A 56,227-nucleotide genomic window follows, 5' to 3' on the forward strand; every position below is an offset into this window, starting at 1 on the left:
GAGAACACTGAGATCACAGAGGAAAAGATTAAAGACGGAAAGTGAAAGGGCAAAGGGGCTTGATGTATTCATAGCCCACCACTTGTTACCCACTGCTCGTGGCTTTTTCTTCTCGGTGCAGCGAAGCACCTCTGTGCCCTCGGTGGTAAAATTGTTTTAAGTGATTTATTCACCACAGAGAACACTGAGATCACAGAGGAAAAGATTAAAGACGGAAAGTGAAAGGGCAAAGGGGCTTGATGTATTCATAGCCCACCACTTGTTACCCACTGCTCGTGGCTTTTTCTTCTCGGTGCAGCGAAGCGCCTCGGTGCCCTCGGTGGTAAAATTGTTTTAAGTGATTTATTCACCACAGAGAACACTGAGATCACAGAGGAAAAGATTAAAGACGGAAAGCGAAAGAGCAAAGGGGCTAGGTGTCTAGCTTTTGTGGGAACAGGCTTTAGCCGTGATTGTTTTTTAGTTATGTGCTCCAAACCAATCGGCGCTAAAGCGCTCTCCTACGATAGTAAAGGTGCTAGGATTTAGATGTATTTTTAGCTCGTGGCGCGTAGCTTTCATTGTGTCATATTTTATAATTTGTAGAACCTAGAACCTAGAACCTAGAACCTAGAACCTAGAACTCATTCACTTCCTATAAAGCTTCACGCTGTTAATTTAAACTTAAATTGAATTAATAAAAACTTAAATAAAGGACTAATAATGAAAGCTGTAATCCCTGTAGCTGGCCTTGGCACTCGTATGCTACCAATGACCAAAGCAATTCCAAAAGAAATGCTACCACTGGTGGATAAACCACTTATTCAATATATTGTTAATGAATGTGTTGCTGCAGGCATTAAAGAAATCGTATTAGTGACGCACAACTCAAAAAATGCTATTGAAAACCATTTTGATACTAGTTACGAGCTAGAAGCAACACTTGAAAAGCGTGTTAAACGTACCTTACTTGAAGAAGTACGCTCAATTTGCCCGGTTGATGTAACTATTATGAGCGTTCGCCAAGGCGAAGCTAAAGGCTTAGGCCATGCAATATTATGTGCTAAACCAATCGTAGGTGATGACGACTTTGTAGTTGTATTGCCTGATGTAATTTTAGATGCATACACGGCTGATCAAAAAACTGAAAACTTAGCGGCAATGATCAAACGTTTTAATGACGTTAAAGCAAGTCAAATTATGCTTGAGCCAGTTGCACAGCAAGATGTGAGTAAATATGGTATTGCTGATATTGATGGTGCTGTAATTGGTGCAGGCGAAAGTGCAAAAATCAAAACCATGGTTGAAAAACCAAACACTGAAGATGCACCTTCTAATTTAGCGGTTGTTGGTCGCTATGTGTTATCTAAAGCTATTTGGCAGTTACTGGCTAAAACCCCTGTGGGTGCAGGTGGTGAGGTTCAACTTACCGATGCTATTGATATGCTAATGGAAAAAGAAACGGTTGAGGCGTTTCACATGAGCGGGAGCTCTCACGATTGTGGTGATAAGCTAGGTTATTTAAAAGCGATTGTTGAATACAGTATTCGTGATGAAAATCTAGGCGCTGATTTTACAAACTTTGTAACAGAATTAGTAAACCCTAAAAAGCCAAGCTATTTAAAGGCTGTGTAAATTTATTGTCGGCGCGGCTTTATGCCGCGCGGTTGTGTGAGGTGTTAGATTATAGATGGTGCAAGTCTCTAGCCTTTCATCTTCAACCTAGCGTCAGTATCTTTCATTTCTCGGGTAGCTTTACCTTCTGCATTCAACTAAAATCGGATATCTAATGTAATTTGGTGTTTTTTCATGGCTAAAGATAGGTTCGCGCCAAAACCTTTAAACGATATTATGGCTGGCCTGAGTGGTCGATTGTCGTCGTATGCAGGTAAAAGCCAAGCATTAGATAAACAACAAACTTTATTGAGTGAGTTTTTGGGCGCTAATTTAGGTGGAAAATGTCGCGTTAGTAATTATCGCGATGGTACGCTGATAATTGAGGCACTATCTGCGTCAATAGCACTGCGATTAAATTACTTAAAAATGGATATGCTTTCCCACTTTCGAGCTGCGGGTATGGCAGAACTTGGACAAATCAAAATTACCGCTAACCCACAAACCAGTCAACGATTAAGTGCGAATAATATGTTACAAACCGCGAACGCGACTCCTGCGAATAAATTAGCTATGAGTGAACAAACCGCAGATTACCTCAATGCGATTGCACAAAGTGCACCACCGTCACTAAAAGAAAAGCTAGAGCGACTAGCGAGGCATGGTAAAAAATAAAGGTTTTAGGTGCTAGGAAGAAATAGGCGCTAGGAAAAGTTTACCATGTATACTTAGTTTGCAACTGTCTTGTAGAACCTAGAACCTAGAACCTAGAACCTAGAACCTAGAACCTAGAACCTAGAACCTAGAACCTAGAACCTAGAACCTAGAACCTAGAACCTAGAACCTAAGTTCTTATACTCCCCTTGATTTTCTTTTATCCACCTCCATATCTCCATAGTCAATATAATTTTATAGTCTTACTTAAAGTTATATTTACGGCTTATTGTAAATTTTCTTGCAGAAAACTGATATCTTAACTACGCGATGGTTTGATGTTTCGCAGAGTCTGGTATAGTAGCGCACTATTAAACGCTGTATTTCACAACGTTTCTCGAAATTGCTAATTAATATGTGCTCGTGTGAGTAATCTATTAATTAGTAATTATAAAAATGGGTTAGCTGATACTCGGCTAGCAAAGAACACATTGTAACGGTTTTATCATGATATCTAATTTATTTACCAAGATTTTTGGTAGTCGCAATGACCGCACTATTAAAAATTTAAGAAAGACGGTCGCGCTGATCAACGCGCTTGAAACGCAACTTGAAGCGCTTTCAGACGAAGATTTAAAAGCCAAAACAGAAGAGTTTAGAGAGCGTTACGATAACGGACAAAGCCTTGACGATATCCTACCAGAGGCATTTGCCGTGGTACGTGAAGCATCAAAACGTGTAAATGGTATGCGTCACTTTGACGTGCAGTTGCTAGGTGGTATGGTTTTACATCAAGGCCGCATCGCTGAAATGCGTACTGGTGAGGGGAAAACCCTTACTGCAAGTTTACCTGCATACTTACGTGGTATTACGGGTAAAGGTGTTCACGTAATTACTGTGAATGACTACCTTGCCAAGCGCGACGCTGAAACTAACCGCCCATTATTTGAATTTTTAGGTTTAACAGTTGGCTGTAACGTACCGGGTATGATGCCGCAACAGAAAAAAGAAGCGTACGCTGCCGATATTACCTACGGTACAAATAACGAGTTTGGTTTTGATTACCTGCGTGACAATATGGCGTTTAGTATTAACGAACGCGTACAACGGCCACTTTACTATGCGGTAGTCGATGAAGTTGACTCAATCTTAATTGACGAAGCCCGTACTCCACTGATTATTTCCGGCCCCGCAGAAGACAGTTCACAGCTTTACACTGAAATTAACACCATTGTTCCTTTGCTTGAATTACAAGAAAAAGAAGACGAAGAAGGTGTTGAAGGCGATGGCGATTTCACCATTGATGAAAAAGCCAAGCAAGTTCATTTAACGGAACGTGGGCAAATTAAAGTTGAAGAGTTACTAACTGAGCGTGGCTTAATTGAAGAAGGCGATTCGCTTTATTCAGCGGCAAGTATTACCTTACTTAGCCATATTTATGCGGCCTTACGTGCTCATAAACTGTATCAAAAAGATATTGATTACGTTGTCAAAGAAAACGAAGTTATTATTGTTGATGAGCACACTGGCCGTACAATGGAAGGACGTCGTTGGTCTGAAGGTTTACATCAAGCTGTTGAAGCAAAAGAAAATGTAAAAATTCAAAACGAAAATCAAACGTTAGCGTCAATTACATTCCAAAACTACTTCCGTATTTACGATACCCTTGCAGGTATGACCGGTACTGCCGACACTGAAGCGTTTGAATTTCAGTCAATTTATGGTCTAGATACCGTTGTTATGCCAACTAATAAGCCGATGATCCGTGAAGATCGCGCTGATTTAGTGTACTTAACGCAAGATGAAAAATACGAAGCTATTCTAATCGATATTAAAGATTGCCAAGAGCGCGGTCAGCCAGTATTGGTGGGTACTATTTCAATCGAAAGCTCTGAATATTTATCGCAATTTTTACGTAAAGAAAAAATCAAGCACAACGTACTTAATGCTAAATTCCATGCCCAAGAAGCAGACATCGTTGCCGATGCTGGTTTACCAGGCACAGTAACAATCGCAACTAACATGGCCGGTCGTGGTACTGATATCGTGTTAGGTGGTAACTGGAATAGCGAAGTTGAAAAACTTGAAAACCCAACTGATGAGCAAATCAAAGCGATTAAAGAAGCGTGGCAAATTCGCCATGATGCAGTAATTGCTGCTGGTGGTTTACATATCATTGGTACTGAGCGTCATGAATCACGCCGTATTGATAACCAGCTGCGTGGTCGTTCTGGTCGTCAAGGCGATGCTGGCTCAAGTCGTTTTTACCTCTCAATGGATGACGCATTAATGCGTATCTTTGCTGGTGAACGCATGACTAATATGATGCGTAAACTGGGTATGCAACGCGGTGAAGCGATTGAGCACCCGTGGGTTAACCGTGCTATTGAAAACGCGCAACGTAAAGTTGAAGCACGTAACTTTGATGTGCGTAAACAGCTGCTTGAATACGATGATGTAGCAAACGATCAACGTCGTGTTGTTTACTCGCAACGTAATGAACTACTTGAAGAAGGCGATATTTCAGAGACGATCACGGTTATTCGTGGTGATGTATTGGGTAACACTATTGACCAATATATTGCACCGCAAAGCCTTGTTGAAATGTGGGATATTCCAGGTCTTGAAGAGCGCTTAAAGCAAGACTTCTTAATTGAATTACCGATTACACAATGGTTAGCTGACGATAACAAACTTTACGAAGAAAAGTTACGTGAGCGCATTGAAGAGTCAGTTGAGCAAGCTTATAAACAGAAAGAGCAACAGGTTGGCGATTCTGTACTACGCCAATTTGAAAAAGCAATCATGCTACAAAGCTTAGATCAACATTGGAAAGATCACCTTGCTGCGATGGATCATCTTCGCCAAGGTATTCATTTACGTGGCTACGCGCAAAAGAATCCTAAGCAAGAGTACAAGCGTGAGTCGTTTGAATTGTTCTCAGAAATGCTTGAGAACCTGAAAATTGATGTAGTAAGTATTTTAAGTAAAGTACAAGTACGTGCTGAAGAAGATATTGAAAAAGTAGAAGAGCAACACCGCAAGAGTGAAAATGCACCACGTGAATATCAACATGAAGAAGTTGAGCATGTAGGTGGAGAAGCTCCTCAAGGTGCTGTTGTAACTGCACGCGCAGAGTCAAAAGTTGGCCGCAACGAACCTTGCCCGTGTGGCTCGGGTCAAAAGTTCAAACAGTGTTGCGGTAAGTTAAAATAACCAAATGTTATAATTAACAATTAAAAAGCGACGCCTGCGTCGCTTTTTTTGTAAGATTAAATTTGCGTAGCTGCAGGTTTTAATAAAGGTATTACGATGACTAAAAAAATTGTGCATGTAGCGGTGGGGGTTATCAAAGCAGATAACACACTATTTATTTGTAAACGCCCTGATGATAAACACCAAGGTGGTTTATGGGAGTTTCCGGGCGGCAAAGTAGAAGCAGACGAAACCGTATTCGAAGCACTAAAGCGCGAACTTCAAGAAGAAGTAGGCTTAACACTTAATAGCTCAAGCGAGCTGATGCTTATTGAGCATGATTACGGTGATAAATGTGTAAAACTCGACGTGCATTTAGTCACTGATTTTAGCGGCCAAGCCCATGGCGCAGAAGGTCAGCAAAGTGCATGGGTCGCGATTGATAAGTTAGACAATTACAATTTCCCTGCCGCTAACGTAGAGATTATCGAAAAAATAAAAGTGGATGTTTAATTAATTACTTATAGGTGTGGTTTTATGCCGCGCTTTTGTATTTAGATGTTAGATGGAGCTAGTCTCTGCCTTTAACCTAGTATCTTTCATTGCTCGGTGTAGCACCTCGGTGGTGAACTTAAAATTGCGTGTGATAAACCCTCGCTTACAAATTTTGTTACATATTTAAAGCACTTGTTTTGGTTCATCGGTTTATTGTTGCACTGAACAAGTTTAATATGGAAATAGCGAATATTCTATCGAAGTACTTTATTTGAGTGGTGAATATTTAAACGATAACTAACAAACGAGACAGTCATGAAAAAAGTAACTCTAACTGCGGTAAGTATTGCACTTGCTTTTGGATTAGTTGGTTGTGGCGGAAAACAAGAATCAACAAAAGCGCCAGATACCAACACTGCGAGTGAAGAAGTAAAAACAGTTCTTAATTCAGGTATTGAATTAGCAAATATAGACAACTCGGTTCGTGCTCAGGATGACTTTTATTATCACATTAATGGTCAATGGTTGGCGACGACTGAGATCCCCGGTGATAAATCAAATTACGGCTCATTCTCACAATTGTATGACGACTCTCAAGCCGCAATGAAAACAGTGCTTGAAAAAGCGGCTGCTAATACAGCTGCTAAAGCCGGAACTGATGAATATAAGCTAGGTGCATTCTTTAAGAGCTACATGAATGAAGTCAAGCGTGATGAATTAGGTATAACGCCGCTAAATGCCCCATTGACTGCTATTGATGGTGTTAAGGGTAAGTCTGATTTAGTTGCCCTGATGGCGCAAATGCGCATTCAAGGTGGTGCGGTGCCATTTGGTTGGTATGTAAATAATGATGCTAAGAACTCGAGTGAAAATGCATTATATGCGTATCAATCAGGCCTTGGCTTACCGGATCGTGATTATTATTTAAAAGATGACGAAAAGTTCACTAAAATTCGTGCCGCGTACCAAGTTTACATTGCTGACGTTCTAAAACGCGCAGGTGTAGAAAAAGCCGATGAAGCTGCTAAAGCAATTATTGCACTTGAAACCAGGATTGCTGATGCACAGTGGACGCGTGTTGAAAGCCGTGATGCGACAAAGTCTTATAATAAAATGAGCGTGAGTGATGCGAGTAAGCTCACGGGTGAATTTGACCTTGTAGAATACTTCAAAGCGTCTGGTGTAAACGTACAAGATATTATTGTAAGTCAGCCTAGCTACTTTGAAAAGTTTGCCGATATTTATAAAACGACAGACCTTGAAACGTGGCAACAATACCTTAAATTTCATTTAGTAAGTAACTACGCCAGTATATTAGATAAAGATCTGGTTGATTTAAACTTTAACTTTTACAGCACCACATTACGCGGCGTAAAAGAGCAAACTCCGCTTTGGAAACAAGCCGTTGATGCATCAAATGAAGTGTTAGGTGAAATTTTAGGCAAAGTGTACGTTAAAGACAATTTCCCGCCAGAAGCAAAAGCGCGGATGGAAGAGTTAGTTGATAACGTGATCAAAGGTTATGGTGTTGCAATTGAAAATCTTGAGTGGATGAGTCCTGAAACCAAGCTTGCCGCAAAAGAAAAGCTCGACAAATTCACTCCAAAAATTGGCTATCCTGATAATTGGAAAGACTACTCACAGTTAAGTATTAATGCGGATGATTTAGTTGGTAACTATATTCGCCATAGTGAGTGGGCTTATGACGATATGATTGACAAGCTAGGTAAGCCAGTTGATCGTTCTGAATGGCATATGACACCACAAACAGTAAACGCTTACTATAATCCGGTGAATAACGAAATTGTATTCCCAGCAGCAATTTTACAGCCGCCATTTTTTAACCTTGAAGCTGATGATGCAGTTAATTATGGTGCAATTGGTGCGGTAATTGGTCACGAGTTAGGTCATGGTTTTGATGATCAAGGCGCTAAGTATGATGGTGATGGTAATTTACGTGATTGGTGGAGCGAGTCAGACCTTAAACAGTTTGAAGCGCGCACTGCTCAGTTAGTTGCACAGTATAACGAGTATCAACCATTTGCAGATGCGAGCGTTAATGGTCAATTGACCTTGGGTGAAAATATCGGTGATTTAGGTGGCCTAACGGTTGCTTTCACTGCTTATCAGTTATCGCTAGGTGGCGACAAAGCGCCAGTGATTGATGGTTATACCGGTGATCAGCGCTTCTTTATGGGGTGGTCGCAAATTTGGCGTCGTAAATACCGTGACGAAGAGTTACGTAACCGCCTAATGACAGATCCTCATTCACCAAGCCATTATCGCGTGATCGGTATCTTGTCGAATATGCCTGAATTTTATCAAGCATTTGACGTAAAAGAAGGCGACAAAATGTACATCAAACCAGCTGAACGCGTAAAAATTTGGTAATTAATTTTTATTAGTTTGCTGATTAAACGGTGGCTTAGGCCACCGTTTTTGTTTTGAGGGGGAGTAAAAGGTTAAAGGTTCGAGGTTAAAGAGAAAGGAGCTAGGGAAGTGACTAGGAGCGCGTTGCTCGAAGCCCATGGCATTTACCCTTTATGCAAAATGGTCTTATTAGTGGGGTTATGCCGAGCTCTAAAATGTGGCTCGGAGTTTGTGCGTCAGCAAGCTTAACGCCTACGGTGTTAAATTATATACCGGTGTTTAATTACTTGTAGGCGAGTGGCTTGCCACCGCGAAAGGTTAAAAAAGGTACTGGATACTAGGGAAGTGGCAAGGAGCTTGGCTAGAACCTATCCTCTAGACCTAGCTCCTATAGCTAGATCTGGCGGTTGAAACTGGTAAACTCTGATTTATTAGTAGTAAAAGTGGGTTAAAAATGAAAAAACATCATCTAAGTTTAGTCGTCCTCGCGGGTGGTTTGGGTACTCGCTTTGGTGGCAATAAACAAATAGCTGAAATTACTGGCCTTGGTTGTACCATAATGGAACTCAGTATTGCTGATGCTGTTGCAGCAGGAGTAACTCAGGTTGTATTAGTGATCAATCAGGCTGTGCGCAGCGAGATTGAGCAAGTGATTTTACCGCGCTTACCAACGGGGATTGATGTTGTGTTGGTTGAACAACGCATTGATTTAGTGCCAGAACAATTCCAATTAGTTGCACAACAGCGAGGTAAACCTTGGGGCACCGGACATGCTTTATTGTGCGCTAAAGATCATGTTCATAACCCTGCGATCGTTATCACAGCCGATGATTATTATGGCGCGTCGTCATTTTTATTACTCGCTGAACATTTTAAAAACCTGACTAGTTGGGCTATGGTGGGTTACCCAATTATTGATACTTTGTCAGAGCAAGGGGGGGTGAATAGAGGCGTATGCCAAGTCAAAAATAACCAATTAATTGATGTTGTTGAGTATTTAAATATTCAGCACGAGAATGGTCAAATAATGGGTGATAACCCGCACGGCAGCCGCGAGAAAATTGCTATGGATGCGTTGGCATCAATGAGTTTTTGGGCAATTACGCCAACATTTTTTGACCGCCTAGAAACAGGTTTTGATGAGTTTCTGCAAAAGTATGACAACGGTGTCAGAATGGAGTATTATTTACCCGATCAAGTTCAACAAGCGATCACATCTAATCAACAAATAGTTACTATATATTCCGCAAAAGAGTCGTGGTATGGAGTAACTTATAAATCAGAATTACAGGATGTTACAGGTAAATTATATGAATTACGTCATGGATGAATTAGCCCCGATCTTGCCTTTTACCGGGTATAACAATAGCGAAATAAGTATGAAGTCAAATTCCATTGCGGTTTACTTGTCTGAGAATTTTGGTCTAGGTAGTGAAAAAGTCAGCATGAAGCCAATTGGTAGTGGTCACATAAATACCACTATGCTGTTAACTGCACCAAAAAGATCATTAGTAGTGCAAAAACTAAATACCGAGGTTTTTCCTGAACCAGACATGTTAGTTAAAAATGCTCGTTTAATTGAACGTCACTTAACTAAAAAACGTCAATTAGGTGAATATGATTTAGCAATCATCCGCCATGTTCCTACAGTTGAAAATAACTATTTAGTTGATTGTGATAACGGTGTTTGGCGTGCACTCGAATTTATTGGCGGCAGTTATAGTGAAGATGTAGTTTTAAATACTTCACAAGCGCAAACTGCAGCCAATGCATTTGGTCAATTTGCTGTTGCTTTAGAAGATTTTGATGCCAAGCAACTACATCATGTTATTCCTGATTTTCATAATTTGGCGATGCGCGCTGAAAAGCTCAAAGCTGTGGTTGCAAAAGATCCCCAGCAGCGCTTAGCCAGCTGCCAAGCTGACGTTGATTTTTGTTTCGCGCAATTTGGCTTAATTGATGAGCTTAAAGCATTGACCGGCATTGTACCGGTTCGACCATGTCATAATGATACTAAAATTAATAATATGCTGTTTTGTAATACATCAAATGATGCCAAAGCAGTGATTGATTTAGACACCTGTATGCCTGGTTATTGGTTGTATGATTTTGGTGATATGGTGCGTACTTTTTGCTCTCCTGAACAAGAAGATTCAACGGATTTAGCTAATGTATGTGTGCGTGAAGAGATTTTTGCAGCGGTAGTCAAAGGTTATGTAGAGCCTTTGAAAGGCTTGATTACCGAACAAGAAAAACAAAGTTTTTGGTTAGGCACCAAAGTAATGACCTTTATGATTGGCCTACGTTTTTTAACCGATTACATTGACGGTGATCATTACTTTTCAATCAAGCATGCTAACCATAACTTAGAACGTGCGCAAAATCAGTTTGCGCTATATCGTGATATTCTCGCAAAAAAAACCACGCTTAAAGCTATTTTAAGTGACGTTTAATTAGTTGCATATTGGTTCTAGGTTGTAGGTTGTAGGTCTAGAACCTTATTTTCTGGCGTGTATATCACGCTTGAACTTCAATATTTTAATCTCATTTTTCTGCTATCCACCCCTATCGGCTTTACCTCATGACTGGTTTTAGGTAAGTTAAATTGAAGTTAGTTCAAGGATAATAATAAATGAAGCAGTTTAATCGTCGAGATTTTTTAAAAGCCGCGAGTGCTACGGCAGCGGTTAGTGTGATTTCAGGATGTGCCTCGGGTACTCAAAGTGCTGTTATTGCTCCCCCAGCGCAAGGGCGCTCTGTAATTGGCCTTGTCGCGCCAAAAATGGAGGTGGTACGGGTGGGATTTATTGGCTTAGGACAACGTGGTTTTGGCCACGTAAAGCGTATGAGTCATATTGCTGGTACAGAAATCAAAGCAATTTGTGATACTCATGAGGAGGTATTACAGCGTTCAGCTAACTATCTCACTGACAAAGGGTTGACTAAGCCTGCACTTTATACAGGCGCTGATAATGCCTACCAAGCAATGCTTAATCGCGATGACATTGATATTGTGATTATTTCTACGCCTTGGTCATGGCATGCACCGATGGCAATCGATACCATGAATAGTGGTAAACATGCTTTTGTTGAAGTGCCGTTAGCATTGACAGTTGAAGAAATGTGGCAACTAGTTGATACCGCTGAGCGCACGCAAAAGAACTGTATGATGATGGAAAATGTCAACTACGGTCGTGATGAGTTAATGGTATTGAATATGGTTCGCCAAGGCGTGTTTGGTGAGCTGCTACATGGTGAGGCTGCCTATATTCACGAATTACGTTGGCAAATGAAAGAACTGGAGCATAAAACCGGTTCTTGGCGTACCGCTTGGCATGCTAAACGAAATGGTAATTTGTATCCAACGCACGGCTTAGGGCCTGTGTCACAATATATGAACATTAATCGCGGTGATCGGTTTGATTTTTTAACCTCGATGAGCTCTCCAGCACTGGGTCGTAGCGCTTATGCAAAGAAAGAATTTCCAGCCGATCATCAACGTAATCAGCTTAATTATATTGCTGGCGATATGAATACCACGCTGATCAAAACAGTAAAAGGGCGCAGTATTATGGTTCAACATGATACCACCACGCCACGTCCTTACTCTCGCCATAATTTAATTCAAGGTACTAATGGTGTATTTGCTGGTTTTCCAAATCGTATAGCGTTGGAAGATGGTGGTTCGAAGAGCTTCCATGAGTGGGATTACGAAATGGCTGATTGGTATAAAAAATACGACCACCCACTGTGGATCAAAATGGGCGAAGAGGCAGAGCGTAACGGCGGCCATGGCGGCATGGACTTCTTAATGTTCTGGCGGATGATCTATTGTCTGCGTAATGGCGAAGCGCTTGATCAAGATGTTTACGACGGCGCAGCTTGGTCTGTTATATCACCGCTGTCAGTACAGTCAGTTAGTAATCGTAGTGCGTCAATTGATATTCCTGATTTTACTCGAGGTGCATGGCAAAGTGCCAAACCGCTAGGGATAGTTGGTTAAGCGACAACAGCTGCGCGAGGTAAACTCGCGCATATTGTGTTTTGCGTCAGCAGGGTTTTTATTTGCTGCTGAGGGAGGCGTTACTGAGCAATAAATGTTAATTGCCTATAAATAGCGGGTGTTTATACCTAGGCTGTATATAGGTAATTCATTACTACACTAAATGTAGTTTAGCGCATGATACTTTCTTTAAGATATTGAAATAGCTCTTTATAGCCTTTCGCCGGCTTTTCAATTTTTACTTCTTTTGCCGCATTACGTACCAATTGACGTAACTTTTGACGATCAATAGTCGGATATTGCTCAATAGTTTGATTCACTAAATCATCACCTTGGGCAATTAAATCATCGCGTAATTGCTCAAGCTTTTTAATCATCACTTCAGCTTGGTTATTTTTATTAAGCATAACGCCGATAATCGCGTTGATCTCATCGATATTTTCAACGGTACGCAAGGTTTTTGCGATGTAATTTAAGTGGCGACGATATGCATCACTTTTGTTACTGATTTTGTCAGCAACAACCATTGCCGCTTTTAAATCGTCATTTAAGGGTAAGCGCTCGCGCTGTTTTTTCCCCATTTTGGCAATTTCAGCACCTAACTGATGAAACTCTTGCGCTTCGCGCTTTAGTTCGCTTTTTGATATATAGATAATTTCTTCTTCAATTTCAGCAGGCTTGCCTTTCTTCTTCGCCATGGGGTACTCATATGATAACGTTAACTGCGGTCATTATACCCAAACCACCTCAAGATGCGAGCGTCGTTGGAGTTAAAAGGGGCTGCCATTTTGCAAAGTAACGCCTTGATATTAATGAAACGCTGAATTCTGTATCTTGAGGTGGCTTGGGTATATACGTGATTCTTTTAATGATTAATATTAGCTGATGCAACGCAGTGAGTGTGTTAGCATTTAAGTATTATGATTGCGCATGCAAAACGCTCCAAGCTCAGGACTAAAAATATGAAAAGCCAACAGCAAGATCCTATTTATACTCAAATTTCTCAAATAACAGATGCCGTTGCAGAGGTTTTAGAACACGCGAAAAAACTCGGGGCTACTGGCGCTGAAGCGGCAATGTCGAGCACCTCAGGTTTATCAGTTAGTACCCGCATGGGTGAAGTCGAGACCATTGAATTTAATCAAGATGGTGGGCTGGGGATCAGTGTGTACGTTGGTAATCACAAAGGCTCTGCGTCAAGCGCTGATTTAAACCCAAAAACACTGCGCACAGTGGTAGAGAAAGCTATTGATATCGCCAAGTTTACTTCAGATGATCCACATAATGGCGTAGCTGATAAAGACTTACTTGAATTTGCTCCGCTTGATTTGGATTTATATCACCCGTGGGATGTTAGCCCTGAGCAAGGTATTGAGCTTTGTCATACTGCCGAGCAAGCGGCGCTTAATGCCGATGCGCGTATTGTTAATTCAGACGGCGCTAGTTTTTCATCGCATCAAGGTTTACGCGTGTATGGTAATAGCCATGGTCTTATTGCAGGTTACCCGCGTACTCGCCATAGCATTAGTACTATGGTGATTGGTAAAGATGGTGATCAAATGCAGCGAGATTCAGCTTATACCGTAGCGCGAGACCAAGCTGGTTTGAAAGATGCTGCGGCAGTAGGTCTAGAGGCTGCGAGCGAAACCCTTGCTAAGCTTAATAGCAAAAAATTAGGTACGATGAAAGTCCCAGTTATTTTTCGTGCTGATATTGCTAATTCATTGTTTGGTCACTTAGTGTCTGCAATAGGTGGTGGAGCACTGTATCGTAAATCGAGCTTCTTGCTGGATAGCCTTGGCACGCAAGTATTTAATAAATGCGTTAATATTTCAGAGCGCCCACATATTTTAAAAGGTTTAGCATCGTCGCCATTCGATAGTGAGGGGGTAAAAACCATTGACCGTGAAATCATTCAAGGGGGGGATCTGCACACTTACTTATTAGCAAGCTACGCAGCCCGAAAAATGAATATGACACCTACCGGTCATGCTGGTGGTATTCATAACTGGTTGGTTGAGCAAACTCATGCCGATTTAGCCGCGTTGTTAAAAACTATGGGCACGGGTCTATTAGTGACTGAATTAATGGGTCAAGGAGTTAATACCGTAACTGGTGATTATTCACGTGGCGCTGCCGGCTTTTGGGTTGAAAATGGCGAAATACAATATCCTGTAAGCGAAATAACCATTGCCGGTAAGTTGCAAGATCTGTTTAAAGGTATTACCGGCATAGGTGGCGACATAGAGCGTCGTGGTGGTATTCAAACCGGTTCGGTATTGATTGAACAAATGCAGATTGCGGGAAGCTAAAGTTAGGAGAGCTAAGCCGTAAATTTTAACCGGTGTTTTTTTAATGTGCGTAGGCGCGGCTTTATGCCGCGCAAATTTTTTATAAAAACACTTTACCTCAACGTTACTTGAGGTTTTATTGTGACTTTAATTACTTAAATAAAGGAAACTAATTATGTATTTAGAGCATGTGAATCTGGTAGTTGATGATGTTGAAGCTATGCTGCACTTTTATAAGGCGGCTTTCCCGTACTGGTCTATAAGAAGCCAAGGTGAAGGGCAGTGGCACGGCAAACCACGAAAATGGTTACACTTTGGTGATGACTTTCAGTATTTAGCATTGAGTGATCATGGTGAACAACACAATCGTGACATAACCGGACATCAAGTTGGCTTAGCGCACTTTGCTTATGTTACGAATAATATTGCTGCAGTAATTTCGCGTTTAGAAAGCGCTGGTTACAGCATTGATAAGCCAGGAGCGGTAAATCCATTTCGTAAAAATGTGTATTTTATTGACCCCGCAGGGTTTGAAGTAGAGTTTGTTGAGTATTTAAGTGATATACCCAGTGAGCGTAATAATGATTTGTAACATTAGTTTTGCGTCAGCAAGCTTAACGCCTAATGGTGTTAAGCTTTAACAGTGTTTATCCATTAATGTTTATTCATATCTTGCCAGCTGGTTTTAAGGCTGTTAGCAAAAGAGACAAACTTTTCCTTAATAGTACGCTTAATTTTAATTTCCACAGAGCCCAGAATAACTTTACCTTCGATAGTAATGGTTGGGCCTTGCTGCTTGTTTAGTGACACTGATTTGTTTTCAACACTACCAATAATACTGAATAGTTTTGATACGACATTGACGTGCTCTGGCACATAAATTTCATCACTGCCTAGTAAGCAATTGACATGGAGGGTGATATTTTGATGCTGAAATATGGCGTCAGTAAAATCAAGTTCAATAGAACCAAGTAAGTTCGTCAGGTGGATTTCTTTTGGTACTACCCACTGTCCACTGCGCTCGTTTGATCCTAAGATACTACGCAAGTGTAATGTTTCATCGCCGTTTTTATTACTATAGTTTGGGCTAAACTGCGCACGTTTTTCCCACTGGTAATTACTATCGGTTGTTAATTCTAGGTCACTTACTAAATCAATTAAGCTTTGGTTATCTTTCGCAGCCATTGCCTGATCTAATCGACGTTCAAAAGCCTCAGCTGAAATAACAGCATGACTGTAGTTATATATTAATTGATCAATAACTTGTTCACGCACTTGCTCAATTGGGCGATCTTCTAATTTTACAGTCATAATGTATTCCTTATAAATGATGCTGTTGGTGTATATTACGATTACTCTGTTTAAGTAACTATAACAAGGTTCTAAGTAACTATAGCAAGGCTTAGGCCATTATTAATTATCTTAATTATCAACACATTAAATTTATTTTCGTTAGTTATGTTTGTTATATTAACGACAGATTAACGAATGATGCTATTAAATGGTTAATTTTGCAACGAGCAGAATAAATTACCGATCAGTCTGTAAATAATTACCAAGACGAAAGCTAACGCTATACATGGTTATATTTAAATGATTGATTTTAATTGTTTTAAAAGTTGGCTTGATGTTCGCATTAATCATATTGTCTTTAATCAAAAGGAGAAAGATTATGAAAACATTTAACAAATCAATTATTGCTGCGTTAGTTTTTGGTACTACTGCTATGGGTGTTCAAGCAAGTAGCTGGGAAAATGAAAGTAAAGATGCTTGGATTGATGGAAAGGCAGAAACGGTTCTTTTAATGAACACTAACTTAAACAACTTTGACATTAATACTGATGTAAAAAATGGCAAGGTTGTACTAACTGGTAAAGTTGAAAGTGAGCTTGATAAAGAGCTAGCAGAAGAGCTTATTTTAAGTCTTGATGGTGTAACTGATGTCGATAACGAGCTAACGGTCGTTAAAAACACGGATACAAAAAGCAAGAAGATGAAATCAGATAGCGCAGAAAATGATTTAACTGATGCTAAAATTACTACAGTTATTACAACGCGCTATTTGTTTAACTCTGAAGTAGGCGGTACGGATATTGACGTAGATACCGATAAAGGTGTGGTAACGCTAAATGGTACTGTTGGTTCGGATGCTGAAAAACAGCTTGCGGTGAAAATTGCTAAGAATGCTGAAGATGTTCACGATGTAGTTGATAACTTAACTATTGTAGCTGAATAATCTGTAAACCACGAATGCCCAGCTATGCTGGGCTTGCTATACAAATTTCAGAGAGTGAGAGTCATGGATTTAATACGAATTATATTTTCAGTGCTTATTCCACCACTTGGTGTATTTTTACAAGTTGGTTTAGGCGCTCAGTTTTGGATTAATATTTTGTTAACATTACTAGGCTATATTCCTGGCCTAATACATGCAATTTATATAATCGCACGCCGTTAGAGTCACAGTGTTAAATATAACAAGGATGAACAGCCAATAGATGGCAAGGAGTAACATTATGGATAACGTATTAAGGAAAAACCAGCAAGGGATCGTAAAAAGCGCAAAGCCACTTTGGACGGCACAACAATGGAAAGAGCTAATGAATGGCGCATCAAGGAGCGAGGTAAAAGCAGCAAGGATTGAGCTTTAAATAGTAGATATTAGAAGGGTTTTGCAAGGATGTTATATATCAAAATTATAAGTGTATGTTGTTATTTTAATTAACAGCATCCACTTATAACCCTCCCCAAGAATGTTTTACCTCTCATTTTTTATAGGCGTAGACTGGCCAATCACCGCGTTTTGAAATGTGCCCTGGTGTTTTTGCGTCAGCAAGCTTAACGCCTGCGAGTTGGCAGCGGTGTTTAGCTTGTCGTAGTCGAGGGCTTGATGCTGCGCGGGTTAAAAATTCATGGCTAGAGCTATTTCCTACGTGCTAGAACCTACCACCTTTAACTAATTTTTAACAACTACACTAACAACCAAGTGGCGGTGCCTAGGAAGGCGAAAATCCCTACAATATCGGTTACGGTTGTCAGTACCACGCTGCCAGCTAATGCAGGATCAATTTTCATTTTTTTTAATAGCAGTGGAATACTAGCACCTGCGATACCTGCGGCTACTAAGTTCATAAACATGGCAAAGGCGAGTACGCCGCCAAGCTTAAAGTCCCATTGCCAAATAGCGACAACACCAGCAATTAAAATAGACCAAACAATCCCGTTTATTGCGCCGATTGCGAGCTCTTTGAACAGTAAAAAGCGTTGGTTAGTTTGGTTGATATGACCCACAGCAATACCACGTATTACGAGTGTTAATGTTTGGCTGCCCGCTACACCACCCATAGATGGCACTATACCGTTGAGTACCGCTAGAATGGGTAAAATTGCTAAGGTGCTTTCAAAGAAGCTTGCCACAATCGCAGCGAGCAACGCGGTTAATAAGTTAACGCCAAGCCAAATTGAGCGCTTTTTTGAGCTTTTTAACACCGGGGCAAAGGTATCTTCTTCATCATCAAGACCGGCTAGGCTTAATAAGCTATGCTCGGCGTCTTCACGGATGACGTCAACGATATCATCAATGGTGATACGGCCAAGTAGATGGTCATTATCATCAACCACAGGGGCTGATATCCAGTTATGACGTTCAAACAATTGTGCTACATCGGTTTCATCCATCGAAATGAGGATAGATTCACAATCTTCATCCATTAAATCGCGAATAATCTTATCTGGCGAGTTTGTCAACAAAGTCGTTAATGACATGGCGCCTATAAAGCAGTTATGTTTATCAACAACATAAAGATCATCGGTACCTTCTGGTAGCTCACCACGTAAACGTAAGTAGCGCAGTACCACGTCGATAGTGACATCTGGACGGATGGTTACCGTATCAGTGTTCATCAGTGCGCCAGCAGAGCGCTCTTGATAAGAGAGTGCTTGAGTTGCACGTTCTCGATCTTGGCTATCCATGGCACTAACAACGTCTTTGTAGACGGTATCAGGTAGGCTACGTAGTACTTCCCCTAGATCATCGTGGCTCATGTCCTCAGTAGCCGCAGCGATGTGCCTCGGCTCCATTTGGGCTATGATCCCTAAACGAACATCTTCCGATAGTTCTTCGAGTACATCACCTTGTACATCTGGATCAACCAGTTGCCATAGCAAGGTACGAATTTTATGCGGGGATGACTCGAGCAATAATGCCGTATCACAAGGAGCTGTTTTTGCCAACATACGCCTTACTTGAACAAATTGACCACTGTTAAGTGACTTGGTCACTTGTTTTAGTTGTTGTAGTGGGTAATCTTGTTCAAAAGCTTCAGGCATTGGCGTCCTTAAAAAATTAATATATTTGATAGGTAGGGTAACAGTGGTCGATAATTAACGCGGTTGGTCTGTTTAATTAACGACTTTATTCAGTTTAACGCAATTTAGTAGTGCTGACTATGAGCTATTCTTGTTCGTTAAAGCGTTGTGCGATCAGCTCGCCAATTGCTGCAAGCGCAGGTTTAGCGTCCGGACCTTCACATACGACTTTAACTTCTTTGCCTTGGCTGCTTTCTAATAACATTAAGCCGAGTACGCTATCGCCAGCGGCATGTTTATCGTCTTGATGAAGCGTGATGCTGGCATCAAACTGCACAGCTAATTGCGCTAACACGCTGGCTGCGCGAGCATGTAAACCGAGTTTATTTTTGATTAAAAATGTATCTTCTAAGCGCATCAACATTCCTTACTGTAAATGTGAGTTGTTATTCTTGTTCACGATGGCGAATTTTCACATTACTGTGGCTCATCGAGAAGCTTTCACCTATAGTTTGCGCTAGATAAACCGAGCGATGTTGACCACCGGTGCAACCAATTGCAATTGTTAAGTAACTGCGATTATTACGCTCCAAGTGCGGTAACCAAGTTTGTACAAAGGTTTGGATCTGCCAAGTGAATTTTTGCACGATACTGTGACTGGCTAAATAATCTTTTACCGGTTGATCAAGCCCAGTGAGTGGTTTTAACTCAGGTTCCCAATGTGGATTAGGCAAAAAGCGTGCATCAAATACATAATCGGCTTCTTTTGGAATACCATGTTTAAAACCAAATGACTCAAAGGTAATGATTAGTTTTTTATCTTTTTTCCCTAAAATTTTTTCACGGATTGATTCTGCAAGCTGGTGGACACTGAGATCAGTGGTATCAAGTATAAAATCAGCACGAGTAGTTAATACATCCAGTAATACTTTTTCTTGCTTGATGGCTAAATCCAGTGGCAAAGAGTCCAAAGATAAGGGGTGTAAGCGGCGAGTTTCAGAAAAACGTTTGATCAGGGTCTGATCATCACTGTCTAAATAAAATAATGTTGGATTTGCAAAACCTGGCAAGTATTCAAGAATATCGTTAAACTCGTCCTGCTCTTTTGGTAAATTACGAACATCAATACTGACGGCAATTCTGTCGTAATTATCAGAGACACTGCGCACTAATGACGGTAATAAGTTTACCGGAATATTATCTACACAATAATAGCCAAGATCTTCTACTACGCGCAGAGCAACAGATTTACCTGAGCCAGAACGGCCACTGATGATAATTAACTCCATGTTAATTCTCCTTCATTTGGCTACGATTGTGCAGCAATTACGTGATACAAATCTTGATCTGTTTTTGCGCTACGTAGTTGTTTACAAAAATCTTTGTCGTTGAGTTTATCAGCAATTGTGGCTAACGTCTTCAAATGAAGTTGGCTATCACCATCTGGTACGATGAGAGCTACAAATATATCTACTGGGCGGTTATCAATCGCATCAAAATCAATTGCTGATTCACTCACTAAAATTATTGCTAGCGGGTTTTCAACACCACTCATACGGCCATGAGGAATAGCAATACCACGACCAATACCCGTACTACCGAGCTTTTCTCTCGACAGTAGTGCGTTGAGGATCTCTTGTTGTGATAGCTGAGGAAGTTGTTCATGAGCCAATTGGCTGATAAATTCAATGATCCGTTTTTTGCTATTAAAAAGGACCGCAGCTTTACTGCAGTCCTGGCAAATAAGTGAGCTTAATTTCATAGTGTTAGTGTCGAGCGTGCTTCTCTTTGTGTTTAATTACTTGACGGTCAAGTTTATCGATTAGTCCATCAATGGCTGCATACATGTCTTGGTGCTCAGTTGAGGCAAATAATTCAGCGCCACTGACATGTAATGTGGCTTCTGCTTTTTGGCTTAGCTTTTCTACATCAAGAATAACATGGACATTATTGATATGATCAAAATGCCTTTCCAGCTTGGCAAACTTATTGTTTACATAGTCTCTTAATGAATCAGTAATTTCTACGTGACGACCAGTTAAATTTAGTTGCATAAGCATTTTCCTCTTGTGATTTTACGCCTTAAATCAAACTTTTACGTTGATTTGACGGTGGAATAGCCAGTGACTCGCGGTATTTTGCAATAGTTCGTCTAGCTACTTTGATACCTTGCTCTGCCAATATATCTGCAATTTTACTATCACTCAATGGTTTCGCTGAATTTTCTGCACTGATCAATTTTCTGATCAATGCTCGAATGGCTGTCGATGAGCATTCGCCACCGTTCTCAGTACTTACATGGCTTGAGAAAAAATATTTTAACTCAAATATACCACGAGGGGTATGCATGTATTTTTGGGTGGTTACACGAGAAATTGTTGATTCGTGCATCTCAACCATTTCAGCAACGTCGTTTAGTACCATAGGTCGCATAGCCTCAGGACCATGCTCAAAGAACCCTTGCTGCTGTTTAACAATGCAGTTGGTTACTTTGAGTAACGTCTCGTTACGACTTTCTAGGCTTTTTATAAACCATTTAGCTTCTTGTAAATGCGAACGTATAAATTGGCTGTCAGTGCTTGATTTTACAGAGCGTGACATCGCCGCATATTGGCTGTTAACTCTAATCTTTGGCATGCTGTCTGGATTGAGCTCAACCATCCAGCGGCCTTTAATTTTTTTCACTGATACATCAGGAATAACATACTCTGATTCTTCGCGTACTATAGTATCCGCAGGCTTTGGATTAAGGCTGTGGATCAGTGTCATTACTTCTTTTAGTTCATCTTCTTTCAGCTTAGTCTTTTTCATCAAAGTACGATAGTCACGACTAGCTAATAAATCAATATGATCTGTTAAAATCACTTTTGTTTCACTAATCCAAGGGGTTGCAGGATCAAATTGATTTAATTGAATACATAAACATTCTTGCAGGCTGCGCGCAGCAATACCAACAGGGTCAAACAACTGAATACGCTTTAATACTGCTTGAACTTCGTCGAGTTCGATTTTTTCTTCGTTATTACCTTGATTTAAACTCTCTACAATGTCTTCACAGCTAAGGGTTAAAATACCTGAGTCGTCAATGGCCTCAACAATCGCAATGGCAATGGCTTCATCGGTTGGACTAAAAGGTGTAAGTTGTAATTGCCACATCAGATATTCGTGTAGGGTTTCAGTTGAGGCACCTTGATAGATAGACTCATCTTCAGGCATTGGCCCAGACGACGTATTTGGCGCAGCGCTCATATATTCGTCCCAAGTAACATCCATCGCCATTTCGTCACTTAAAGTCTCTTTACTTAATGCTTCGCTACTTTCTTGTTCATATTCGCTGGGCTTTTCGTCCGCTGAGGCACTGACCGTTAAGTCATCGTTGTCTTTTTTTTGTTCATTTTTACCAGCAGCATCTTCTGAATATTCATGTTCTTCTAGCTCTAACAATGGATTGCTATCTAGTGCTTCTTGAATTTCTTGCTGGAGATCCAATGTACTGAGCTGCAATAAGCGAATAGCTTGTTGCAGTTGCGGTGTCATTGTTAGTTGCTGGCCCATGCGCAGCTGGAGTGATTGCCTCATGTATCTTTAACAATCCTTTTATTGTTGTCATTATTAAGTTTAGCAGATGCTTAGCCGAGTGTGGCTTTATAGCCTAAATTGCTCACCAAGATAAACATCGCGAACTGTTTGGTCGGCGAGTACATGCTCAGGTGTGCCAGATGCAATTAGCTCCCCATGAGAAACTATGTAGGCTTTTTCACAAACATCAAGGGTTTCTCGTACATTGTGGTCGGTAATAAGTACGCCAATACCACGGTTTTTAAGGTGTTCAATAATCTTCTTTATATCTAACACTGAAATTGGATCAACGCCAGCAAAAGGCTCATCTAGCAGGATAAATTTTGGGTTTGCGGCTAAAGCGCGCGCAATTTCAACACGACGGCGTTCACCGCCTGATAGTGCCATACCTTGGCTGTCGCGAATATGTTGAATGCTAAATTCATCTAGTAAGCTGTCTAGGGCTTCTTCTCTGGCTTGTTTTTTTAGGTCTTTGCGGGTTTCTAGAATTGCCATTAAATTTTGATATACTGTCAATTTACGAAATATCGATGACTCCTGAGGCAGGTAGCCAATCCCTAAGCGGGCGCGGCTGTGCATTGGCAGTAATGTAATGTCATTATCATCAATGCTGATTTTACCTTTGTCGCTTGGCACTAAACCAACAATCATATAAAAAGTGGTGGTTTTACCTGCGCCATTTGGGCCAAGTAAACCAACAATGCTGCCAGCGGTTACTTCTAAACCAACACTTTTGACAACTTGGCGGCCTTTGTAGCTTTTAGCTAAAAATTCAGCTTTTAATGTACTCATGGCTGGCCTTTCGATTTGGTTTTTTTACTGTTTGCAGGTACTAGTATAGTGTGTACGCGATCATCTGAACTTGCGCCTTTTTCGGCGCTAATGAGCTGCTGATCCATGTCGTAGGTAATGCTTTTAGCGTTAATTTTTTGACCTGCTTGAGTAACCTGTGCATTACCAATTAATGTTAAGTAGCGCGTTGCAACGTCGTAACGGACTTCATCAGCACTGGCACTCATTACTGTGCCATCAGTTTGTTTTTCTTCAAAGTAAGCCGGACTGCCAGTGGCGACAAGCAGTTGTTTGTTATCACCTAAATCTTCGCGCTCATGGACTTCAAGTCGATCTGCTCTGATATGGCGGTTGCCATGAGTGATTTCAACATTTTTTTCAAAAATACCGATATTATCTTTCAGTTGCGCGAGTTGTTTTTCTGCACTGATCGATACTTGATCCGCAGGCGGTGAAGCCGTTTCAGCAAAGCTTGCAAAGGCAATGAATAAGCTTGGTATAACAAGCAAGTGAGTAAAGTTATTGGTCATAATATATGGTTCGCGTATGGTTAATTAGTTCTACCACTTCGGCTTTTAAGTCGGCATGGAGACCGCGCCCAGTGATTTTTAAATTTGGTCCGATCAATTCTACAGGTTGTTCAGAGCTCATGGTCTGCAGTTCAATATCAACCTGAATATTATCTGCGTTTATATGTTCAATCATGGCATTGTTAGTCAGGTTTTTTGCAACCACATTGCCTTCTAAAATTAATTGATGGTTTTCATATAAAGTGGCTTCATCGGCATTAATTTGCCACGTTTGCTGTTGATTATAGAGTGTAAAAATAGGTTGTTCAAAGTAAGTAAATCCTAACTTTTGGTATAGTTCCATTTTTGCTGCTGTTACTTTGTGGCTAATTTTACCTTGCTCATCAAACGCCGTTTGTTTTAATGCCACTGCAGTATAATCAGGTTCAGCTATTATATCTTCTTGGTTTTGTACTGTGCTTGCTGGCTGATTAAAATAAGGAAGCCACAGCCACACCATGCTGCCAATAAATAATACGCATAATATTAAACGCGGTCTATTCATGAGCTCGTGCCTTCGCTAGTTAATGGTTTACCATTTTCGAGCATTAATAAATCAGTGAGTTCACGCACCGCTCCAAAGCCACCAGGTAACATAGTGGTATAATGTGAAATGCGCTTGATCAAAGGGTGTGCATCATTTACTGCCACAGCAAAACCAACCAATTCCATTACCGGCATATCAGGGCCGTCGTCACCAATGTAGGCAATTTGTTTGTCAGTTAACTGCAGTTTATCTTTGAGCTGTTGATAAGCTTGCAATTTGTTTTCTTGCCCTTGGTAAATATGCGGTACTGTCAGGCTAGTCATTCGTTGCTGAACTATCTGTGAATGACGACCGGTGATCACGGCAACTTCAAAACCGCTATTGATCAGTGCTTTTATGCCAAAACCATCTTTAGTATTAAATGCTTTGAGTTCTTCACCTTGATTGCCAAGATAAATGCGGCCATCTGAAAATACCCCATCGATATCACAGATCAGGAGCTTGATTTTTTGTGCTCGCTCGCGTGCATCATCTGAAAGTGGCTGATATAAGTCAGCAAACTGCATTATAAAACTCCTGCTTTGAGCAAATCTTGCATATTAAGAGCACCAATAGGGTGATGTTTATCATCAACTACAATTAAGCCATTGATACGCTTATTTTCCATGATGTTGAGTGCTTCGGCGGCAAGCATATCTGCGGTTGCAGTAGTGCAAGAACGGGTCATGACGTCGCTGATCAAAGTACTATGAATATCTATTCGTTGCTCTAAAATTCGGCGTAAATCACCATCAGTGAAAAGCCCTGCAAGTAGCCCTGTGTTATCAACAATGGCCGTCATACCTAAGCCTTTTGCCGACATTTCGATTAATGCATCTTTGATACATTGCTTATCATTGATCATAGGCGTTGCTGGGCCACTGTGCATAATATCTTTTAAACACAATAGTAAGCGTTTGCCTAAGTTACCACCAGGATGCGATAGCGCAAAATCATCGGCGGTAAAACCACGAGTTTCTAGTAGAGCAACGGCTATTGCATCACCCATTGCAAGCGTTGCGGTCGTGCTTGCAGTCGGGGCTAGTCCTAATGGGCAGGCCTCTTGACTTACTTTAATGCATATATGGGCGTCAGCCCAATTTGCCATTGATGATCTCGGGTTACCTGTCATGGCGATAATTTTTGCGCCAATACGTTTAATAACTGGAATAATATTAAGTACTTCGCTGGTTTCGCCTGAGTTTGAAATAAGCATAACCACGTCATCACGAGTGATCATCCCTAAATCACCATGACTTGCCTCACCTGGATGGACAAAAAACGATGGCGTGCCAGTGCTTGCCAGTGTTGCAGCAATTTTATTGCCAATATGCCCTGACTTTCCCATACCGACTACTATGACCCTGCCGTGACATTGATACATTAGTTGGCAAGCTTGATTAAAGTTTTCGTCTAGATATTGGGTTATATCAAGTAGTGCTTGGCGCTCGATCTCTAGCACCCGCTTACCTTGTTTAATAAAATCTAACTGCGTCATTGTGTTATCCATATAGTGGGTAGCATTAAGCAACTTGGCTGAAAATATAACCTTGATAGATTAAAAACGCGACCAATAACAGGCCACCTTCAACTCTATTAATGCGTCTTATGCCCCTAAAACTCAAGGACATAGCAATAAGGGCTATAGTGGCGCCAATCATTATTAAGGCATCACGGTTTGCAGCTGAAGGATCAATAATCGAGGGGGTGATAACCCCAGCCAGTGGTAACACCGCTAAAATGTTAAAGATATTTGAGCCAACAATATTACCCAGAGCTAAATCATCTTCGTTTTTTAATACCCCTGCAATACAGGCTGCAAGCTCAGGCAGACTGGTGCCAATAGCGATAATGGTTAATCCTATTACTAAATCACTTAGGCCAAAGTATTTGGCTATATCAACTGCTGAGCCAACTAAAAAATGTGAGCTGACAGGCAGTAATATCATACCAATAATTAACCAAAATAAAGCCGATTTAGTAGGTACGTTATTTGGTACGTCTTCACAGGCTTCACTCACAAGTGGGTCATCAGTTTGGTTTTTAGCGCGAATAGAAATAATAACTAAGCCCACAATAAACACCACAAAGCCAATGATTAATGCAACGCCCTCAGCAAGTGAAAAGTAGTTATCAGAAAATACATACCAGGCGGCGATTGACACTAGTAGCGCAAGCGGCATTTCACGTTTTAATGTCATTGATGATACTGAGAGTGGGCGCAATAGCGAGGTAATACCTAAAACAAGTAAAATATTAGTGATATTTGAGCCAACCGCATTGCCTACAGCTGTGTCTGTTTTGCCAGCTAGTGCGGCTGATGCTGAGACCATCATTTCAGGGGCTGACGAGCCCATCGCAACAACCGTTAAACCAACAATAAGGGTAGGAACACCGAAATTTTTTGCCAGTGCTGCAGCACCATAAACAAAGCGATCAGCACTCCAAACAAGTGCTGCAAATCCGAGGATTAAAATGACAAAAGAAGTCACCATTACGTTACGCCAATTATTCAAAATGAGATGGCTGTAAATAGTAACAAAAGCCAACCTGAAAGTATAAATAAAAGAATAGCTTCAGGTTGTTAGATTGTAGCTTAATTAAAAATATTTTTACGCGGTAAGTCAACTGCGATAAGCTTTCTATGGTTATTACATAGAATATTACAAAATTTTACGATTTGTTTTTTCCATCTTGCCCTAAAAGCGCTTAAAATAGGTAAACTTGTAAAGATAGTAATGGAGAGCTACTTGTCGCAATCAATTGTAGAAGTCGAGGGGGTAAGTTTTTCTCGCGGTAATCGCAGCATATATAAAAATATGAGCTTTAGCGTTCCAAAAGGAGAAATTACAGCAATCATGGGGCCAAGCGGAATTGGCAAAACCACCATGTTGCGTTTAATTGGTGGTCAATTAAAACCAGATAGCGGCACTATTTTATTCGAAGGAAATAACATTCCTACCATGTCGCGCAAAGAGCTTTATGCTGCGCGTACCAAAATGAGCATGTTATTCCAAAGCGGCGCATTATTTACCGATATGTCAGTGTTTGACAATATCGCTTTTCCGCTGCGTGAACACACTCGCCTTAGTGAAGATTTGATTCGCCTTGTAGTGCTAATGAAATTACAAGCTGTTGGCTTACGTGGCGCACAAGATCTAATGCCTTCGGAATTGTCAGGTGGTATGGCACGTCGTGCCGCATTAGCGCGTTCAATCGCACTTGATCCTGAATTAATTATGTATGATGAGCCATTTGCTGGGCAAGACCCTATCTCCATGGGGGTATTAGTTAAGTTGATTAAATCGCTTAATCAAGTGCTTGGATTATCATCATTGATCGTAACTCACGATGTAACAGAAGTGATGAGTATTGCCGACCACGTTATCATTATTGCCGATCAAGGCGTTATTGGTAGCGGTACTCCGGATGAAATGCGTAATCATGAATCGGCTTTAGTTCAGCAGTTCTTAAAAGGATTATCTGATGGTCCAGTGCCGTTTCATTTCCCTGCACAGCCTTATCAAGAAGAATTATTGGGAGGGCGTCGCTGATGTTTGATTTTTTGCAAATGCTAGGTCATAAAACGTTAGGACGGTTTGCTGCACTTGGTCGCTCCACTCAGATGTTGATTGGTGCGTTATGGAGTTTGCCTAATTTTAGAAAAGGCACGCCGTTATTAATACGTCAATTATATATGGTCGGCTCGCAGTCACTGTTGATTATCATGGTGTCAGGCTTGTTCATTGGTATGGTATTGGCGTTGCAAGGTTATACCGTATTAGTTGGTTATGGCGCAGAGGATAGCTTAGGGCCGTTAGTGGCTTTGAGTTTACTCAGGGAGCTAGGCCCTGTTGTTACTGCATTATTGTTTGCAGGGCGAGCTGGTAGTGCATTAACTGCTGAAATAGGTTTAATGAAAGCGACTGAGCAGTTATCAAGTCTTGAAATGATGGCGATTGATCCTCTTAAACGTGTTATCGCGCCACGCTTTTGGGCGGGCTTTATCAGTATGCCATTACTGGCGTTAATATTTTCAGCAGTTGCAATTATTGGTGCTCATTTAGTGGGTGTTGATTGGTTGGGTGTAGATACGGGCAGCTTTTGGTCAATCATGCAATCGCAAGTATCATTCCAGCAAGATATAGTTAACGGCATGATCAAGAGTTTTGTATTTGCCATCGTGGTTACATGGATTGCGCTGTATAAAGGCTACGATTGTATACCGACCTCTGAAGGGATCAGTAAAGCAACAACAGAGACAGTGGTACACTCATCTTTAGCAGTTTTAGGGTTTGATTTTATTTTGACAGCGGTAATGTTTACTAGCTAATAAAGGTATAGATAATGAATTCACGGAAATTAGAAATTTTAGTTGGTTTTTTTGTTACGCTAGGCATCGCTGCTTTTGCTATGTTGGCGTTAAAAGTTGCCAATGCAGGGATCAGCGGCAACGGCGAAACCTATTTATTAAAAGCTAAGTTTGAAAATATTGGCTCGTTAAAAGCACGTGCACCAATTAAAGTTGGTGGTGTAGTGGTTGGTCGAGTTGAGGGGATTTCAATTCACCCACAAGAGTTTGTGCCAGTTGTTGATATGACCATTGATGCGCAATATCAATGTCGTTTTTCAGATACCAGCTCAGTGTCAATACTGACTTCAGGCATCCTAGGTGAACAATATTTGGGGATTAACCCTGTCATTGCACCAAAATCAGCTGAACAAGCATGTTTAGGTGTTGCGGTAACGAGTGATGATAAAAACTTAGGGTTAGATGAGTTGTTTGGTGTTGAAAGCAAAGCCTTAAATGATGGCGATTATATCACTGACACGAAATCAGCATTGGTGCTTGAAGAGTTGATCGGGCAATTTTTATTCAATCAAGGCGGCGAGTAAGTAATTATGTTTAAGAAATTTTTAATGGTAGTTGCGCTGACTTTCAGCGCGATCAGCGTAGCAAGTGATGTGGTCGATTTAAAAGACCCATATAAAATGGTCCGCCAAGTATCCGATAATACTTTTCAACGTATTACTCGTGACCAGCCTTTAATTGAAAAAAATAAAGAGCATCTACGAGTTATCGTTAAAGAAGAGTTGATGCCTTATATTGATTATAAGTATGCTGCACTGCGTGTATTAGGGAGTCATGTATCAAAAGTACGTGCGATTAAAGATCCTGCAGAGCAAAAACAAGCGGTTGAGGATATCAAACACTTTATTGATGTGTTTCAAGAATACTTAATCGCAACCTATGCAGGCGTGTTTACCCAATACAGCAACCAAAAAGTAGAGTTTGGGCCAAGTAAAGAGTTTGCCGGACAAGACCTAGTATTAGTGAAAACTAAGATTGTCGAGCCAGGTAAACCTGAAATTAAAATTGATTTTAAAGTACGTGCAGATCGCGGTGGCGAATGGCGTGCTTATGACATGGTTGCTGAAGGCATTAGTTTATTGGATGCCAAGCAAAGTGAATTTCAAGGCATTTTGCGCCAGCAAGGTATTAACCATGTAAGTAACCTACTTGAACAGAAAAGTAAGTTACCAGTACAATTTAGAGGTGAAGGCGGTAATGAGTAAAGTAACGGTTACTCAACTTGACGAACAGCACTATCGAGTCAGTGGTGAATTGACTCGAAATTCAATTTCTGCTGAACGACTTCTGAATAAAAACTCGCAAAGTAACCATAAAAACTGGTATTTTGACCTTTCTGACGTGTCTAGGGTTGACACGGCGGGCTTAGCTTGGTTAATTCACTCTTTCGCAGAATTAAAGCAGCAAGGTATTCACCTTGAATTGCAAAATATTCCTGAACAACTGCAAAAGTTGATGCAGTTGGGACAGGTTACCAACCTATTTGAGTGAGAGTTATGGAAACAAGCCAAGTCGAAACCTTATTGCGCGACGAATTGCAATTAGCTGAAGTACATGTGAAAGCCAACGGTAGTCATTATGAAGTTATCGCAGTCGGCGATTGTTTTGACGGTTTAAGCCGAGTCAAAAAACAACAGCTGGTATATGGTCCGTTGATGAGCACTATTTCTGACGGCACAATCCACGCAGTTTCGATCCGTGCATTTACACCCACTGAGTGGAAGCGCGAACAAAAATTCATTTTACCTCAATAAAAAAGGTTTCCTCATGGATCAATTTGTAATTCAAGGTGGAACCGGACTTGCGGGTGAAGTCACTATCTCTGGCGCTAAAAATGCTGCATTACCTATCTTGTTTGCTGCATTGCTAGCTGATGGTAAAAGTACCTTTAATAATGTCCCTCGTTTACGTGATATCGGCACTACAGAAGCACTGTTAAAAACCCTTGGTGCAGAAATCCAGTGGCACGGTGAACAGCTTGTTATTGATGGTGGTAAAGTGGATAAAACACTTGCACCGTATGAGCTTGTAAAACAAATGCGCGCATCAGTATTAGCATTGGGTCCATTATTAGCTCGCTTTGGTCAAGCACAGGTCTCGCTGCCTGGAGGCTGTGCAATTGGCGCACGCCCGGTCGATATTCATATTCAAGGTTTAGAGCGCATGGGCGCTGAAATCAATGTTGAAAATGGTTATATCAATGCCAAGGTAGATGGGCGTTTAAAAGGCGCTGAAATCTACATGGAAATGGTTAGCGTTGGCGCGACCGAAAATTTATTAATGGCCGCAACCTTAGCTGACGGCAAAACCGTATTAGAAAACGCCGCACGTGAGCCTGAAATCAGCGATTTAGCTACTTGCTTAATCGCAATGGGCGCAAAAATCAGTGGTGCAGGCACTAGCCGCATTGAAATTGAAGGTGTTGAAAAACTACATGGTTGTGAGCATCGAATCTTGCCAGATCGGATTGAAACCGGCACCTTTTTAGTGGCCGCAGCAATGGCGGGAGGGGAAGTACTATGTAAGCTTACCGATTTTCATAGTTTGGAGCCTGTGATTGAGAAGTTACGTGCTACTAACGCCTTGATTGAAGTACATAAAGATAGTATTTACCTTGATATGCGTGGCCGTGAACTAAAAGCCGTTAACATTAAAACCGTGCCACATCCGGGTTTTCCTACCGATATGCAAGCACAGTTTACCGCTTTAAATGTAGTAGCAAATGGCAATGCAACCATTACCGAAACGATTTTTGAAAACCGTTTTATGCATGTACCAGAACTACAACGTATGGGTGCTAATATTCGTTTAGAGGGCAATACGGCAATTTGTGGTGACACTAAGAGTTTGAGTGGTGCACAAGTGATGGCAACAGATTTGCGTGCATCGGCTAGTTTAATTTTGACAGGTATTGTCGCGCAGGGCGAGACGGTTGTTGACCGTATCTACCATGTTGATCGTGGTTATCAACGGATCGAAGATAAACTCAGCGCGTTGGGTGCAAACATCAAACGCCGAAGTAGTTAAATACGAGTTAAAAGGTTCAAGTAACAAGGTTCAAGTGAGAACCTTGTTTTACCTTTTACCTTGAAACTAGAATTATAGTTTAGTCTCTAACTCTGCAACCTTCACCATCACTTTTAGTACTTTTCCATTGCGATAAAGTTCAAACTCTATTTCATGACCCGGTTCTGAATTACCAATTCTGGTTAAGGTTTTTTGTGGGTTAGTGACATCGTCACCGGCAATTTTAATCACAATATCTTGTTCTTTAATACCAGCTTGCCATGCTGGACCTAATGGATCTAGGTTAGTTATACGTAAGCCCGCAATAGGGGTGAACTTATCGCTCACTTCTTTACCTGTACTATCAACGGCAGTACCTGTGAAGCCCAAGTAACCACGCACAACACGACCATGACGGATCAGTTTATCCATTACTTCTTTCGCTAACGAGTACGGTACGGCGAAGAATATGCCTTGGATATCCAGATTCTCACGCGTTTTAAATTGCGCCGAAGTGATGCCAACCAAGTCGCCATTAGAGTTCACCAGTGCGCCACCTGAGTTGCCGACATTAATGGCTGCATCCATCTGTAGCAGGCTATTATAAGGACTATCGGTAATTTTTTGCTTACCCGTAGCACTGATGATCCCCTGGGTGATCGTTTGCCCTAGATTAAGCGGATTACCAATCGCCAGTACCACATCGCCCACGCGAGGCGTAAAACGCTCACTAATTGGAATTACTGGCAAGTGCTCCACGTTAATTTTCAATAGTGCTAAGTCGGTGATGGTATCAAAGCCGATGAGCTGAACATCAAAATAACGGCGGCCATCAGTGAGTAGCACCATAATTTGGTCAGCATTATTGATCACATGGTAGTTAGTCAGTATGTAGCCATCACTTGACATGATCACCCCAGAACCAAGTTCTTGCACGGTGTTTTGCCGTTTATAGCGAGGCTCTTTTGAAATACTCTCAGAAATGATAGTCACTACAGATGGTGCTGCACGCTGTACTGCATCTGCAAAACTCAAATGGTCTATACTCATGGCACTTGGTAAAGGTACATTGGGTAATAGCGTTGCACGCATGTTTGGGCTAAAAAACACCACCAAAAATGCGATACCGAGTCCGGCAAATAGCGGGGGAAAGACAAACTTAAAAAATTTCAGCACAATGTTCTTATTGTTAATGAGCGATCTTCTAATGATGGCACAAAAAAAATAGCAGCGGCAAGTGCCACTGCTATTATTTGTGTTATTTACCTAATATTTATTTTATTGGATTAAAACAAATACCGACTCACGACCGCGTTGTACTCCAAGTACGATGTTACCTTTAGTGTTTTCGATGATCTTATTCATGTCGCTAATTGTTTCAACACGCTGACGGTTTACTTGCATTACTACGTCGCCTTCTTCAAGGCCGACTCTAGCCGCTGGTGAGCGTGGATCAACAGTTGTCACCTCAACTCCTTTATTACCATTCTTTTGGGTGTTTTCAAGTGTTGCACCCTGAAAGGCTGGATGTAGTTCATCACCGGCTGCGGTTAATGCTGCTGCGCCATCAAGGGTGACTTTAACGGTTTGCACTTTACCATCACGATAAATGCCTAATTTTACCTTTTTACCTTCTCCTAGCGTGGCAATTTTACTGCGCAGTTCATGGAAGCCGCTGATCTCACTACCATCAATACTAATAATGACGTCACCTGCTTTAATACCAGCTTCACTGGCGGCAGAATCATCCATTACTTGCATAACATAAGCGCCTTGTTTTACATCAAGCTGTTGCGCTTTGGCAAGACCAGCATCTAGTGGACGTCCAGAAATACCGAGTGAGCCACGGCGCACTTCACCATGTTCAATAATTTGGTCCACGAGATTTTTCATCATATTAGATGGAATTGCAAAGCCGATACCAACATTGCCACCCGATGCACCTAAAATGGCTGTGTTAATACCAATTAGCTCACCGTTTAAGTTAACTAACGCACCACCTGAGTTACCTTGGTTAATAGCAGCATCGGTTTGAATAAAATCTTCATAGCCTTCAATATTTAAACCACTGCGGCCTAGTGCACTAACAATCCCAGAGGTAACGGTATGACTTAAACCAAACGGATTACCAATTGCTACTGCAAAATCACCCACTCGCAGTTGATCTGAGTTTGCAAGTTTAACGGCGACTAAATCCTCGGCATCAATTTTTAATAACGCAATGTCTGATTCTTTATCGCTACCGATTTTAGTTGCTTCATATTCGCGACCATCTTCAAGAGTAACCAGCATTTTTTCAGCATCTTGAACTACATGGTTATTGGTAACAACATAGCCTTCTTTGGCATCAATAATAACGCCTGAGCCTAAACCACTAAATTCACGTTTTTGGCTACGCGGTTGCGGGTTGCCAAAAAAGAAATCAAGTGGATCGGCACGACGCCGAATTTCCTTTGAACCGGAGACTTGGATACTAACAACGCCAGGTGTTATTTGTTCTAGCATGGGCGCTAACGTTGGTAATTGTTGACCATTCACAGCGATAGGCATTTTTGCCATTGATACCGCTGGGGTTATTAATAAGCTGGCAGATAACATTGCTGCACTGATTAACGATAATTTCATTTTCATAGTCAGGGTTTACTCCACATCACAGGAAAAAGCACAAACAAAAAGGCTGCATAGGCAGCCTTTATCAATGTTGTTCTAAACCCCAAAATAAGTAAGTTATTTTAGGGGGCTTAGATATATATAAAACATAAGCTGCTCTATCTACAGACTATGGGGTCAAAAAAAAGTTCATCAAGATATTTTAGAATGTTCTGAAACTTTATCTTCACCAGCGAATAATCCTGATGTGCCTGACACATAATCAGCTGGCTGAGCATGTGCTGATGAGCGGTCACTTTGGCGTTCTTTTAATGAACGTTGTAGCTGCTCCGTCGTTTCTTTCGAGAAAAATGGTTCGCTAGGATGTTGCTTTTTATCAGTTAATAGCAGCTTGTTAGTTTCATCAACATGATTTAATAATTGCTCATAGTTATCTTTCATTTTATTGACTAGTTTACCCGTACTCGCTAAATGATCTGCTACGTCTTGACGGTATTGTTCCAATGCATTTTTTGCTTGCTCAGCTTGCTGCTCTAATTCATCTTGCTTAAATTGCTTTTTGGTAACAAACGCACCAAGGAAAAATGCAGCGACTGCTACAATAACAATAATGCCGATCCAAGTAACTGTGCCCATAAATTTTACCCCTTTGGGAATTAATACGTAAAAAAATAAAAATAACGCCTAGATTGCGTATTCAATAATAAATCCTGTTGCTGCTAATATACCCCGAGTTGCGATGCGTGTTAATATATTGCGTAAATTAAACAGGGTTTTATTGTAACTACCTATGACTCCATGGCAAAAGTACCAACAAGATTTACAGCGTGAAGACTTTGTTTACGATGCTGCGCAAGAAAATGCAGTGCGTCATCTACAAAGGTTATTTGATGACTTAACTGCACAAAAGCCCGCAGCTCAAGGCTGGTTTTCTAAACTATTTAATAAAAATAGCACGGCGCCTATAAAAGGTCTGTATTTTTGGGGGGGAGTAGGACGCGGTAAAACGTATTTGGTTGATACCTTTTATGAAGCTTTGCCTGGCAAGCGAAAGATGCGCGTACATTTTCATCGCTTTATGCACCGTGTTCATGATGAGCTAAAAAAATTAGATAAAACAGCCAATCCTTTAGAGACCGTGGCTGATATTTTTAAAGCTGAAACCGATATCATCTGCTTTGATGAGTTTTTTGTACAAGACATTACAGACGCCATGCTACTTGGCGGTTTAATGGAGGCCTTATTTACACGCGGCATTGTTTTAGTCGCAACATCTAATATAGTGCCTGATGAATTATATCGAAACGGCTTACAGCGAGCTCGCTTTTTACCTGCGATTGCATTAGTTAATGCCAACACTGAAATAGTAAATGTAGATTCAGGTATTGATTATCGCTTACGGACTTTAGAACAAGCCGAAATATTTCACAGCCCATTAGATGAGCAAGCCGATAAAAATCTGTTTGAGTATTTTGACAAGTTATCGCCAGAGCCTGGTAAACTTGATCACCCCATCGAAATTGAAGGGCGAATGATCAAAACCCGCAAGGTCGCTGATTGTATTGTGATGTTTGATTTCTCTCAGTTGTGTGAAACCGCGCGTAGCCAAGTCGATTACATGGAAATAAGCCGTTTATATAACACTGTTATTTTATCGAACGTAAAACAGCTTGGGCAAAGTAATGATGATGCTGCCCGCCGCTTTATAGCTTTGGTGGATGAGTTTTACGAGCGTCACGTCACACTTATTATTTCTGCTGAAAAACCGATTACGGAACTCTATACTCAAGGCAACCTTAACTTTGAGTTCAAGCGCTGTATCAGTCGATTACAAGAAATGCAGTCGTTAGAATATCTAGCAAGAGAGCATTTAGCGTAACGTCAGCCGTCAGATAAAGATAAGATTTTCTTGACTCTGAAGTTGATAGGGACAAAGTTTTGATAACTGATAGAACAATTTTCTTGTGGAAAAAACAACCGTCGAGTAGCAATGTGATAAAAGTGCTGATATACTCCCGCGTCTGCCACGTTGCGTTCTATTGCCTTCATTAGATTAGCCTCTTTTGAATGGCGCAAAAGTCTTAAACTCGAAGGGGTTGGAGCAAACATTTAGAGCGGTAATTAATAATAATTACCTGTGGTTTTAATTGAAAAACATTGGATTTTTATAAATGAAAACGTTTGTTGCTAAACCAGAAACAGTAAAACGTGACTGGTACGTAGTTGACGCTGAAGGTAAAACTTTAGGTCGTATCGCTACTGAAATCGCTCATCGCCTACGCGGTAAGCACAAAGCTGAGTACACTCCACACGTAGATACTGGTGATTACATCATCGTTATCAACGCGGAGAAAGTTACTGTAACTGGTAACAAGTTCAAAGATAAAGTGTACTATGCTCACTCTGGTTTCCCAGGTGGTCTTAAGTCTACTACTTTTGATAAACTTCAAGCTGCAAAGCCTGAAATGATCATCGAGAAGGCTGTTAAGGGCATGTTGCCACGTGGTCCTTTAGGCCGCGCAATGTACCGTAAACTTAAAGTTTACGCAGGTACTGAGCACAACCATGCTGCACAACAGCCTCAGGTTCTAGACATTTAAGGAGCACTAACATGGCAAATCAATACTACGGTACAGGTCGTCGTAAAAGTTCAAGTGCTCGCGTATTCTTACGCCCAGGCACTGGTAATATCGTAATCAATAATCGCTCTTTAGAAGAGTATTTTGGTCGCGAAACAGCACGTATGGTTGTTCGTCAAGCTTTAGGGCTTGTGGATATGACTGAGAAGTTTGATCTTTACATCACCGTTGCTGGTGGTGGTACTACTGGTCAAGCTGGTGCTATCCGTCACGGTATCACTCGTGCACTTATGGAGTTTGACGAGTCACTACGTCCACAACTTCGTAAAGCAGGTTTCGTTACTCGTGATGCACGTAAAGTTGAGCGTAAGAAAGTGGGTCTTAAGAAAGCGCGTAAGCGTCCACAGTTCTCAAAACGTTAATATTTACGTTATCAAGAATTTCAAAAACCCAGCTTTGGCTGGGTTTTTTGTTTTTCGAGCTATATAAAGCTAGCGAGGGTAAAGTTAGCGAGTTGCACAGCGTCAACCAATGCACCGTAGCGTGGGTTGAGTATCACGAAACCCGCGGATAAAAGAACGCGACGACCACTTCAGGGTATAACATACACTTTTAAAACAGCTACCCTTTTAATTTTGCAGTATTTGAATCCTGAAAAACTCGCACCTTTTATCAGAGATGAGCCAACTCGCTCTTTTTATAAGTAACCAGCAAACTCGCAATAAATATACGCCTAATAATTAACCTACTACAGTCCTTCCTGCCTATAACCTGAAAAAAAGTTCAATAATTATCATAATAAGTGTAAATCGGTCAGTTAATTGGTGAATTTTTTTGCTACAATTGTCAGGCAAGTAATGTGAGTGAGTTCAACAGCACCATGTGCAGTTTATCTGCTTCCTTTTAGTGAGGTTGATCTTGGTCAGTATATTGTTTTTGTAAAAGTTATATCATAGAAACGGCTCTATGCTCGAGCTAACTTAGTCAATTAGTTGATAAAGTCGGGATTATTCGAGCATGAGGCTGTTAATAACCTTGTTTTAATCAAGGGTTTTAATTATGATCGCTTCTATTTTAAAATTTCGAAAAATTAACCTGCTGTAACTGATGTTCTCAATATAGCAAGTGTTGAGAATCATAGTGGAGATAAGTGGATGAGCAATGCGCCTGTAGACAATGGCCGACGTCGCTTTTTAACCATAGCTACCTCTGTTGTAGGTGGTGTTGGTGCGGCTGGGGCTGCTGTTCCTTTTATTGCGTCTTGGAATCCAAGTGAGCGAGCTAAATCTGCGGGTGCGCCTGTAGAAGTAGATATCAGCAAACTTGAGCCGGGACAATTAATACGTGTCGAGTGGCGTGGTAAACCTGTATGGGTTGTATCACGAACCCCTAAAATGCTTGAGCAGATGAAAGAACATGAAGGTCAACTTCGTGATCCGCAGTCGCAAGAGCCACAACAATTAGAATCATCAACAAATGATTACCGTTCATTACGCCCTGAGATATTTCTCGCTGTTGGTATTTGTACGCATTTAGGGTGTTCACCTGGCTTTTTCCAAGGTAATTTTGGTGAAAAGGTTGAGGGAACAGATGATGGTTTCTACTGTCCATGTCACGGTTCTAAATTTGATATGGCTGGCCGTGTATTTAAATCGGTACCTGCCCCGTTAAACTTAGAAATACCACCTTACACATTTCTTGATGAAACCACTATTTTAGTGGGCGAAGAAAAAGGGGTAGCCTAATGTTCGGTAAAATTATTGGTTGGATTGACGACCGTATCCCAATGACCCGTGTTTGGAACATGCATATTGCACAGTATCCAGCACCGAAAAACTTTAACTTCTGGTATTTCTTTGGCTCATTAGCCATGTTAGTACTAGTAAACCAAATTCTTACCGGCATTTGGTTAACGATGAACTTTGTTCCGTCTTCTGAGGGCGCATTCGCTTCAGTAGAATACATCATGCGTGATGTAGAATACGGCTGGTTACTACGTTATTTGCACTCAACAGGTGCGTCAGCGTTTTTCATCGTTGTATATATGCATATGTTCCGTGGCATGATCTACGGTTCTTACCAAAAACCACGTGAATTACTGTGGTTATTCGGTATGTTTATCTTCTTAGCGTTAATGGCTGAAGCGTTCATGGGTTACTTATTACCATGGGGGCAAATGTCATTCTGGGGTGCACAGGTAATCATTTCACTATTCGGGGCTATTCCGGTTATTGGTGATGACTTAACACTTTGGATCCGTGGTGATTATGTAATATCAGGTGCAACGCTTAACCGCTTCTTTGCATTACATGTTATTGCTTTACCATTGGTTATCGTAATTTTAGTATTCTTACACATTGTGGCACTGCACGAAGTGGGTTCAAATAACCCTGACGGTGTTGAGATCAAGCGTAAGAAAGGCTCTGTTGCTGAAGAAGATAAGCCTAAATTTAAATTCCATGAGTATTACACTGACAAGAAAGATATTGTTGATGCGATTCCGTTCCATCCTTATTACACAGTAAAAGATATTGTGGGTGTGGTTGGTTTCTTAATCCTGTTTTGTTGGGTGGTGTTCTTTATGCCTGCGATGAATGGTTTCTTCCTTGAAGGACCAAACTTTGAAGCGGCAAACCCACTTAAAACACCTGAACATATTTTCCCTGTTTGGTACTTTACGCCATTCTATGCAATCTTACGTGCAATCCCAGATAAGTTAATTGGTGTTGCTGCGATGGGGGCATCGATTGTAGTGCTGGCGTTATTACCTTGGCTTGACCGTGGCACAGTGAAATCGGTTCGTTACCGTTGTGGCTTCCATAAATGGAATATCGCAGGTTTTGTTGTTACTTTTGTGCTTCTTGGTTGGGTGGGTGCAACTCCACAAACTGATATGAAGACGATAATTTCACAAATCTGTACTGTGACTTACTTTATGTTCTTCGTACTGTTGTTTGTATACAGTAAGAATGAAAAAACTAAGCCATTGCCAGAGAGGTTAACGAAATGATGAAAAAGCTAATTATCGGTTTATTTGCTTTATCAATAAACGTATTGCCGGCAATGGCGGCAGGTCCATCGGTTCCATTAATGGAAGCTGGTAATGACCTAACTGATCAGCCTTCGTTGCAACGTGGTGCAAAGTTGTTCATGAACTACTGTCTTGGTTGTCACCAAATGGAGTATCAGCGTTATGAGCGTACTTTCCGTGATATCGGTATTCCAAAAGAAGTTGGCCTTGAGCAGTTAATTTTTGATGGTTCAAAAGTCGGTAGTCATATCACTAACGCAATTACTAAAGATGATGCAGCAAAATGGTTTGGTGCGGCTCCGCCGGATCTAACTCTAATTGCGCGTGTTAAATCTCCGGATTATATTTACACGTACTTAAAGTCATTTTATAAAGATGAATCTCGTCCGTTTGGCGTTAACAATATTGTTTTCCCATCGGTAGGTATGCCTCACGTTCTACAAGAACTACAAGGTTTACCAACGCCTATTACTGAGGAAGTAGAAGAGCATGGTCACACTGTGACTAAAGTTATTCGTACTGAAACAGATGGGACTGGCGAAATGAGTGTGGACGAGTACGATCAAGCGGCTCGTGACTTAACTAACTTCCTTGAGTACGTGGGTGAACCTTCACGTCTTGAATCGGAAGCGTTAGGTATCAAGGTTATCGGATTCTTAATTATCCTATTTATCTTGGCATTCATGCTGAAGAAAGAATACTGGAGAGATGTTCATTAATTTTGAGCATATTTAAAGGTAATTTTGCAATAGGGGCTCAAGCCCCTTTTGCTGTTTTTGTTATTTAATGGAGGTAGGCATGGCCGTAGCTGCCAATAAGCGCCCTGTAATGACCCTTTTTTCTGGTGCTAACTGTATGTATAGCCACCAAGTACGCATTGTACTTGCTGAAAAAGGCGTAAGTGTAGATATTCACCTGGCTGAAAAGGACAACCTGCCAGAAGCACTTCATGAAATTAACCCTTACGGTACAGTGCCAACACTGATCGACCGTGAGCTTGGTTTATATCAGGCAAACATCATCATGGAATACCTTGATGAACGTTTTCCTCATCCTCCACTAATGCCTGTTTATCCGGTAATGCGTGGCCGTAGCCGTTTAATGATGCATCGTATCGATACGGATTGGTACAGCCTTGCTGCTAAAATTTATGCAAATGGTGCAGAGTCTGCACAAGCGCGTAAAGAGCTAACAGAAGCTTTACTGGCTGTTTCAGCCATCTTCACAGAAGCGCCATATTTTATGAGCGAAGAGTTTAGTTTAGTTGATTGTTACTTAGCACCATTATTATGGCGTTTACCAGAACTTGGTATTGAGCTAACTGGAGCCGGTTCTAAAGAGATGAAAGAGTATATGATCCGTTTATTTGAGCGTGAATCATTCCAAGCTTCTCTTACTGAAACTGAGCGCGAGATCCGTTTGTAATGACGCCTAATCGTCCTTATTTACTTCGTGCTTTCTTTGACTGGATTGTTGATAATCAGTGTACACCGCATTTAGTGGTTAATGCTGATTTCCCAGCCGTGCAAATACCAACACAGTTTGTTCAAGATGGACAAATTGTGTTGAATATTAGCCCATCAGCTGTCACACAATTCTCAATGGATAATCAGCAGTTGAGCTTTAATGCCCGCTTTGGTGGCCAGCCAATGCAAGTATACGTGCCAATTGGTGCGGTACTTGCTATCTATGCCCGCGAAAACGGTGAAGGCACTGTGTTTACTGCAGATGAGTTTTTAGAAGATGAAGACGAGTTTGCAGCTGAGTTAGAAAGTGTTGATATCGCAGACGAATTATTACCTGACGAGCCAGCTCCTTCTAAGCCTGAAAAGAAAAAAGGCTCACACTTACGTGTTATTAAATAATATGTAATTGTTTGATAAAAACCGCTGATCAAGCGGTTTTTTTATGGCTGTATAAAAGCAGACTGAAGGTCAAAGGTCAAAGGCGTTACGTAAACTAAGGGCTACGGGGTTGTCATGGGTGTTTTAATTCCTAGAACCTGATACCTTTACAAATATTCAAACACTTTAATAACGCGTTCTACACCCGATACATTACGAGCAACATCTACAGCAGTGTTTGCTTCAGCATCTGATACTAAGCCCATTAAAAACACCTCACCGTTTTCAGTCACTACCTTGATATTGTTACTGCTGATATTGTCAGTGGTGAGTAACTGCGTTTTTACTTTAGAGGTTAACCAAGAATCATGGGTCTGGGTGCTCATGCTAATGTTGGAGCCAATACGAATTTGGTTATGTATTTTGCGTATTGCAGGTAAGCCCTCAATCGTATGCTGAGCCTGGTCTTTCATTTCTTGAGTTGCAACCTGGCCTATTAACAATACAATGCCGTTAACGCTAATTACGCTGATATTGGCATGATCAGCAAGGCGAGACACATCGTTTATTGCGACCCCAGCTTTGATTTCGATATTGTTATCATCTATTTGTGAACCAATAGTACGACGATCATTCGCTGCAGTAACGGCACCGGCGGTACCTGCAACCACAGCCGCGGCGCAACCTTGTAATAATAGTACCGTACTAATAACAATTAGAGATTGTTTCAACATTAATTTTCTTCCTGTGGGAATAGGGTCAAGTCGACGAGTTCACTCAAACAATGAAGATTAACCAGGTGAGATTCAATGATGCGGCTCGGACGTTTTGACGGGACACGAATTTCGACATCATTGGCACCGAGTAAACCTACTAGTTCACCGCCGTCATCACCAATCATAACAATAACTTTCATGTCTTTGGTAAGTGCGGCTTCGACAGCAGATATGATGTTTTTTTCGTTGCCATTGATTGCTAAAACCAAGAGTAAGTCACCTCGTTGAGCAAACGCTCGTACTTGACGGGCAAAGGTTTCTTGGTCGTCACTTTGGTTACTTGAACCAAGATTGATATGTTCTTGTGATAGCGCAATTGCCGGTAAACAAGGACGTTCAGTTTCGTAGTAGTTGATCAATACGCCTGCCATATGTTGAGCCAGCATGTGGCAGCTGGCAGTACCGCAACAAATCAACTTATTACCATTGATTAGGCTTTGCGCTATAGTAAATGCAGCGGCTTCTAAGGCGCTTGGGAGTACTTCACCGGCGGCTATTTGCACCTGAATGCTTTCTGTAAAAATCTCTTTTATAGTATCTTGCATATTAAAATACGTTTTTTATCCAATTAAGTTGTTGCGATGTGTCGCCAGTTATTGCGACAAAGTCGATTCTTATTGCTTGATCACTAAGCTTTTTCGTTGCTAAATAATGGTAAATAGAGCGTTTTAAACGTTCTTGCTTTTGTTTACCTAAAGCGTGGATTGCTCCACCTTTAACATAGCTACTGCGAAATTTCACTTCCACAAACACTAGCGTGTTGCCATCGCGCATTATTACATCTAGCTCCCCGTAGGGGCAGTTATAGTTACGCTCTATTGGTATTAACCCTTGCGTCACTAAGTATTTTTGCGCTTGTAGCTCGTAATACTGGCCTTTCTCTCGGCTATTTTGCCACAGTTGTTTAAACCACGACATCACAACATCCTTGTTTTATATTGCTTTTAGCTACTCACTGTATGAACGGTGGGTAGCTGATTGCATAAATAATGGTAACGGCGCTGATGTTGCTAGCTGCACCGCTTGGATTTGTCTATTTTTGTATTGCGCCCAATTAAGTTGGCGATTAATTTGCCCATCACTGGTAATACTCAATTGACCGGTTAAGCCATTAAATCGCTTACCCGGGAGTATGCTCAATTGTGTGATATTACTTAGCATAGCAACTGAATCATAGGCCATCGCAAATAAACGCTGGCTTATATCAGCTTGCTCTGGCCACAGCGAATTATATTGCTGGCGTAAAGCATGATCTTTTATTTGCCCACTAAGCATCCATGGTAACTCGGTAAAATACAAACCATCGAGATCGCCTTTATCGGTACTATCAATTTGTTTACTGTGACTTTTCGAACTGGCATACAGTGGAATACGATCAGCAAAGGTACTTACATTTACATCTAAATAAGGTTTAATCAAGCGAGTTTCAATCGCATCACCAAGAATATAAATAACATCAATATCACGACGAGAGCGGGTTTCACTCTCCACTTCTTGTTTAAATAATGACTTAACGGTCGCTATACGTTCTTTTGATTTATCAACTTCTAACAAGTTAACAATGGTTGTGGGCATATCTTTTTTATCATTATAAAGCCCCACTTCTGGTGTGGTTTCACTATAGCGTTGCCATTGTCGGTTGAAAAAATCCACTAAACGCTGACCTGAACTGCTATTTGGTGCCAGCAGCATAGGTTTTTGATAACCAGCCGTTAAAAAGTGCTCAAGTGCTTGCTGTACTTCGTGCTCCGGATTAAGCGCAAAGAAGTAATGCTGAGGAGACTGGCGTTCACCATCAAAGGTATTTAAGTGCAAAACTGGGTAATCTTGTAATGCTTTGCTAGTAACTAGCTTATCTATACTCGCTTTGAGTAACGGCCCAATTATAAAGTCAGGATTAATTTTGAGCAGTTTTTCAGAAAGCTCAGCAGAACTAAGCATTTCATCAATAAAAATGGTTTCAGCAATAGATGTGCTATCTAGTGCCGCTAATACGCCAGCTTTCAAGGAATCACCTAAGCGTTCATTAGCACCTGATTGGGGTAATAAAACAACTAAGCGCTCAATATTCAGTGGTTCAGCAGCAATTAACTCAGCGGATTTTTTTGGCAACACGGCGATCGCTGGATGGCCAGGGTAACGGCGTTGCCAATTATTAATTGCTTGATCAAGCTCAACTGGAGCACCTAAGTATACTTGGTGATAAAGTGCTAAGTTTACCCAGCCTTGTTGTACCACAGAGCCGCGATTAAAGCGCTCCAAAGCATACGATGATAATTGTTGTAAATTTTGCCACAGGTCTTTGTTGAGCTGTGGAATTGTTAAGTTGTTTTTACTGGCGGTTTCAGAGGCACGAAGAAAATAGGTCATGGCCTCTTTAGGCAAATTTTGTGATGCATATACACTGGCGGTTAAATATTGATGCCAAGCAAAATGCTCAGCTTGAGTAAGCTGATGATTTAAAGTAGCTAACATTTCGAGCGCTAAGCTGTTTTTGCCTTGTTGTTTTTGCGCAAATGCGATGTAAAGTTTGTTTTGAATTTGATCAACGCTGGGAGTTTGTTCAAGGTCAGTGCATATTTGCTCTAATAATGGCCAGCGCTGCTCTGTAATTGCAGCATCGCGTGCGCTATAAAGTAGCTGAATTTTATCTGCACCTTGGCGATTTAAGGCAAGTTGGTACATTGAGCGTGCATCAGTTGCTTGAATTTGTGCAGAACTATTCGCTGAACTAAGGTTTTCACTGGTTTTAGTCGGTTTTTCGGTTGTACTACAGGCCGATAACCCTGACAATATGATTAATAGACTAACAAGTTTAAGTCGCACAATGATTTCCCAATACGTTAACGCGATTTGCTTATATTACTGACTGACGCAGGAGACCTCAATGTTAAATGAGGAGAATTCAGATAAAATCGGCACTCTTTACATTGTTGCTACCCCAATTGGCAATTTTGACGACTTAAGTCAGCGCGCAATAGCGACACTATCTCAAGTTGACTTAATCGCTGCTGAAGACACGCGCCATACCGGTAAGTTGCTAAGTCACTTTGGTATTAAAGCTAAAACTTTTGCTTTGCACGACCATAATGAAAAGCAAAAAGCGCAGCAAATTATCGATCAACTTAATCAAGGGTTAAATATTGCATTAGTTTCTGATGCAGGCACACCCCTGATCAGCGATCCTGGCTATGCGGTGGTTAACTTATGTCGTGAGCAGGGCGCAAGTGTAACACCCATACCAGGAGCATGTGCTGCTATTACGGCGGTATGTTGCTCTGGGTTGCCTACTGACCGTTTTCAATTTATTGGTTTTACGCCTGCTAAAAGTAAAGCGCGCCAAGACTTTTTTATAGATGCGGTGAGTTCCAATATAACCAGCATTATGTACGAAAGTACCCATCGCATCATGGCAAGTTTAGATGACTTGGAGATAGCGCTTGGTAGTGAGCAACACGTGGTGTTTGCCAAAGAGTTGACCAAAACCTTTGAAACATTTTTTAATGGCACCGTCAGTGAGCTTAAACAGTTTTTAACCGCCGATCCAACCAAACAGCGCGGCGAAATAGTGCTAATGTTGCCTGGTAATCCAAAGCAGGTTGATAATATTCCCCCAGAAGCACGTAAAATGTTGGCGTTACTTGAGAATGAAATGCCAATGAAAAAAGCGTGTGGGGTAGTAGCCGATTACTTCGGTACGAAGAAAAACGCGTTGTATAAAACAATTATTGAAGAAAAACAGTAAATGTTTACTGCGTAGTGCGGTGCTCTCATGTATACTGCGCGCCGAGTCAGCCAAGATGATCGCTGCCTGCAACGAAAATGCGCAGGGGGAGGAAAGTCCGGGCTCCACAGGGCAGAGTGCCAGTTAACGGCTGGGGGGCGTGAGCCCACGACAAGTGCAGCAGAGAGAAGACCGCCAATCTTCGGATTGGTAAGGGTGAAAGGGTGCGGTAAGAGCGCACCGGGCCGCTAGTAATAGTCGGTTGCAAGGTAAACTCCACTCGGAGCAAGACCAAATAGGGTTCCTTATGGCGTGGCCCACGTTGGAACCGGGTAGGTTGCTTGAGCCATAGAGCGATTTATGGCCTAGACGAATGATTATCACTTTCTTCGGAAAGGACAGAACCCGGCTTATAGGCTGACTCAAACTCAAGCGTAAGCATCTGATTTATTAGGTGCTTACGCTTGAACCACTAATCTCATGGCACAAAATTTCAAAAGTGTGCCAAATAGTGTGCCAAATAAACTCAATACGTTACTTACACATAGGTAACTTAATGAGACATATCAAACTCCCCGAACACCTCATACTACGAAAAGAACGTTACTATTTCCGTTATGTTTTCCCTCGTAAATTTATCGGCTCCGATATACGTATTTCACTTAAAATCAAACACCTTCATCATGCTTTAAACTTCTTTGAATTAATCAAACCCGAATTAGATAAATTAAAAATACTTGCGAGTGATCGACACAATATAGATACTGAAACTTTAATCACTCAAGCAAAACGTATCTTAATTCATATGAAGCAAAAATTTACCCATGAGCTAAGCAAAAAAATAATAGCAAAAGAAGAACAACGTTATGCTTCAACGGCACACTCTATAAATGGCATTAAAGCAAAGTCGTTAAATAATCACTCAGCTACACTAATAAAGCTCTCTGCAGTATTTACTATGAAGAATTAAAGAACATAGCTACACTGCCGATATGATAGTACAAATAACGCACAAGGAACTAGTGTGAAAGTTAATTCACATGATACTAATAGTATGCAATATGCTTTATCGAGCAGCTCTAAAAAGCATGAGATAAAGCGAGTACATGGAGAAGATAAGCTTAATAATGAGCTCAAAAAGCTAGCTGATGATGTTTATCATAAGGAAACTTCTGATACGACGAGTCCAACCTACTCAAAACCTTTAGTGATGGAATCTAGAGAAATAGATTTATCTAAAAGTGTTGATGAAGCAATGTATGAGCTTGCTGTTGCGACTGGTGAGCTATATATGCCAGGCGGAAGTGTACCAAAAGCAGTTGAAAAAATGCTGTCTCCTTATGATTCAATGATGTCTAATATTATAAAAGAGCAACCTTCCTTGGAGCATCAAAGTTGGGGGATTGCTATTAATCGCTCTGGTGAGCTAGAAGCAATTGGCTCTATTAGTGACGATGAAAAAGCGTTTCTTGACGAGAAGCTAAACAATAATAAAGAATTGGTCGCAGCGGTTAATGAGTTTAAGTCCAGTTATTTAGAGTTCATTGGTGCTGAATATCGTGGTTATGGCCAATATGAAGTCGATGAAAGTAATTTCTCTGAGGTTTTTGATTTTAGACAAGTGCTTGAAAGCTCAAAAAGCGACGAAGCATTTAAGAAAACGTGGAATTACGAGACAAACTGGCTTAAGTTAAATGACAACCTGTTATCGCAGTTAGAAAGTAATGCTCCCAAACATAAAATGTAAAAATGGGCAGTTACACAGAATCCGTTACAGGCTCACGCGGTGAACTTTACGACACCTATTATTTTCTTTAAATACTTTATTCGCCATTCAGTTCTATTATTATTGCTTTAAGTAACTGCTCCGTTAGCGATAAGTGATTTCATAACCCAGCGCTTTGTATCCCTTTTCTCGTTTTGAAAACATTCGATTAAGTGTTGGGAAAGTATCAATGTAATCATAAATCAGAACAGAGTTTTTGTTACTCCACTCTCGTCCAATTCGGCCAGCATATTGAGCTAATATGCCCTTCCACGCTATAGGTAGGGTGATGAACAACGTATCCAAGTAAGGTAAATCAAATCCTTCTCCAACATATTTACCCGTTGCTAGAATTACCTGTTTATCGTTACTCAGATCTTTGTTTTCTTCGAGCATAGCGATACGCTCATGCCGCTGCTTAGCTGATATTCCACCATGCAGCTCTACAACCATTAGGCCTTTCTGCGTTAGTAAGGCTGACAAAAGTGCGATGTGCTCTTTTCTTTCGGTTAACACTATTACAGCACGTTTATCATCAATACAGCTGAGAATATCGTCGACAATCTTTTGGTTTCTATCATCACTGTTTACTAGATGCTTATAAACTTGTGAGATATGAGGCTTAGTATCGGGCTCTAGCCACTCCTTAGGAAACGTTGTGTCGGTTTCATGTGCTATAATTTGCTGATTAAGCATTGAACCTGATATAACGCCTTTATAAACAATATCTCCGAGTTGAAACATCATCAACTTTTCTAAGCCATCTTGGCGTTTTGGTGTTGCGGTAAACCCATGAATGAATTTGGCATGGCTGGATTTAATCAAGCTTTCATAGTTTGATGCTGGTAAATGGTGGCATTCATCAACAATAATTTGTCCATATTTTTCAATATATGGTTTTATGTCCATGCCATTGCGACTGACTAAACTTTGATATGTGGCCACATCAACCTGATACGAAAGTTTTTCTTTACCACTAAGTAATGAACCAACTTCTGTATCTTTGAGAAAAATATTAATACGCTCTAACCACTGCTCTGCAAGTTGTCGACTGTGAACTAATATCAGTGTATTGACCTTGCGTTTTGCAATCAGTGCTAAAGCCGTGACTGTTTTACCAAAGCCAGTGGAAGCTTCAAGTATCCCATTCGATGTATCTAATAGCGCATTAACCGCCTTATTCTGCTGACTTTTCAGCTTTCCTGTAAACTTAACCTTTGCCAGCTTGTCACCTGTAAAGCGCTTATCATCGACGTTTATTTCAACTTTTTGTTTGATTAATTGAGTTTCTACAGATGATAAACAACCTCTAGGCAGAATTAAGAAGTTACCTTCAATATGAGCAGCACAGATATATCTAGGGGTGCCAATTGTAGATAACCGAAGGCTTTGCCGTTTGTAAAACTCTGGGTTGGAAAACACTGCTAACTGTTTCAGTCTTGATGTTAATTTGCCCGGAAGCTTATCAATTGGGATATAAATCTGATCGGCAATAACTAAGGTTATGTCTTCAGGGCAATTGGCAATCACATCACTATCAATAGTAGATAGTTTCTTCCATGGTGTATCTGCCAAGCCATTAATAACTTTTTCATCGATTAATGTTATTTTGCTCAGCAAGCCATCAAATGTTGTACTATCAATTTTTTGAATAGAAGCGAGCTTAGCCCACTGATCTTTATAAGCTATCCCTGACGAATCTATGAATACGCTATTGCCTTGCTTTCTGGGCTCTAATTGAAGAGGTAATGCTATCAAATTGCCTAAACCACCTTCTGGCATAACGTCTTGATTCGGAAACAAGCGATCAAAGCAGGTGAATGAGAGCGCTGGGTACATTTCCATCGCTTTCGTTAATAGCGTACTCCCCAACTTCCTAGCTTTGGCTGCTTCAATAGCTTGTGAAAAGAAGATCCATACATGTCCACCATTGCCGCTTCTAGAACGTTCGGTAATGTGAGGTACTTTATAAAAGTCACAAGCTTCAGAAAAAGCTTTAACGGAATGAATCCAATCATCTTTGTCGAAATCAGCAGCAAGAATGTGAGTTGTATTATTTTCTAGAAGTGGGTAAATCCCAATCGTTTGATTGCCTTTAAGGTGCTCAAATACCGCTTGGCCATCATAACGCTTGAATTGTTGATTTGAGCAATCCGTACAGCTAATCCGTGGTTTATTACAGATCTTAGGTTTCCATTCGTTCCAACACGCTGGCGAATAACCACTTCGCCCATTTTGCGATTCCCAGCGAAACGGGTAAACGTTATTTCGACCTTTAAAATAAGAAATGAATAAATCGACTTTGGCTTCAGGCGAGACGTGTTGGTTAAAGTGTTTAGCTAATTCAACTTCTTGTTGAGTAAGTATACTATTACGCTCATTTAATAAAGACTCTTTTTCTTCAGCGAGTCGCTGAAGCCGATTATCAATTTCTAAGAGCCTATTGGATAACGAGCTAGACATATTTCATTACTCAAAGCAGTTTTAAGGTTTTTTGCTCTTAGTATTCGCATGATATCAACAGTATCATTTGAAACAACGTAATAAATAGCATGTTCCCATCTATACTTCGCCATTAGTTTATTTTCTAGCAATCACCGCATTAACAATATCATCAGGAGAGCGACGGCTAAAACCGCTTTGCTCTGCTTTGATAAGTTCTTGTCTTATAACTTCAACTTCGCTAGTGCGCATTTGCTCTTTTCTAATCAAATCTCGCAATAACTCGCTGTCACTAGCATAATTGCCAGTAGCTAGCTGTGCTTGCATCCATTGCTCTTGCTGATCAGTTACTGTGATACTTTTCTTTACCATTGCCATAATTTACCTCCAATGAAAGAAACTTCGTAAGGATTAAATCCTACTTTATACTACCCACGGTATAGTTTAGTTCAGAACTGGTAAGAATCAATTTGAGTTACATCATATAAGCACAGTAACAGTTTTAAGCACTATGGTTAAACAATAAACCTGAGCTGGTGTTGCCTGCTGACGAAAATAAACTTCCTATTAAAGTTGATACGTTCTTTTTTACGCTAAGTTGGATTGAAACAAGTTCTTGCTCTAACTCTTTTTGTAATTCAGCTTTTTGTGTTTGTTGCTCTGCTGTTGAAAGGCTGCTGCCAGCGTCAAGTGCGCGTATTTTTTCTTGTAGTTCTTTAATGTTTTTAATCATCTGTTGCTGTGTACTTTCTAGACTCTCATCGTTGTCAGTTTTATTTTCAGCAGTGTCTTCTTCAGGATTTTCTACCTCAGTGGTAGAGGTTAGTTGCTCTTTGTTATTTGTTTGCTGTGTACCAGCTTGTGTTTGTTTTAAATAGTTTGGATCTGTAAGCAGTGATGAAGGTATATTTGTTAGGTTCATTGTGCATCCCGTGCGGCAAAAAGTTGATAAGTTTTTTTGATTTAAAAAAGTAATGCATTAAACGTTCCATATTTAGGGAGGTTAGTGAGGTATTAGTTGTTTTATTTTGAAAGTGCGGAGGCCTGCATGGCTAAGCTGCTATGCAGGGATAAACTTAGTTACTTTGTTGTAACTTCAACTTGTTGCGGCAACGCCAACGAAAATAATGCCGCGAGTGCAATAAACGCGCTTGAGATCCATAAACACGCTTCTAGCCCGTATTGTTGATACACCCAGCCCGATAAAACAGTACCAATTAACCTGCCCATGGCATTTGCCATATAGTAAAAGCCCACATCAAGCGACACGCCATCGTTGCCTGCTAAACTGACGATCAAGTAACTGTGTAATGATGAGTTAATAGCAAAGACAGCGCCAAATATAAGCAAACCAACAATAATCGAAGCCTGAATATAAAAATCAAAATGTAGGGCTAAGGCAATAAGCGCAGGTAATAGCGTTAAATAACTAGCCCACAAAAATGCGCTGTGGCCCCCCGGGACTTGCCCTGACTTTTTCCCAGTAAAGGAGGGGGCAAAAGATTGCACTATGCCATAGCCGATCACCCAGCTTGCCATAAAACCGCCAACCCACCAGTGATCCCAGCCAAATGTTGCAGCTAAGAATACTGGTAGTGCCACTACAAACCAGACATCTCTGGCGCCGAATAAAAATAGCCGCGCCGCGGAAAGTACATTAATGGCTTTGCTTTTTGAGAACAGTTCACTAAATTTAGCTTTATTTTTAGCTTTGCCTAAGTCTTCTTTTAACGCGAATAAGCTAAATAGCCATACTGTTGTAAGCATGCCAATCATGGTGAGTATTGCGCCATGAAATTCAAGTAAAGTCAGCAATACACCACCTAAAAAGAAGCCCACCCCTTTTAAGGCATTTTTAGAGCCGGTTAATATCGCCACCCATTTATAGAGTTGGCCTTGGGCGTCTTTTGGCACGAGTAATTTAATGGCGCTTTTAGCGCTCATTTTATTGAGATCTTTTGCGCTCCCAGACAGTGCCTGCGCAGCCATGACATAAATAACGGTGAGGGCATCAGCAGGTGCCATGAGCATGGCTAAAGAGACTATCTGTAAGCCCAAGCCAATGTTCATGGTTTTATTAAGACCGAATCGAGCACCCAGCCATCCGCCCACTAAATTAGTGATCACACCAAAAATTTCATAAAACAAAAACAACATCGCTATGCTGAGCGGGCTGTAACCAAGCTGGTGGAAGTACAGCACTACAAGCATACGCAGTGCACCGTCAGTAAGGGTAAACGCCCAATAATTACCGGTAATTATTAAGTATTGTTTTATTTGTGGTGGCAGTGCTTCTAATCGATCCACGGTTAACTATTCCTTATCGGCTAGGCCAACTTTGCGCATAAGTTCAGCTGTACGGTTTGCATAGCCCCACTCATTGTCATACCACACGTAGAGTTTCACTTGAGTGTCGTTGATCACCATAGTTGAAAGGGCATCAATGACACTTGAACGAGGGTCAGTTTTATAATCAATAGATACAAGCGGGCGTTCTTCATAGCCCATAATGTCTTTAAGCTCACCTGCGGTTGCATCTTTAAGTAAGGTATTTACTTCATCAATCGTTGTGCCACGTTCAAGCTCAAATACACAGTCAGTGATAGAAGCGTTGGTTAGTGGGACACGAATGGCATGACCGTTCAATTTACCTTTTAATTCAGGGAAAATATGCGTGATAGCTGTTGCTGACCCTGTGGTGGTAGGAATTAAACTTGTGCCACATGAACGCGCACGGCGTAAGTCTTTATGAGGGGCATCAATAATTGTTTGGGTATTGGTTATGTCGTGAATCGTGGTGATTGAACCATGTTTGATACCAATCTTTTCATGAATTACTTTAACCACAGGGGCTAAGCAATTGGTTGTGCATGAAGCAGCAGTAACAATAGAGTGAGTATCTTTGTTATAAAGGTGATCGTTGACACCCATTACAACATTTAAAATACCGTCTTCTTTTATTGGAGCTGTTACAACAACGCGTTTTACACCTTGTCCTAGGTAAGCTTGCAGTAGTGCTTTAGTTTTAATTTTACCAGATGCTTCAATAACCACATCACACTGTGACCAATCAGTCTCTTGTGTTTTAGTATTTTGAGTAAAACCAATTTCTTTACCGTTTATAATAATGGCATTGTCGTTATGGCTTGCTTCGTGATGCCACTTGCCGTGAACTGAGTCAAACGTCATTAAATGGGCAAATGTTGCGGCGTTACCGGCAGGGTCGTTGATTTGAACAATTTCTATATCATCCCAATCAAATGCTGCGCGCATTGATAATCGACCCATTCGGCCGAAACCATTTATACCTACTTTAATAGTCATTGTTTATTCCTTAATACTGATTATAACTGCGAGTTAAAATAATTAAGTTGAAGCGTATTTCTAAGTGCTTTTGGTCTTATTTATTGTACCTGTTGAATGATTTTGTCACTAGGCCACCCATGAGTAAGTAAAATAAGCGCAATTACTAAACCAGTTCGACCTGTGCCGCCTTTACAATGAACCGCAATAGTTGCTAAGTTATTTAGTGCGTTTCTCTAGAGTTAATGTGTCAAACGGGTGAAGTTGCATTGTAAAATTCTATATTAGCGACAAAAGTTAGTTTTACTTGGACGGTTCCGCATGTTCGTGAGGTGGTCTAAGCTGTTAGTGATCAGTGCAAGATTGTTTTCGGTTGTTTCAGTGATCACTTTTTTCGCCCACATAGGTAGGTTCGGATTAATTCGATAAAACACCCACTGGCCATGTTTTCTATCAGTAAGAATATTAGCTCGTTTTAGAACAGCTAAATTACGCGACACTTTGGGTTGACTGTTTTCTTGTAAAGCTTCCATAATTTCGCAAACACATAGCTCACCATGATAATTAGTTAGCATTAGCGTTTTTAAACGTATATCGTCAGTTAAGCACTTATAAAATGAAATTGGATCAATAGTGATGCTATCAGGCTCAGAGATTTGTTCATCGATACGTTGGCTTGATGCTGCCTTATCATTTGGCTGATTTTTGCCTTCTAAAAGTAAAAACATCGACAAGCGATTATTTAATTCACTTAATGTAGTAGCAAAAGGGTTATTACAGCATCGTTCTTTAGGATCTGGAAAATCCCAAGCTAATTGTGCTTTCGCGCCTGGAAATTCGCGACACTCTTGACTCGCCTTTTCACAAAGGGTAATAACAAAGTCAAATTCTTGACCTGAGAACTCATCGACACTTTTAGATTTAAGGTCATCTATAGTTAAACCAAACTTTTTAAGAGCATCTAAGGTACGGGGGTCAATTAATTCTGGTGACGTGCCTGCACTGGAGATATCAAATAGATCGCCGGCTTTGTAACGAAGTAATGCTTCAGCCATTTGTGAGCGAGCAGAGTTACCAGTACAAAGGAATAAAACAGAACGCTTAGTTGAAGTTTGATTACTCATAAATAACGCCTCATATTAAATATGCAATAAATTGTATATTCGATTTCGTGCATATTCAAGCGTGAATGTGCGTTTTAAAGTAATAATTTAAGCTTCAATGGTATGAATCTTGGACAAACATACAGTTAACTAAGTTGTAGAAGTTATTTTGTGGATAGTTTAGCTGTATTTTTACGCTGTTCGTTTGAAAATCACACCAAATGCTAATTAATTACAAATAACTTCAAAAAACGCTTGCGTTAAAATCTGTTCTCCCTATAATGCGACCCCACTGAGACGGCAGAGCGCAACGCTTAGCGAGGCACGAGCTACTCAGTGAGTCGAGTAAAACTTAGTTCTGAAAACTTTTAAGTTTAACAAAATTAAGTGTTGACAAAAAAATAGGAAAGCGTAATATGCGCAGCCCTAGCGAGATAAAGTTTAACGCTTTAATCGCAACGTTCTTTAACAATATAAAGCAATCATCTGTGTGGGCACTCGTACAGATTGAGTTCTAACAGCCAAGCTTAGTTTACTAAGTGAGGCAAACAAATTTAGAGTCTCAATTGAAACTGAGTGACCAACAGCAATAACTACTTAGGTAGGAATTGCAGCACAGTCAATTCAATATCGAAAGATATTAAATAAATTCAGAATTCATTGAGCTGTCGAAAGACATAAAACTTTTTAATTGAAGAGTTTGATCATGGCTCAGATTGAACGCTGGCGGCAGGCCTAACACATGCAAGTCGAGCGGTAACATTTCTAGCTTGCTAGAAGATGACGAGCGGCGGACGGGTGAGTAATGCTTGGGAACATGCCTTGAGGTGGGGGACAACAGTTGGAAACGACTGCTAATACCGCATAATGTCTACGGACCAAAGGGGGCTTCGGCTCTCGCCTTTAGATTGGCCCAAGTGGGATTAGCTAGTTGGTGAGGTAATGGCTCACCAAGGCGACGATCCCTAGCTGGTTTGAGAGGATGATCAGCCACACTGGGACTGAGACACGGCCCAGACTCCTACGGGAGGCAGCAGTGGGGAATATTGCACAATGGGCGCAAGCCTGATGCAGCCATGCCGCGTGTGTGAAGAAGGCCTTAGGGTTGTAAAGCACTTTCAGTCAGGAGGAAAGGTTAGTCGTTAATACCGGCTAGCTGTGACGTTACTGACAGAAGAAGCACCGGCTAACTCCGTGCCAGCAGCCGCGGTAATACGGAGGGTGCGAGCGTTAATCGGAATTACTGGGCGTAAAGCGTACGCAGGCGGTTTGTTAAGCGAGATGTGAAAGCCCCGGG

General features: G+C 40.9%; 58 protein-coding genes, 1 rRNA gene, 1 other RNA gene and 1 pseudogene. 33 read left to right on the top strand and 28 right to left on the bottom strand.

Annotated elements, in window-relative coordinates; translation table 11 throughout:
• The first annotated feature begins 702 nt into the window (after positions 1–702).
• From galU to HHO47_RS14060, 8 genes are all read left to right on the top strand, one after another.
• Positions 703–1,614: a UTP--glucose-1-phosphate uridylyltransferase GalU gene (gene galU / locus HHO47_RS14025; RefSeq protein ID WP_169020856.1), complete on the top strand. Its 912-nt coding sequence runs from the start codon at positions 703–705 to the stop codon at positions 1,612–1,614.
• A gap of 174 nt (positions 1,615–1,788) precedes the next feature.
• Positions 1,789–2,268: a DUF721 domain-containing protein gene (locus HHO47_RS14030; RefSeq protein ID WP_169020857.1), complete on the top strand. Its 480-nt coding sequence runs from the start codon at positions 1,789–1,791 to the stop codon at positions 2,266–2,268.
• 486 nt (positions 2,269–2,754) lie between these two features.
• On the top strand, positions 2,755–5,463 hold the full coding sequence (gene secA / locus HHO47_RS14035) for a preprotein translocase subunit SecA (protein ID WP_169020858.1): 2,709 nt from the start codon (positions 2,755–2,757) through the stop codon (positions 5,461–5,463).
• Positions 5,464–5,559: 96 nt separating this feature from the next.
• Positions 5,560–5,955, top strand: coding sequence for an 8-oxo-dGTP diphosphatase MutT (gene mutT / locus HHO47_RS14040; protein ID WP_169020859.1), 396 nt, complete (start codon positions 5,560–5,562; stop codon positions 5,953–5,955).
• A 297-nt stretch (positions 5,956–6,252) separates the two neighbouring features.
• Positions 6,253–8,328: a M13 family metallopeptidase gene (locus tag HHO47_RS14045; protein ID WP_169020860.1), complete on the top strand. Its 2,076-nt coding sequence runs from the start codon at positions 6,253–6,255 to the stop codon at positions 8,326–8,328.
• 433 nt (positions 8,329–8,761) lie between these two features.
• Positions 8,762–9,637: an NTP transferase domain-containing protein gene (locus HHO47_RS14050; protein ID WP_169020861.1), complete on the top strand. Its 876-nt coding sequence runs from the start codon at positions 8,762–8,764 to the stop codon at positions 9,635–9,637.
• A 49-nt stretch (positions 9,638–9,686) separates the two neighbouring features.
• Complete coding sequence (locus tag HHO47_RS14055; RefSeq protein ID WP_169020904.1) at positions 9,687–10,760, top strand: phosphotransferase enzyme family protein; 1,074 nt, start codon at positions 9,687–9,689, stop codon at positions 10,758–10,760.
• 179 nt (positions 10,761–10,939) lie between these two features.
• Entirely contained in the window at positions 10,940–12,310 is a 1,371-nt protein-coding gene (locus HHO47_RS14060) for a Gfo/Idh/MocA family protein (protein ID WP_169020862.1), read from the top strand.
• A gap of 170 nt (positions 12,311–12,480) precedes the next feature.
• Here the strand turns inward: HHO47_RS14060 and yjgA are convergent, their stop codons facing one another.
• Positions 12,481–13,008, bottom strand: a complete 528-nt coding sequence (gene yjgA / locus HHO47_RS14065; RefSeq protein ID WP_169020863.1) for a ribosome biogenesis factor YjgA — start codon at positions 13,006–13,008, stop codon at positions 12,481–12,483.
• Between the two features lie 264 nt (positions 13,009–13,272).
• On the opposite strand from yjgA, the gene pmbA reads away from it, so the two are divergent.
• Together pmbA and HHO47_RS14075 are read left to right on the top strand one after the other, a co-directional pair.
• Positions 13,273–14,622: a metalloprotease PmbA gene (pmbA, locus tag HHO47_RS14070; RefSeq protein ID WP_169020864.1), complete on the top strand. Its 1,350-nt coding sequence runs from the start codon at positions 13,273–13,275 to the stop codon at positions 14,620–14,622.
• Positions 14,623–14,776: 154 nt separating this feature from the next.
• Entirely contained in the window at positions 14,777–15,193 is a 417-nt protein-coding gene (locus HHO47_RS14075) for a VOC family protein (RefSeq protein ID WP_169020865.1), read from the top strand.
• A gap of 62 nt (positions 15,194–15,255) precedes the next feature.
• Here the strand turns inward: HHO47_RS14075 and HHO47_RS14080 are convergent, their stop codons facing one another.
• Positions 15,256–15,912 carry a LiaF domain-containing protein gene (locus tag HHO47_RS14080; RefSeq protein WP_169020866.1) on the bottom strand — a complete coding sequence of 219 codons (657 nt, stop codon included), beginning with the start codon at positions 15,910–15,912 and terminating at the stop codon, positions 15,256–15,258.
• Between the two features lie 361 nt (positions 15,913–16,273).
• Here HHO47_RS14080 and HHO47_RS14085 point away from each other — a divergent pair, with 361 nt between their 5' ends.
• The 3 genes from HHO47_RS14085 to HHO47_RS19585 all read left to right on the top strand — a co-directional run bounded on the left by HHO47_RS14085 (position 16,274) and on the right by HHO47_RS19585 (position 17,252).
• Complete coding sequence (locus HHO47_RS14085; RefSeq protein ID WP_169020867.1) at positions 16,274–16,837, top strand: BON domain-containing protein; 564 nt, start codon at positions 16,274–16,276, stop codon at positions 16,835–16,837.
• A 63-nt stretch (positions 16,838–16,900) separates the two neighbouring features.
• Positions 16,901–17,059, top strand: coding sequence for a YqaE/Pmp3 family membrane protein (locus HHO47_RS14090; RefSeq protein WP_064667813.1), 159 nt, complete (start codon positions 16,901–16,903; stop codon positions 17,057–17,059).
• 58 nt (positions 17,060–17,117) lie between these two features.
• The gene (locus tag HHO47_RS19585) at positions 17,118–17,252 is read left to right on the top strand and encodes a hypothetical protein (RefSeq protein ID WP_282435326.1); all 135 of its coding nucleotides are present in this window, start codon (positions 17,118–17,120) and stop codon (positions 17,250–17,252) included.
• A 319-nt stretch (positions 17,253–17,571) separates the two neighbouring features.
• Here HHO47_RS19585 and mgtE read toward each other — a convergent pair whose 3' ends face one another.
• From mgtE to HHO47_RS14150, 12 genes are all read right to left on the bottom strand, one after another.
• Positions 17,572–18,930 carry a magnesium transporter gene (gene mgtE, locus HHO47_RS14095; RefSeq protein WP_169020868.1) on the bottom strand — a complete coding sequence of 453 codons (1,359 nt, stop codon included), beginning with the start codon at positions 18,928–18,930 and terminating at the stop codon, positions 17,572–17,574.
• A 124-nt stretch (positions 18,931–19,054) separates the two neighbouring features.
• Entirely contained in the window at positions 19,055–19,327 is a 273-nt protein-coding gene (locus HHO47_RS14100; protein ID WP_169020869.1) for an HPr family phosphocarrier protein, read from the bottom strand.
• Between the two features lie 28 nt (positions 19,328–19,355).
• On the bottom strand, positions 19,356–20,198 hold the full coding sequence (gene rapZ, locus HHO47_RS14105) for an RNase adapter RapZ (protein ID WP_169020870.1): 843 nt from the start codon (positions 20,196–20,198) through the stop codon (positions 19,356–19,358).
• 20 nt (positions 20,199–20,218) lie between these two features.
• A complete protein-coding gene (gene ptsN / locus HHO47_RS14110) occupies positions 20,219–20,671 on the bottom strand; it encodes a PTS IIA-like nitrogen regulatory protein PtsN (protein WP_169020871.1) in 453 nt (150 codons plus the stop codon).
• A gap of 4 nt (positions 20,672–20,675) precedes the next feature.
• Positions 20,676–20,963 carry a ribosome hibernation promoting factor gene (gene hpf, locus HHO47_RS14115; protein ID WP_145236739.1) on the bottom strand — a complete coding sequence of 96 codons (288 nt, stop codon included), beginning with the start codon at positions 20,961–20,963 and terminating at the stop codon, positions 20,676–20,678.
• Between the two features lie 28 nt (positions 20,964–20,991).
• Positions 20,992–22,488: an RNA polymerase factor sigma-54 gene (locus HHO47_RS14120; RefSeq protein ID WP_169020872.1), complete on the bottom strand. Its 1,497-nt coding sequence runs from the start codon at positions 22,486–22,488 to the stop codon at positions 20,992–20,994.
• 66 nt (positions 22,489–22,554) lie between these two features.
• A complete protein-coding gene (gene lptB, locus HHO47_RS14125; RefSeq protein WP_064667819.1) occupies positions 22,555–23,280 on the bottom strand; it encodes an LPS export ABC transporter ATP-binding protein in 726 nt (241 codons plus the stop codon).
• On the bottom strand, positions 23,277–23,810 hold the full coding sequence (lptA, locus tag HHO47_RS14130; RefSeq protein ID WP_169020873.1) for a lipopolysaccharide transport periplasmic protein LptA: 534 nt from the start codon (positions 23,808–23,810) through the stop codon (positions 23,277–23,279). The genes lptB and lptA overlap by 4 nt, the downstream gene beginning before the upstream one ends.
• Positions 23,800–24,354 (bottom strand): LPS export ABC transporter periplasmic protein LptC, encoded by a 555-nt coding sequence (gene lptC, locus HHO47_RS14135; RefSeq protein ID WP_169020874.1) that lies wholly within the window; start codon positions 24,352–24,354, stop codon positions 23,800–23,802. Before lptC ends, lptA begins: the two co-directional genes overlap by 11 nt.
• On the bottom strand, positions 24,351–24,902 hold the full coding sequence (kdsC, locus tag HHO47_RS14140; protein WP_169020875.1) for a 3-deoxy-manno-octulosonate-8-phosphatase KdsC: 552 nt from the start codon (positions 24,900–24,902) through the stop codon (positions 24,351–24,353). The genes lptC and kdsC overlap by 4 nt, the downstream gene beginning before the upstream one ends.
• Positions 24,902–25,873, bottom strand: a complete 972-nt coding sequence (locus HHO47_RS14145; protein ID WP_169020876.1) for a KpsF/GutQ family sugar-phosphate isomerase — start codon at positions 25,871–25,873, stop codon at positions 24,902–24,904. The genes kdsC and HHO47_RS14145 overlap by 1 nt, the downstream gene beginning before the upstream one ends.
• 25 nt (positions 25,874–25,898) lie before the next feature.
• Positions 25,899–26,870 carry a calcium/sodium antiporter gene (locus HHO47_RS14150; RefSeq protein ID WP_169020877.1) on the bottom strand — a complete coding sequence of 324 codons (972 nt, stop codon included), beginning with the start codon at positions 26,868–26,870 and terminating at the stop codon, positions 25,899–25,901.
• A gap of 243 nt (positions 26,871–27,113) precedes the next feature.
• Here HHO47_RS14150 and HHO47_RS14155 point away from each other — a divergent pair, with 243 nt between their 5' ends.
• The 7 genes from HHO47_RS14155 to murA are packed head-to-tail and all read left to right on the top strand — an operon-like array spanning position 27,114 to position 31,774.
• The gene (locus HHO47_RS14155; protein ID WP_169020878.1) at positions 27,114–27,929 is read left to right on the top strand and encodes an ATP-binding cassette domain-containing protein; all 816 of its coding nucleotides are present in this window, start codon (positions 27,114–27,116) and stop codon (positions 27,927–27,929) included.
• Entirely contained in the window at positions 27,929–28,708 is a 780-nt protein-coding gene (gene mlaE, locus HHO47_RS14160) for a lipid asymmetry maintenance ABC transporter permease subunit MlaE (protein WP_169020879.1), read from the top strand. The genes HHO47_RS14155 and mlaE overlap by 1 nt, the downstream gene beginning before the upstream one ends.
• A 14-nt stretch (positions 28,709–28,722) precedes the next feature.
• Positions 28,723–29,271: an outer membrane lipid asymmetry maintenance protein MlaD gene (gene mlaD, locus HHO47_RS14165; RefSeq protein WP_169020880.1), complete on the top strand. Its 549-nt coding sequence runs from the start codon at positions 28,723–28,725 to the stop codon at positions 29,269–29,271.
• 6 nt (positions 29,272–29,277) lie between these two features.
• Complete coding sequence (locus HHO47_RS14170) at positions 29,278–29,952, top strand: MlaC/ttg2D family ABC transporter substrate-binding protein (RefSeq protein ID WP_169020881.1); 675 nt, start codon at positions 29,278–29,280, stop codon at positions 29,950–29,952.
• On the top strand, positions 29,945–30,238 hold the full coding sequence (locus tag HHO47_RS14175) for an STAS domain-containing protein (RefSeq protein WP_169020882.1): 294 nt from the start codon (positions 29,945–29,947) through the stop codon (positions 30,236–30,238). The genes HHO47_RS14170 and HHO47_RS14175 overlap by 8 nt, the downstream gene beginning before the upstream one ends.
• Before the next feature lie 5 nt (positions 30,239–30,243).
• A complete protein-coding gene (locus HHO47_RS14180; RefSeq protein ID WP_169020883.1) occupies positions 30,244–30,501 on the top strand; it encodes a BolA family protein in 258 nt (85 codons plus the stop codon).
• 13 nt (positions 30,502–30,514) lie between these two features.
• Positions 30,515–31,774 carry a UDP-N-acetylglucosamine 1-carboxyvinyltransferase gene (gene murA, locus HHO47_RS14185; protein ID WP_169020884.1) on the top strand — a complete coding sequence of 420 codons (1,260 nt, stop codon included), beginning with the start codon at positions 30,515–30,517 and terminating at the stop codon, positions 31,772–31,774.
• A gap of 72 nt (positions 31,775–31,846) precedes the next feature.
• On the opposite strand, the gene HHO47_RS14190 is transcribed toward murA, so the two are convergent.
• From HHO47_RS14190 to HHO47_RS14200, 3 genes are all read right to left on the bottom strand, one after another.
• Positions 31,847–32,929 carry a trypsin-like peptidase domain-containing protein gene (locus HHO47_RS14190; protein ID WP_169020885.1) on the bottom strand — a complete coding sequence of 361 codons (1,083 nt, stop codon included), beginning with the start codon at positions 32,927–32,929 and terminating at the stop codon, positions 31,847–31,849.
• Between the two features lie 102 nt (positions 32,930–33,031).
• Positions 33,032–34,384, bottom strand: a complete 1,353-nt coding sequence (locus HHO47_RS14195) for a Do family serine endopeptidase (protein WP_169020886.1) — start codon at positions 34,382–34,384, stop codon at positions 33,032–33,034.
• Positions 34,385–34,555: 171 nt separating this feature from the next.
• Positions 34,556–34,999 (bottom strand): YhcB family protein, encoded by a 444-nt coding sequence (locus tag HHO47_RS14200; protein ID WP_169020887.1) that lies wholly within the window; start codon positions 34,997–34,999, stop codon positions 34,556–34,558.
• A gap of 154 nt (positions 35,000–35,153) precedes the next feature.
• Between HHO47_RS14200 and zapE the strand changes: the two genes are divergently transcribed.
• From zapE to HHO47_RS14240, 8 genes are all read left to right on the top strand, one after another.
• Positions 35,154–36,242: a cell division protein ZapE gene (zapE, locus tag HHO47_RS14205; protein WP_169020888.1), complete on the top strand. Its 1,089-nt coding sequence runs from the start codon at positions 35,154–35,156 to the stop codon at positions 36,240–36,242.
• A 292-nt stretch (positions 36,243–36,534) separates the two neighbouring features.
• A complete protein-coding gene (gene rplM, locus HHO47_RS14210) occupies positions 36,535–36,963 on the top strand; it encodes a 50S ribosomal protein L13 (protein ID WP_002957960.1) in 429 nt (142 codons plus the stop codon).
• An 11-nt stretch (positions 36,964–36,974) separates the two neighbouring features.
• A complete protein-coding gene (gene rpsI / locus HHO47_RS14215; RefSeq protein ID WP_016710054.1) occupies positions 36,975–37,364 on the top strand; it encodes a 30S ribosomal protein S9 in 390 nt (129 codons plus the stop codon).
• Between the two features lie 732 nt (positions 37,365–38,096).
• Positions 38,097–38,687 (top strand): ubiquinol-cytochrome c reductase iron-sulfur subunit, encoded by a 591-nt coding sequence (gene petA, locus HHO47_RS14220; protein ID WP_145236799.1) that lies wholly within the window; start codon positions 38,097–38,099, stop codon positions 38,685–38,687.
• Positions 38,687–39,952 (top strand): cytochrome b, encoded by a 1,266-nt coding sequence (locus HHO47_RS14225; RefSeq protein WP_149980603.1) that lies wholly within the window; start codon positions 38,687–38,689, stop codon positions 39,950–39,952. The genes petA and HHO47_RS14225 overlap by 1 nt, the downstream gene beginning before the upstream one ends.
• Complete coding sequence (locus HHO47_RS14230; RefSeq protein WP_169020889.1) at positions 39,949–40,692, top strand: cytochrome c1; 744 nt, start codon at positions 39,949–39,951, stop codon at positions 40,690–40,692. Before HHO47_RS14225 ends, HHO47_RS14230 begins: the two co-directional genes overlap by 4 nt.
• Before the next feature lie 79 nt (positions 40,693–40,771).
• Positions 40,772–41,398, top strand: a complete 627-nt coding sequence (gene sspA, locus HHO47_RS14235) for a stringent starvation protein SspA (protein ID WP_064667929.1) — start codon at positions 40,772–40,774, stop codon at positions 41,396–41,398.
• Positions 41,398–41,838 carry a ClpXP protease specificity-enhancing factor gene (locus HHO47_RS14240; protein WP_169020890.1) on the top strand — a complete coding sequence of 147 codons (441 nt, stop codon included), beginning with the start codon at positions 41,398–41,400 and terminating at the stop codon, positions 41,836–41,838. Before sspA ends, HHO47_RS14240 begins: the two co-directional genes overlap by 1 nt.
• 146 nt (positions 41,839–41,984) lie before the next feature.
• Here the strand turns inward: HHO47_RS14240 and dolP are convergent, their stop codons facing one another.
• From dolP to HHO47_RS14260, 4 genes are read right to left on the bottom strand one after another with little or no spacing between them, the layout of a single operon-like run.
• Positions 41,985–42,551: a division/outer membrane stress-associated lipid-binding lipoprotein gene (gene dolP, locus HHO47_RS14245; RefSeq protein ID WP_169020891.1), complete on the bottom strand. Its 567-nt coding sequence runs from the start codon at positions 42,549–42,551 to the stop codon at positions 41,985–41,987.
• Entirely contained in the window at positions 42,551–43,138 is a 588-nt protein-coding gene (locus HHO47_RS14250) for an SIS domain-containing protein (RefSeq protein ID WP_169020892.1), read from the bottom strand. The genes dolP and HHO47_RS14250 overlap by 1 nt, the downstream gene beginning before the upstream one ends.
• Before the next feature lies 1 nt (position 43,139).
• A complete protein-coding gene (locus tag HHO47_RS14255) occupies positions 43,140–43,511 on the bottom strand; it encodes a YraN family protein (protein WP_169020893.1) in 372 nt (123 codons plus the stop codon).
• Between the two features lie 30 nt (positions 43,512–43,541).
• Positions 43,542–45,419, bottom strand: coding sequence for a penicillin-binding protein activator (locus tag HHO47_RS14260; RefSeq protein ID WP_169020894.1), 1,878 nt, complete (start codon positions 45,417–45,419; stop codon positions 43,542–43,544).
• Positions 45,420–45,480: 61 nt separating this feature from the next.
• On the opposite strand from HHO47_RS14260, the gene rsmI reads away from it, so the two are divergent.
• The 4 genes from rsmI to HHO47_RS14280 all read left to right on the top strand — a co-directional run bounded on the left by rsmI (position 45,481) and on the right by HHO47_RS14280 (position 48,064).
• Positions 45,481–46,338, top strand: a complete 858-nt coding sequence (gene rsmI / locus HHO47_RS14265) for a 16S rRNA (cytidine(1402)-2'-O)-methyltransferase (protein ID WP_169020895.1) — start codon at positions 45,481–45,483, stop codon at positions 46,336–46,338.
• A 42-nt stretch (positions 46,339–46,380) separates the two neighbouring features.
• An RNA gene (gene rnpB, locus HHO47_RS14270) (RNase P RNA component class A) lies at positions 46,381–46,746 on the top strand.
• A gap of 127 nt (positions 46,747–46,873) precedes the next feature.
• Positions 46,874–47,287, top strand: a complete 414-nt coding sequence (locus tag HHO47_RS14275; protein ID WP_169020896.1) for a hypothetical protein — start codon at positions 46,874–46,876, stop codon at positions 47,285–47,287.
• A 54-nt stretch (positions 47,288–47,341) separates the two neighbouring features.
• Entirely contained in the window at positions 47,342–48,064 is a 723-nt protein-coding gene (locus HHO47_RS14280; protein ID WP_169020897.1) for a hypothetical protein, read from the top strand.
• Positions 48,065–48,187: 123 nt separating this feature from the next.
• Here the strand turns inward: HHO47_RS14280 and HHO47_RS14285 are convergent, their stop codons facing one another.
• From HHO47_RS14285 to HHO47_RS14315, 7 genes and pseudogenes are all read right to left on the bottom strand, one after another.
• Entirely contained in the window at positions 48,188–50,545 is a 2,358-nt protein-coding gene (locus HHO47_RS14285; protein WP_169020898.1) for a TOTE conflict system archaeo-eukaryotic primase domain-containing protein, read from the bottom strand.
• A 117-nt stretch (positions 50,546–50,662) separates the two neighbouring features.
• A complete protein-coding gene (locus tag HHO47_RS14290) occupies positions 50,663–50,902 on the bottom strand; it encodes a ribbon-helix-helix domain-containing protein (protein ID WP_169020899.1) in 240 nt (79 codons plus the stop codon).
• Between the two features lie 124 nt (positions 50,903–51,026).
• On the bottom strand, positions 51,027–51,446 hold the full coding sequence (locus tag HHO47_RS14295; RefSeq protein ID WP_169020900.1) for a hypothetical protein: 420 nt from the start codon (positions 51,444–51,446) through the stop codon (positions 51,027–51,029).
• A 158-nt stretch (positions 51,447–51,604) separates the two neighbouring features.
• Positions 51,605–52,831 (bottom strand): organoarsenical effux MFS transporter ArsJ, encoded by a 1,227-nt coding sequence (gene arsJ / locus HHO47_RS14300; protein WP_169020901.1) that lies wholly within the window; start codon positions 52,829–52,831, stop codon positions 51,605–51,607.
• A gap of 6 nt (positions 52,832–52,837) precedes the next feature.
• Positions 52,838–53,848, bottom strand: coding sequence for an ArsJ-associated glyceraldehyde-3-phosphate dehydrogenase (locus tag HHO47_RS14305; protein WP_169020902.1), 1,011 nt, complete (start codon positions 53,846–53,848; stop codon positions 52,838–52,840).
• A gap of 80 nt (positions 53,849–53,928) precedes the next feature.
• Positions 53,929–54,048, bottom strand: a pseudogene (locus HHO47_RS19655) (tyrosine-protein phosphatase); the annotation flags it as partial.
• A gap of 63 nt (positions 54,049–54,111) precedes the next feature.
• A complete protein-coding gene (locus tag HHO47_RS14315; protein WP_169020903.1) occupies positions 54,112–54,951 on the bottom strand; it encodes a metalloregulator ArsR/SmtB family transcription factor in 840 nt (279 codons plus the stop codon).
• A gap of 667 nt (positions 54,952–55,618) precedes the next feature.
• On the opposite strand from HHO47_RS14315, the gene HHO47_RS14320 reads away from it, so the two are divergent.
• Positions 55,619–56,227, top strand: a 16S ribosomal RNA gene (locus HHO47_RS14320); the annotation flags it as partial.

The organism is Pseudoalteromonas arctica (assembly GCF_012927645.1).
Lineage (GTDB): Bacteria > Pseudomonadota > Gammaproteobacteria > Enterobacterales > Alteromonadaceae > Pseudoalteromonas > Pseudoalteromonas arctica_A.

Coding starts and splice junctions, on each gene's coding strand:
- HHO47_RS14155 (WP_169020878.1), top strand. CDS start 27,114: ATGGAGAGCTACTTGTCGCAATCAATTGTAGAAGTCGAGGGGGTAAGT.
- sspA (WP_064667929.1), top strand. CDS start 40,772: ATGGCCGTAGCTGCCAATAAGCGCCCTGTAATGACCCTTTTTTCTGGT.
- HHO47_RS14120 (WP_169020872.1), bottom strand. CDS start 22,488: ATGAGGCAATCACTCCAGCTGCGCATGGGCCAGCAACTAACAATGACA.
- HHO47_RS14090 (WP_064667813.1), top strand. CDS start 16,901: ATGGATTTAATACGAATTATATTTTCAGTGCTTATTCCACCACTTGGT.
- HHO47_RS14200 (WP_169020887.1), bottom strand. CDS start 34,999: ATGGGCACAGTTACTTGGATCGGCATTATTGTTATTGTAGCAGTCGCT.
- dolP (WP_169020891.1), bottom strand. CDS start 42,551: ATGTTGAAACAATCTCTAATTGTTATTAGTACGGTACTATTATTACAA.
- HHO47_RS14080 (WP_169020866.1), bottom strand. CDS start 15,912: ATGACTGTAAAATTAGAAGATCGCCCAATTGAGCAAGTGCGTGAACAA.
- murA (WP_169020884.1), top strand. CDS start 30,515: ATGGATCAATTTGTAATTCAAGGTGGAACCGGACTTGCGGGTGAAGTC.
- HHO47_RS14195 (WP_169020886.1), bottom strand. CDS start 34,384: ATGAAAATGAAATTATCGTTAATCAGTGCAGCAATGTTATCTGCCAGC.
- lptB (WP_064667819.1), bottom strand. CDS start 23,280: ATGAGTACATTAAAAGCTGAATTTTTAGCTAAAAGCTACAAAGGCCGC.
- mlaD (WP_169020880.1), top strand. CDS start 28,723: ATGAATTCACGGAAATTAGAAATTTTAGTTGGTTTTTTTGTTACGCTA.
- mutT (WP_169020859.1), top strand. CDS start 5,560: ATGACTAAAAAAATTGTGCATGTAGCGGTGGGGGTTATCAAAGCAGAT.
- HHO47_RS14305 (WP_169020902.1), bottom strand. CDS start 53,848: ATGACTATTAAAGTAGGTATAAATGGTTTCGGCCGAATGGGTCGATTA.
- HHO47_RS14175 (WP_169020882.1), top strand. CDS start 29,945: ATGAGTAAAGTAACGGTTACTCAACTTGACGAACAGCACTATCGAGTC.
- yjgA (WP_169020863.1), bottom strand. CDS start 13,008: ATGGCGAAGAAGAAAGGCAAGCCTGCTGAAATTGAAGAAGAAATTATC.
- HHO47_RS14180 (WP_169020883.1), top strand. CDS start 30,244: ATGGAAACAAGCCAAGTCGAAACCTTATTGCGCGACGAATTGCAATTA.
- mlaE (WP_169020879.1), top strand. CDS start 27,929: ATGTTTGATTTTTTGCAAATGCTAGGTCATAAAACGTTAGGACGGTTT.
- rplM (WP_002957960.1), top strand. CDS start 36,535: ATGAAAACGTTTGTTGCTAAACCAGAAACAGTAAAACGTGACTGGTAC.
- HHO47_RS14255 (WP_169020893.1), bottom strand. CDS start 43,511: ATGTCGTGGTTTAAACAACTGTGGCAAAATAGCCGAGAGAAAGGCCAG.
- HHO47_RS14085 (WP_169020867.1), top strand. CDS start 16,274: ATGAAAACATTTAACAAATCAATTATTGCTGCGTTAGTTTTTGGTACT.
- kdsC (WP_169020875.1), bottom strand. CDS start 24,902: ATGCAGTTTGCTGACTTATATCAGCCACTTTCAGATGATGCACGCGAG.
- HHO47_RS14100 (WP_169020869.1), bottom strand. CDS start 19,327: ATGCGCTTAGAAGATACATTTTTAATCAAAAATAAACTCGGTTTACAT.
- HHO47_RS14150 (WP_169020877.1), bottom strand. CDS start 26,870: ATGGTGACTTCTTTTGTCATTTTAATCCTCGGATTTGCAGCACTTGTT.
- HHO47_RS14315 (WP_169020903.1), bottom strand. CDS start 54,951: ATGAGTAATCAAACTTCAACTAAGCGTTCTGTTTTATTCCTTTGTACT.
- hpf (WP_145236739.1), bottom strand. CDS start 20,963: ATGCAACTAAATTTAACTGGTCGTCACGTAGAAATTACTGATTCATTA.
- HHO47_RS14230 (WP_169020889.1), top strand. CDS start 39,949: ATGATGAAAAAGCTAATTATCGGTTTATTTGCTTTATCAATAAACGTA.
- HHO47_RS14030 (WP_169020857.1), top strand. CDS start 1,789: ATGGCTAAAGATAGGTTCGCGCCAAAACCTTTAAACGATATTATGGCT.
- HHO47_RS14145 (WP_169020876.1), bottom strand. CDS start 25,873: ATGACGCAGTTAGATTTTATTAAACAAGGTAAGCGGGTGCTAGAGATC.
- lptC (WP_169020874.1), bottom strand. CDS start 24,354: ATGAATAGACCGCGTTTAATATTATGCGTATTATTTATTGGCAGCATG.
- HHO47_RS14285 (WP_169020898.1), bottom strand. CDS start 50,545: ATGTCTAGCTCGTTATCCAATAGGCTCTTAGAAATTGATAATCGGCTT.
- secA (WP_169020858.1), top strand. CDS start 2,755: ATGATATCTAATTTATTTACCAAGATTTTTGGTAGTCGCAATGACCGC.
- mgtE (WP_169020868.1), bottom strand. CDS start 18,930: ATGCCTGAAGCTTTTGAACAAGATTACCCACTACAACAACTAAAACAA.
- HHO47_RS19585 (WP_282435326.1), top strand. CDS start 17,118: ATGGATAACGTATTAAGGAAAAACCAGCAAGGGATCGTAAAAAGCGCA.
- HHO47_RS14050 (WP_169020861.1), top strand. CDS start 8,762: ATGAAAAAACATCATCTAAGTTTAGTCGTCCTCGCGGGTGGTTTGGGT.
- HHO47_RS14060 (WP_169020862.1), top strand. CDS start 10,940: ATGAAGCAGTTTAATCGTCGAGATTTTTTAAAAGCCGCGAGTGCTACG.
- HHO47_RS14240 (WP_169020890.1), top strand. CDS start 41,398: ATGACGCCTAATCGTCCTTATTTACTTCGTGCTTTCTTTGACTGGATT.
- HHO47_RS14170 (WP_169020881.1), top strand. CDS start 29,278: ATGTTTAAGAAATTTTTAATGGTAGTTGCGCTGACTTTCAGCGCGATC.
- HHO47_RS14295 (WP_169020900.1), bottom strand. CDS start 51,446: ATGAACCTAACAAATATACCTTCATCACTGCTTACAGATCCAAACTAT.
- HHO47_RS14225 (WP_149980603.1), top strand. CDS start 38,687: ATGTTCGGTAAAATTATTGGTTGGATTGACGACCGTATCCCAATGACC.
- galU (WP_169020856.1), top strand. CDS start 703: ATGAAAGCTGTAATCCCTGTAGCTGGCCTTGGCACTCGTATGCTACCA.
- HHO47_RS14250 (WP_169020892.1), bottom strand. CDS start 43,138: ATGCAAGATACTATAAAAGAGATTTTTACAGAAAGCATTCAGGTGCAA.
- lptA (WP_169020873.1), bottom strand. CDS start 23,810: ATGACCAATAACTTTACTCACTTGCTTGTTATACCAAGCTTATTCATT.
- ptsN (WP_169020871.1), bottom strand. CDS start 20,671: ATGAAATTAAGCTCACTTATTTGCCAGGACTGCAGTAAAGCTGCGGTC.
- rpsI (WP_016710054.1), top strand. CDS start 36,975: ATGGCAAATCAATACTACGGTACAGGTCGTCGTAAAAGTTCAAGTGCT.
- HHO47_RS14075 (WP_169020865.1), top strand. CDS start 14,777: ATGTATTTAGAGCATGTGAATCTGGTAGTTGATGATGTTGAAGCTATG.
- HHO47_RS14055 (WP_169020904.1), top strand. CDS start 9,687: ATGAAGTCAAATTCCATTGCGGTTTACTTGTCTGAGAATTTTGGTCTA.
- rsmI (WP_169020895.1), top strand. CDS start 45,481: ATGTTAAATGAGGAGAATTCAGATAAAATCGGCACTCTTTACATTGTT.
- HHO47_RS14045 (WP_169020860.1), top strand. CDS start 6,253: ATGAAAAAAGTAACTCTAACTGCGGTAAGTATTGCACTTGCTTTTGGA.
- pmbA (WP_169020864.1), top strand. CDS start 13,273: ATGAAAAGCCAACAGCAAGATCCTATTTATACTCAAATTTCTCAAATA.
- HHO47_RS14275 (WP_169020896.1), top strand. CDS start 46,874: ATGAGACATATCAAACTCCCCGAACACCTCATACTACGAAAAGAACGT.
- rapZ (WP_169020870.1), bottom strand. CDS start 20,198: ATGGAGTTAATTATCATCAGTGGCCGTTCTGGCTCAGGTAAATCTGTT.
- zapE (WP_169020888.1), top strand. CDS start 35,154: ATGACTCCATGGCAAAAGTACCAACAAGATTTACAGCGTGAAGACTTT.
- petA (WP_145236799.1), top strand. CDS start 38,097: ATGAGCAATGCGCCTGTAGACAATGGCCGACGTCGCTTTTTAACCATA.
- HHO47_RS14290 (WP_169020899.1), bottom strand. CDS start 50,902: ATGGCAATGGTAAAGAAAAGTATCACAGTAACTGATCAGCAAGAGCAA.